The following is a 56,461-nucleotide window of genomic DNA, read 5'->3' as shown; positions in this document are numbered from 1 at the left end:
AAAAATTACACCCTCGCGATATTGCCCAATTTTCACTGCGGGACACGATTAATAAAGTCTATAAAAAAGCTAAAGTGAAACATCAAAAGGCTGATGATAAAAAATTGATTGTCTATGAAGCTGATGGCACGACTAGTGCAAGTAATCAGTCCAATTCAAAAGGCAAGATTAGTGGTAAAGAAACCAGCGCAGATACCTTAAAAGTGAACAGCCGAGCTGCTAACAAGGATAGCGCTGAAATAAAGGCCAAGTCAGCACTGGATTCACATAATGAATACCAGCAGCACGGCTCACTTTCATTGATGGGAGCCCCTCAGTTAACCGCAGGAAATAAAATTGAGTTGATTGAATTTGGCAAGTTATCTGGGCAATGGTTAATTACTTCAGCTCACCACTCTTTTGATCGCAACAACGGATATATGACCGAGCTTGAGATTGCTCGTGGCCCTGTTACATCGGGTAAATCCGAGAAAGGTAAAAAGGGTAAGGCTCATAAATTGGTTGTATATAAGCCCGATGGTTCTTCCGACACGATCATCAAGGAGAAATCCAAATGAACAGCGTAACTCGTCAAATCGGCACGATTAGCGCCGTAGATCCTGCTACTGTTCGTGCCCGCGTACGATTGCCTGAATGCGATAATATGCGTACTAACTGGCTTAATGTGTTGCAGCGCAATACCCAGAATAACAAAGACTATTGGTTGCCCGATGTTGGGGAACAAGTTGAAGTACTATTGGATGCCAATGGTGAAGATGGTGTTATTTTAGGTGCTATCTATTCCAGTGTTGATAAACCGCCTGCTAACAATAAAGACGTTCGTGGTGTGACTTATGCAGATGATGCAGCTTTTTACTATGATAGTACCTCACACACCCTAACTATCAATGGCGGCATTCAGCACATTAAAATCGCGGTGGGAGCCAATGTTGTTATTCAGACACAGCAGGTAACTATTAATGCGCCGGAAACAATCGTAACCGGAAATATGTTAGTGAAAGGCCAATTAACTTACCAAAATGGGCTGTCGGGTTCTGGTGGTAATGGTGGTGCTGCGAACATTCAGGGTAACGTCAGCATCAATGGCAACATTCATACAACAGGTAGCATCATGGATGAAGGTGGTAATTCGAATCATCATTCTCATGGATTTCTTTAAACGCCTTTAATATTAGATATGCCTACAGGGGATGATACTGTCCCCATGAATACGAACTCGCACTCTGCTTTTTGGCAATTCGCTCTCAAGAACTCAGGCAAAATTGCCTGTGGGCTGGACGATATCGCCCAAGCAATACTCATTATTCTACGTACACCATGTGGCAGTGATCCACATCGACCAGAATTCGGTAGTAATTTGCACCTTTATATTGATTACCCAATAGACCGCGCGATTCCCCACATTGTCAGGGAATCTGTTGATGCTATCACACGATGGGAACCTCGTTGCCAGTTGCTCTCCGTGAATCCAACTGTCAATGGAGAACACCTAACTCTGCGTGTGAATTGGACAGCAGTTGATGGTATTACACAATCTACGGAGTTGCTATGGCGCTGACAGAACCTGATTTTATCGAGTGTGATGTAGAGAAGATCACAACTGAAATGATTGCAAAGTATGAGGCTGATGTAGGTAAGACTTTGTACCCAGCACAGGCAGAACGCCTGCTGATTAATTTATTTGCATATCGTGAAGCACTAACCCGAATGCGAGTTCAGGAAGCCGCCAAACAAAATCTGGTCGAGTTTGCCCGTGCGCCCATTTTGGACTACTTAGGGGAATTAGTCGGAGTATATCGGCTACCCGCCCAACCGGCGCATACAATATTACAATTCAGTGTTGATGAAGCATTAGAGCAAGATGTACTCATTCCAGTTGGAACTCGTGTTAATGCATCGGACAGTATTATTTTTGCTACTAATACAGATGCTGTTCTGAAAGCAGGCACACGGTTCGTTAATGTCAAAGCTACTTGTACAGATGCTGGATTATCAGGGAATAGCTGGCAACCCGCACAAGTCAGTACATTGTTGGATGAAATCGACGACATTGACCTGCAAGTGACCAACACAATAGTGAGTAGTGGTGGTTCAGCAGAGGAAAGTGACGAGAGACTACGTGTACGCATCAAGATGGCCCCTGAATCGTTTACCAATGCGGGCAGTCGTCAGGCTTATCGTTTTCATGCTATGCGTGCTCACCCCAATATTGTTGATGTTGCAGTCAGGTCTCCCATTCCGGGTGTTGTTGAACTATTTCCACTATTGGCTACGGGGTTGCCAGATGAAAGCATTTTAGCGCTAGTGAAAAGTTTTTGTTCTGACGAAAAAATCCGCCCGTTGACTGACACTGTACATGCAAAACCTCCCGTGAAGGTTGATTATACCATCAAGGCGAAACTGACCTTGTACAGTGGAGTTAATGCACCTGGTATTCAATCAGCAGCAGAACAAGCCATACAAACATGGGTAGCTGAACGAGCAACAACGTTAGGGAAAGATATTGTTCCTAGCCAAATCATCTCAACATTGTCTGTTTCTGGCGTCTATCAAGTCGTACTGGAGTCTCCTTCGTTTCAGGTTGTAAGTGAAAATGAATGGGCGAACTGTATCGGTATCACTGTTATGGTCACTGGAGTCGCTGATGGTTAAGTTACATCTACCGCCTCCACTGGAAGCTGATATCAGTATGAGTGCATTAGGTCAGTTGGCCTCCCGTTTTGATGATATTGATTTAACCCAATTAATGGTTTATCTCATTGATACTGTCGATAGCAGCGCGCTGCATTGGCTTGCAAATCAATTCTCCCTATTTGGCGATGGCTGGGAGCTTGTCGAATCAGACAAGGCTCGCCGCACGTTAATCAAGTCAGCTATAGAATTGCATCGGTATAAAGGTACACCGTGGTCAATTCGTGAAATTATCCGTCGTTTTGGGTTTGGTGAAATTGATTTAATTGAAAGCACTGGTCAAATCAATTATGACGGTCATGCCAGCCATAACGGTAATTATGTTCATGGAGATTCAACATCCTGGGCAGATTATCGCGTCATACTGCAACAACCTATTACCAAGGATCAAGCCTCGCTACTGCGTACAACACTGGCCGCGTTTGCGCCTGCACGCTGCCACCTTGCCAGCTTGGAATATCAGTCTGTATCAATTCGTTACAACAATACTGTCAATTATGACGGTAGTTACAATTATGGGAGCAGTTAAAATGGCTAATTTACCGGAAACCCCACAGTGGTCAGAGGGAGTGTATCAGATAGAAACCTCAGACCCCGTGTTAGGCGGGCCTGATGGTATTTCCAATCGGCAGGCTAAACAGTTGGTCAACCGCACAAGCTATCTTAAACAGAAACTAGAACAAAATGGGAATGAGTTGAGAGAACATTCTGAGGTGCAAGACCCACATACTCAATATGCACCGAAAGCCAGTCCTATTTTCACAGGAACGCCAATTGCCCCCACACCTGCTAAAAACGCTAATAATACTCAGATTGCAACAACGGCATTTGTGCAATCACTGACGAATACGGCGAATCAAAGTGCTGTAGCTGCAAATAACAACGCTAATAGCCGAGTACCATCCATTCGTAAAGTGAATGGAAAAGCGTTGTCATCTGATATTTCATTAAATGCCGGGGATGTGGGAAGTTATGCTAAATCTGAGAGCGATAATACTTTCTTGCGCATTTCTAGCGATAAAACTGCAACCGTTGGTAGTTTATTGATTGATAGTAAAACGCCTTTTCCTGAGCTGCGTTTCAAATCGAAAGATGGGTATGTGGTAGGAATTAATGGTTCGGAAGGAAAATTGTTGCATATTTATTCTAACGATCCGAGCAATCAGCGACGTTATAATATATTAATACCTGAGCGAAGCGGTACACTCGCATTGCAAAATGCAGCTATAAAATCTGAAAATGGCTGGTGGCAATGCGGGGATACGGGAATAATTATTCAATGGATTAAAGTTGCATCAAATCAACAGTCATGGGTAAAAATCAATTATCCAATTTCTTTTAAAAATCAGTTTATTGGCTATGTCGCAAGCATGTCGAGTATAAATACATCAACAGGTCACACATTAGTACGTAATGCAACATTATCGACGTTTGAATATCAAGCTGGCACTCCCAACAACAATGAGAATCCAGGCAAAGTTGTTCATATATTATTTTGGGGGGTATAAATGGTTTATTTCTCCAGAAAAGAAGGCGCTTTTTATAGTGACGCTCATGAAGAATGTGTTGAAATAACAGCAGAGAAACACAATGAATTACTTACAGGGCAGTCACACGGTTTGTCAATTGTCAGTAATAAAGAGGGTTATCCAGTGCTTACTGAACACGCCCCGTCCGTTTATCATAAATACGATGGTGAAAAATGGATAATATCAGAAAGCAGTGTGATAAAACTCAGGAAGGAACAGCAGCAACAAGCAGAACATAAGAAACAGCAACTTATGTTCACTGTAAGTAAACAGATAGCTCCGTTACAAGATGCTGTAGAGTTGGGGATGGCGAGTGATGAGGAAAATTCTCGGTTGACCGCTTTGAAAAAATATAGGGTATTGCTAAACCGTGTTGATGCTAGCTTAGCACCAGATATTTATTGGCCCGAAAAACCCAGAATTACGGAATAAGGGCTCAATGGCCCTATTCTTATTTCTGATACGGTAACCAATTCCGTACAGTTACGGACTATATCGGGGATGATTCTAAAGCAATATAAGATGTACGTGGATGGCATCCACTTGTAGATCATGGGATTACAAGTGGAAGCGATTAGCATAATGAGCGTTTAGGCTATTTCAGAGTTAAAGGTTGCGTAGCTGAGTTTCTTTATTGGCTTTCTGATACAGAGTAAACAACATCGGCAATAGTGAGCTGATAGCAACCAGACAATGACCTAACTGACAAAGACTTTCTGGGGTGAATTCCACCACGTCATTAGCGGCAAAAGTGACAAGAGTATCTCCCAAAAAATGTAACCCGTGGCAGAGCCCAGCACTGTTAGCTTCGCAGGCTTCTTCCAGTAGTTCAATATTTTGTTCACTCATATCCGCCGTATCCAGTACTGATACAACACTCGCCATGTCGGAATAGAAGATATCACAGTAGTTTTCAATATCTTCAGTACTCTTAATATTCTTAGTATTAAACATGGTTCAGTTCCCCCAGTGGTTTGCATGAGGCAAATACCAAAGGAAAGCCTGCTAGCAGAGTACAAGCTTCTATTTCCGTAGTAGCTAATATTGAAATCATGCGTAATGGGGGAAGTTTGATTATCAGTCGGTTAGAACGGGCGTTAATAAATATATAGGGCTTTAAATGTGCGCGTATGTTACTATTAGCGTTAGCCATAGCATTAGCTCCAATAATGTTGTGGTCAGAAGCCCGGTTAGTGGTGAGACACTACCGGGCTCCGTTGTTTTTGAAACCCTTTGAATATACACTGGTGTATACAATATACATTAAATCATGGGGTATATACCTTGTCAATGCCAAATAAAAGATCTCCTCAATTTCCGATGAGATTAACAGAGGAATTTCGTCTCCAGCTTGAAGCGGAAATGAAGAAAGATGGTGATACGTCTTTGGCAACATGGATAAAACGAATTTTGCGTAAAGAGCTGCTGGCACGTGGTATTGAACCGAAAGGTTGAAGCATTTTGAAATACCAAGAGGCACCCATTCTAAGTGCCTCTTATTTTAAATTATCCTAATAACTTTAATATGCGTGTCTTAACCTACCGTAATCTGAACAGGTTTCCCTATGCGGGTTAACATATTAACCAATGCGTCAATGGTGAATTTATTTACTTTTTTATTCACAACATCAGATACTCTTGGACGAGAAATGTGCAACACTGTTGCTACATCAGTTTGTTTTATTTTTTTATCTACAATCCATAGGGTAATTTCTCCTATTAACCGTTCTTTGATTTGCAGTGTGTTTTCTATTTCTCGTAAAGAGATTGTATGAAGTTGCTGAGCTTCTTGCTCAGTAAAACCTAATTCAGAAAATATATTATGTCCGGCTGGAGTTGCCCTACGAATTTCAGTGTCAATTTTAGTGGTCATTTGATATTTCTCCGTTGCTGGATAACTGCGTTGTATCGTACTTTAGCGATATCCTTGTCCTGTTTATTCGTTTGTTGAGTTTTCTTCTGAAAACTATGTAATACGTAAATAGCTTCATCAAATTTAGCAACATACATAATGCGATAAATACCTGTACTGTCTCTTAGCCGTATTTCTTTTACGCCAGAACCGATGTCAGAAAAGGGTTTCCAGTCTTCAGGATCTATTCCACGCTGTATTCTGTGAAGCTGATAGCCTGCGTCTTTACGTGTGTCTATAGGAAAGGCTAACAAGTCTTCATAAGAAGAACCAATCCAGGCAATTTCTTTCTCTGTACCGCTCCTGATTTTCGTCATAGTTTTCCTTCCTTATTTAATTGTATGCAATGCTGAAATCATGTGTAATGGGCGAAGTTCGATTATCAATCGATAAGAAAGGTACGTTATAAATGTATAGCGTTTTGAATGCGTGCGTATGTTACTATTAGCGTTAGCCATAGCATTAGCTCCAATAATGTTGTGGTTAGAAACCCGATTAGTGGTGAGACACTACCAAGCTCCGTTGTTTTTGAAACTCTTTGAATATACACTGGTATATACAGTAGCATTAAATCATAGGGTATATACCTTGTCAATACAAAATAAAAGATCTCCTCAATTTCCTATGAGGTTAACAGAGGAATTTCGTCTCCAGCTTGAAGCAGAAATGAAGAAAGATGGTGATACATCTTTAGCAACATGGATAAAACGAATTTTGCGCAAAGAGCTGCTGGCACGTGGTATTGAACCGAAAGGTTGAATCATTTTGAAATACTAAGAGGCACCTATTCTAAGTGCCTCCTATTTTGAATTGTTAATATATGAGCTTTAACCCACCGTAATCTGAACAGGTTTCCCTATACGGATTAACATATTAACCAATGCGTCAATGGTGAATTTATTTACTTTTTTATTCACAACGTCAGACACTCTTGGACGAGAAATGTGTAACATCTCTGCTACTTCAGCTTGTTTCATTTTTTCATCCACAATCCATAAAGTAATTTCTTCCATTAACCGTTCTTTAATTTGCAGTGTGTTTTCTATTTCTTGTAAAGAAGTTGTATGAAGCTGCTGAGCCTCTTGCTCAGTAAAACCTAATTCAGAAAATATATTATGTCCGGCTGGAGTTACCCTACGAATTTCAGTGTCAATTTTAGTGGTCATTTGATATTTCCCCGATGCTGGATAACTACGTTGTATCGCACTTTAGCGATATCCTTGTCCTGTTTATTCGTTTGTTAAGTTTTCTTCTGAAAACTATGTAATATGTAAAATAACTTCATCAAATTTAACAACATACATAATACGATAAATACCTGTACTATCTTTTAGACACATTTCTTTTATACCAGAACCGATGCCAAAAAAGGGTTTCCAGTCTTCAAGATCTATTCCATGCTGTATTCTATGAAACTGATAGCCTGCATCTTTACGTGCGATCTGTAAGGAAAGGCTAACAAATCTTCACAAGAAGAACTAATACAGGTAATTTCTTTCTCTAGTACCGCTCCTGATTTTTATCATAGTTTCCTTCCTCATCTGATTGTATAAAATTTTATACCACTCCTCGCAAAATTGCAAATGCAGAATTGAAGGAATTTGAAGCCTTACGAGGAGAAAATGTACGATAGGTATGTTTCAGGCCGCTGACAAACTTGGCTATTTCAAACATTACATTGAGATGACTGGTAGCAAGTCGCGTCTCGATATCAAGTTGCCCAACGGTTTGTACTACAGATTCAGAGGAAAAATGGGTAAATTGGATAAACTACAGTCATATCTATGACGGTTAGTTATGTAAAAACTTTTCAATAGATGAAACGCAATTACCGCTTCATTTATTGCGCGAATGGGGGAAATTTATCGCGCGCGGCATCACCCTCTTGTCTTTATTAATTACCCCTTGCATAGCCTTGCTTTTAGTATCGTGCCGGAATGCCTGCTCTTTTTCTGACAATGACAACAGCCGTTCCGCAGTACCGGAAAGGATATTTTCATACTCACGAAACATACTTGGAGGAGGTAATGGACCTTGAAAATGAGACACTTTATGTTGAACAACGGCCATGATTTTTGGGCTATCGAGCAACCTGTCCAGTAACTCTGGTTGCTCGATCAACTGATGCTTTATCCGCTCTGCTATTTCTACGGATTCAGAATCATTACTATCGACACTATCGACTATGTTTGTATTTTCCCGGTTTTGCATCTTTATAACCTTGAGCACTTAAAACTTTAGCAACATCCTGGGATATCGCCGCCATATCATTACGAATTTGCTCCAAATCACTCTCGGATGATACCAGTTTCACATAATTAGTCGATGGCATTATATCCATGATGCTACCTGCCGCTTTTAAGTACCGCCGTATTGCAAGTGACATATTTCACCCTCCGATTATCAACACTCTATTGTTACATAAGTTTGTAACATAACCTCATTACACAATAGTGTACATCGTTGTAATGGCAGATCAACGCTAAATTATGAGATTTACTACACCATAAATATAAAATCCTAAGCAAACTAGGGCACTGGATACTTATTATATTGAGTGCCCTAAGATGCTCTTTGTGATGTTATGCGGCCAATCTATGCAGTTCTTTAAATGCAACGACTTTTTTGATAGTTCCGACAGAACCGCCTGGCGGAAAATTCTCTTTATCTGTTGCATCCATTCTTTCCAATGTAATAGAGGTTCCTGCTGCCACTTTTACGCGGAACTCTTCGTTGCCTTTAATTTGAGTAATTAGACCGGCCATGGCATTTGCGCTATCGTTTCTGGCTTGCGCTTGAGAGTTAATACTTTGCGCGGCTCGGTTTCTATATCGAATCATCTACATCTTCATGTGCCTGTAGCGGCTACTTCGTTGGCGTCCTGCCTGTTCGATGCGTTTAAATTTAAGATATCTTAACATAAATGTCAATAATTTATTTAAATAAAATTAAATATTGGTTGTAAAAATTACTTAAATAGTTGATCTATTTCAAAAGAGGCTTAAGAAGAAGCAAAAAACCCTCAAGAGAGGGTCTTTTGTTTTATGTTAATGAGGTATGTGTATGTCATGGTAATTTTGCTATTCTTGCGTCAACAACTACGCCAATGATTTTGCAGTTCCCATTAATCGGTATCATTCGATATTGTGGATTAAGAGGCTTAAGATAATGTTGTCCAGCATCGACAATGTATTGCTTAAATGTTGCTTCATTTTCCTGCTCTAACTTAGCAACAACTAATTTGCCGCTTGCTGGTGCCACTTCTGGATCTACTAAAATCATCATTCCTTCTGGGATACTTAATCCGGATTGTGATGTCATTGAATCGCCTTTCACTTCCAACCAGAAAGATTCATTAGAACAATTGACGGTAGTTTCATACCAATCATCAACGGCTTTTCTATGGTAAGGTTCCACCGCTTCACTCCAATTTCCAGCACAAACCCAGCTTATTAGTGGATATTCCCCCCTTGTTTTATTGAGTTTAAGAAATGAAACATTCGAGCTATCATCTTTTTCCCCTTTAAGGATGTATGCAGCCGAATAGCCTAAAGCAGAAGATAGAGCCAAAAGGTTATCACCTTTCGGCTCAGTATCTTCTTTTTCCCATTGAGAAATAGCAACATGCGAAACACCGACAAGCTTGCCGAGTTCTCTTTGAGTGAGCTTGAGCTCTTTTCTGCGTAATTTAATACGCTCACCGATTGTAGTTTTCATAATTAAGCTATCTTAAATCCTCTTGACTTAAGATTCCTTTAGCTCAATAATTAAAGATATCTTAAGTTGAGGTTTGAATATGTTCAAAGATGACGCTATTAAATTTTTTGGCAGTCAGCGGGCTATCGCCGAGAAACTCAACTTGTCTGATGCCGCAGTTTCTCAATGGAAAAATGTTATTCCTGAGCGAGCAGCTCTTAAGTTGAACAGAATTACTAACGGTAAACTCAAATATAATCCTGAATTATACAACAAATCTGCTGCCTAATAATTGAACTACCCACAATGAATGCACCGCCTGTGTGGGCAGTCTTACCTCTAATTTGCACAACTCATTAAGAAATTGGCAAATTCTGCGTACCGATATTTTAGGTATTCAAACTATAACCACCATCTAGGGTGATATTTATGTGTATTTATTAAATAAATTTTAACTTAAGGAAAACTTTAACAAATGGATAGCGCAACGGAACGCAAGTTTCGAGAAATGGAAAGCAAGTTAATTAAAAAACTTGTACTGAAAGGTGCACGCAATGTCGCTGAAATTATCGGGTTTCATGAGTCTCAAATTACACGCTGGCAACGACCGCAACGGATCGACGACATCAGTTTTATTGAGAAGATGGCCCGGTTCTTAGTTGCGATTGAATTCGAGACCCCGGAACACTGTAGATTAGGAATATCGCATAGCTCACCGTCTTCATAAAATACACGCTCGTTGTTCTCATCAATACACTTAAGTCTCCAATTCTGAAAACAGATTGATAAGTAAGGGTGCTGCCCATGAAAGGTCTCAATGATAATAGAGCTGTGACATTGAACACGGTCATCAACAAAAATCAGTTCAAGATTGTTATTGTCTTTAAGTACTGAGATACCACCGTGAAGTTCGGAGTCCCAAACCCTCTCATCCAGACCAAATTTCCCTAGAAAAACCAACCATAATAGGTTGGTTTTTTATAAGCTAATTAGACCAGCTTTTGCTTTACTTCGGGTTTAAAGAATATTTCTATTCTGTTATTATGCTGCTCTTACTATGTAATTAAATGCGATGTTGCGGGGACGATTTTCATTTGCAGTCGGCACAACACGAGACGCATCAAACGATAATGCTGCAAGTCGATCACGTGCACCTACACTACTCATTGGCCCTTTAGACCTTACAACGTAATCTCCGTATTCGCCTGATGTTAAAAATGCTCCAGACCTATCATCATTACCTGAAAATATTCTCCCGTTGGCTATATCCGTGCGTCCTTGTACGAATGCCGTGATATTTCTAATGGCGTCCCCCTGCAACGATAAAATCTTACGACCATTATCCACATCACGTTTCCCACTCCAGCCACGAATAAATTCCCCACGCAAATCAGGTAATTTTCCTGTGGGATATGCTGCCGCTAGTTGTGGGTAAGCTGCTTTATCAAACTCGGCTCCGTTACATTGTAACCACCCGGCTGGCGGTATGGCAGTAGGCCAAGGAATAGGAGAACCCACAGGTATATTAATTTCTTCACGCAATGAATCGACTATTTTTCGAACAAGACTTTGCGTAACAGCCAATGTATCACTATTACCAAGCACATCTGTTAGCTGAACAACACCTTTTTGTGTTAATGAAGCATCTGGAACTTTTGTTATTAATGCCCTATTTAATTGGGTGGTTAACTTAGCTATATCACCATCATCCAAAACATCATCACCAGATTGTGTCGCAATGAAATTAGCTACGACAGATGATACCGTTGACACTTGACGTAATACCTTATTTAATAAGTGAGTGGGAACATTATCTGGTGAAAATCCGGTCTGCAAACTCTGATTTACCTCATATTTTTCTTGACTCACTACATTCGCATTATCACTGATAGAAAAAGCTTTAAAATCATTCTTAGGATTCATATATTTCCTCCTTAAATTAAATAACATTACTTTATAATCAATATATTAAATTTTTGAAAAAAATAATCTTATTGCAACTCACACCAATCAAAGTCTAACTCATAAAAATAATAATTCGTCGTTATTATTCCTTATAAGGTTAACTATCTTTATATAATTAACAATAATAAGCGGTTCAATATTTTGAAATCAAAAATACATTCAGAAATATATATTTAATATATGAAAACTACTTTTCTCTTATTCCTTCTATCTATTCCTGCAATTCTTTCTGTTTTAAATTCTAAACTGAATCTTTTTGCATTTGGACACAAATATCTAAGTGACAGAATTGGGAAAAACTCCGCCTTCTAACTTATCATTTAAAGCTTTCATCAAACTTGTCTCCACCATCTAAAAAAACATCATATTATCTAATAATTTTCACAATGACATTAACTTACAGAAAAGAGCCAAGCTACCCTATCTTTACCTCAGCCCTTCCAGTTAATGAACATTGGGCGCTTGTAAAAAAGAACTCTTCACATAAGTTAACAAGTAAATCATTATATTTTTTCTTTAATACCCGCCTGTTTCAAAATTGCATTAGCAGTATGCTTAGAAACTATCGTATATGGAACACTAAATACTTTATTGGTTATATCGCTGCGCCATATTTCATGGCTACCCGTGGCGTGACTGTTTTACCAACGATTTTCCATATTCACAAAATCATTTTTATGAATGATCAGATAACCAACCTTCTGAGGTTGAAAGAATTTCAGCAAATAATGACCGGTAATAGCTTCCCATCTTACTAATTACCGGTAGTACTTCATCAATTATCCACTTATTACTTCCAGATTATTTAGCCGCTTCAATTCGTTGGGTCTCAAGCATTATCGGTGTATGGTGATGTCCAGTAACCGCGTACATGATGGTTCCAGTTACGCTTACGCGACGTCCGATAAGGCTTCGATATATATCATAGAAATCATCAGACTCGACTACCAGTTGCATAAGGTTATAATCACCCCATTCCGGAGCCCCTTTAGCGCATCCAATTGGTTTATCTGGCTGTAATACCCAATAGGTCTCAGGAGTATCCCCATTTTCCACGCTTTCGTAATTTGGCGGGCCAGGATAGGTGATCTGTAATAATGTGCCATCAAGAGTAATTTTTTGCCTCTCTTTATAGCAGTTCTCTGTTGTTTTAACCGCAGCAATCTTTCTGTACATTTCAGATGACCGTTGATACCAGTCTTGAAGGCATGAAACTACTGCGCATTTCTCGCGAAGTTTCCAATTCTGTTTTACCAGAGCCTTAAAGTCTGCATTGTTGTCTGTAACCAGTTTGGCTTGAAGATAATCAACATATAGCTTGTCGTCAGCTTGAGATAATGCTGGGGTCGAGCAGATTAACTTCTCAGCCTTACTGGTAGCCTTTGCGCAATCAAAGCTCGCGCCGAATGATAGAAATGACACACCACACAGTATTAATGCCAAAAAGCCTATTAGTGTTCTCATGCGCTACTCCTATTAGTGTTTTTCAGCATTATTGTAAATAAATCAAAGTTAAAATCACAACCTAAATTTTTTCTAACTTACCATTCTCTCCTCAGGAGACTAATTGTATTTTCAACTCTTGATCTCCTTAACGTTATCATGACCTTCTCTGCCCGATCCTACACGACTGTGAGTCATCTGAGCTCATCTATTTATTCCCGCGCTGCGGAATTGGATAAGTTCGTCAAGCACCACTGATCTGATGTTGAAATTAAAAAATCCGAGTCCTGTTAAATACAGAACTCAGACTTTAATAGCAATTTGATTTAAAAAATTCAGTTTTTGATGTCAATTAAAAAATAAGAAACATTTACCTTTGTACTGTAAATTATATATCAATATCCTATTGCAAACCAATACGCAGAGATCTCAGTCTGATATGCCCAATAACTAAACCCTGTTACAGATAATTGTCTGGCAACAACATTATATGATGATTGTAGGTGGGATTTATTACTCAATGTTAACAAAACATTTACACAAGCATTGGGAAACTGAATAGGAAAATTAACTTGTGTATCATATGCTGCCCAGTTCACAATCCCCCACTGATAAATCACCCCTGTACTCCCACATTTCCACCAACCATTCACAGATTTCAAAGCTGTATTTTTATTTCCTTTAGCATTAACCAATCTATCTACTTCTGATTTTGTATACCCCCCAATAACCTTACCAGAAGGTTCATTTAATGTGTTATATTCTTTAGCCCACTCTGTCCATGGATTATTACCAAATTGGCTACGTGTATATATTCGACTGCTATTATAGACAAAATAGCGTTGAATTACTCCTGCGGCTTTCAACACAATAAGCGAGCCAGCTAGCAATTCAGGATAATTAAAGCCATTTTTGGCATATTCATGATACTTTTGATAATATACCCCAGGTGTTGTGATGTTATTCAAATTCGCATTATCACCTACACTAATAGCCTGTTTATCAAAAATATCTTGAGAAGTAATAGTGATATCCTCAGACAGCACTTTACCATTAATTTTTCGAGTATTAGATACTCCGGCATTAATGTTTTCATTCAATGAATTTATTATTTCTTGAGCAAGCTTTTGCGTAACAGCTAATATATCACTATCACCCATTACATCAGTAATTTGAACAACGCCTTTTTGTGTTAATGAAGCATTTAGAACTTCTGTTATGATTTTTTGTTTTAAAGCCTTACTTAATTGTTCGGTCAGTTTAACTACATCTCCATCATCCAGAATATCATTACCAGATTGTGTCGCGATAAAATTAGCTACCACAGATGATATTGTTGAAGACTGACATAATACCTTATTTAAAAAGTCAACGGAAACATTATCCGATAGAAATCCAGTCTGCAAACTCTGATTTTCTTCATACTGTTCTTGATTTACTACATTAATATTTTCATTAATAGAAAAAGGCTTAAAATCATTCTTAGTACTCATATATACTCCTTAAATTAAATAGCATTGTCTATATATTCAATTATTATTAAAATAATCATTAATAATTTACCACCACCCTGATTTAACTCATAAAAATAATAATAAAATATTCTTATGGCTTAGGATAATAATTATTTTTATATAATTAGCAGCAATAATAAATTCAGGACATTTCACACGAAAATATATCCAAATAATTTATATTCAACATCCGAAGTTATTTCCTCCCTTGCATTGTTTACTGAAATTTTTTATGTTTCATATTCCGGACTAAATCTTTCAAAATTTTAACTTTAGAATCAATAAAACTACTGTATGAATGGCCTGTTTATTCAGGCCACTTTTATTATTTTGGTTGTTCCGGCCACTCAATATCGGGAACCTGTGAAATATCAACCCTGTTCAGCATGACTCTGTATTTCTTCCATACTGATAAAGCTGTTTCCTCTTCTTTAGTCGCAATTCCTAAATCAACAGCATCTTGTAATGGCGCTATCTGCTGGCTGGCCTCTACAATAAATTGTTGTTTTTTACTTTCAGCACGCTGCTGCAATTCATCTTTTGTTGGTGGAGGAATATCGGCCCATTCCGGTAAACCATTTTGACCTGCTATACGATATTTTCCCTCTGGTACATTATTGGCTGCGTATTCTTGATAAATATCAATACTAACCTCCATAATATCATCGGGCAACGAACCAGAAGCAATATAATTTTCTTTTAATTCTATTGGGTAGAATGCATTTGTTTTTGCGCTATAAAAATACATAATTAATATCCTATCGCCAAATATCTCACTAAATTACTTGATAGCTCGTGTATAGAATTTCTGCACGTCACAATAAATTGACTTGCAGAAATAGGCATAGCAGCAACCCCTGATCCATAATTACCAAAATCAGGATATGTTGCAACAATCTGAAAACAAGCATTAGGAAATGGAATCGTGAAATTTCTGTAATCATTTATATTCATAGCGCCGCTTGCTTGCCCCCACTGAATAATTATTCCAGTATCACCACATTTCCACCAACCGTTCACAACTTTGTTAGCAGTATTCACATTAAGATTACAACACTTGGCAATTTTTTGTTCTAATACGCTTTTAAATTGTGCTGTGATTTTAGTTACATTACCATCATCCAAAACATCAGTGCCAGATTCTGTCGCAATAAAATCAGCTACAGCAGATGATATAGTTGATGCTTGACGTAATATTTTATTTAATATGTGATTAGGAATATATTGATTGTCTAGAAACCCAACCAGCAAATTCGGATATGTTTCATAGCTTTGTTGACTGGGTACATTAGCGTTACTACTGATAGCAAAAGCTTTAAAATCATTTTTTGCACTCATATACATTTCCTTAAATTAAATAACATTATTTCATAATAAATATATTGAACTATCACTAAAGATGATTTCTCACAATTCACATCGATAATAGTCTAGTTTATAAAAACAATAATGAAATATTTTTATAACTAAAATGAGTAACTATTTTTATATAATTGGCAATAATAAATAACCCAACACGTTGCAATAAAAATATCCCCAAACTCATTATATTCAACATGAGAAATCAATCTTTTCTACATCTTTCTTTTTATTCAATTCTTTTTATTTTAAATTATAAACGTACTCTTCATGTTAGCTGTTACAGCCATTCAATATCATAAGCCGGTGAAATATCTATCCGACTCAGTAATACCTTATACTTTTGCAAAGTTGTTAACGGAAATTTTTTCTTATCACTTTCCATATTATTCACATATAGCCAAAATCCATATTTAAATTCTGGCTATATTCTTAGGACACTCACTGAGAGATTACTACCTGAATTAGCATCATACGAGCCAATAAATAGATGCTAGTCTAATACTCTCAAAATAATAATTTATTATTATCTTATACACCTAAATAAATTACCGGTATCATACTGACATTTAATGGGCGGTTTTCGTCTGCCGTTGGTACGACCTTTGATGCATCAAAAGTGGCATAGGCTGAATATCCATGATTACTATTAGAATTAGTTCCCGCAGCAATGACTGTAGCAGTACTCAGAACACCATAAAATGCGCCACTAGTACGAGTAAAAAGCCCATGCCCCTGCCATCCCACATTACCTGTAATATTTCTAATCGCATCGCCCTGTATCACACCAGGTTGCAAACCGGCGCGCACAAATACCCCTCGCCCATCAACAAACAGATTAGGGAGATTAATTTTATCACCACTTTGTTTAATTCCCCATGCCGCCTTATATGCATCGGATAAATTATTCAACGCCCGACCAACAGTTGACTCAATCGCATAATCAGCCCCATTCGCAATATATTCTCCTTTAGCTAAATCTGATGCTGGATGTGCAGATAAATAGATATCACCCGACCGCTTAGCACCGACATAAAAAATTTTGCTTAATTGCGCAGTAAGTTTGGCTATATCACCATCATCCAAAACATCCTCGCCAGATTGTTCCGCAATAAAATTAGCCACGACAGACGTCATTATTGACGTTTGACGTAATACTTTATTTAACACATGAGTGGGAACACTATATGGTGGAAATCCAGTCGACAATTCCGGAGTCTCTTCATATAGTTGCTGGCTTACTACATTAGCATTATTACTAGTAGAAAAAGCTTTAAAATCATTTTTTACGCTCATATATTCCCCTTAGGTTAATTAATATTATTTTATAATTAACGTATAAAGTTATTATTTGGCTTAAATAGGCAATTCAATATCAAAGAATTACTCTTATCTCCCCCCCTTTAATTTCCTATTACAATTTTCCTATTTCAAGCTCCAGACGGAGTCTCTCAGTATCTTTCCCTCCAATATCAACAAAACTATTGTATGAATGACCTGTTTATTCAGACCATTTCTTCATTATTTTGGCTGCTCCGGCCATTCAACATCAGGAGCTAATGAAATATCAACTTTGCTCAACATTACCCTATATTTCTTCCATTCCAGTAGAACTGTTTTTTCTGCTTCGGTGGCAATGCCTAAATCAACAGCGTCTTGTAGTGGAGCGACAAGATTATTGGCTTTAATCAATAACTGAAACTTCTCATGTTCTGCTTGCTGTATTAATTTCTCTTTATCAGTAACATAAATATTATCAGATTCTACTTCCGTATTCTCCCCAACAGCCTTGTCAGAAGGTTTATTCAACGAGTTATATTCTTGCGCCCAAGGCGTCCATGGATTATCATGAAATTGGCTACGTGTATATACCCGACTGCTATTATAAACAAAATAGCGTTGAATAACCCCAGCCGCTTTCAACACAATAAGCGAACCAGCAAGCGGTTCAGGGTAATTGACGCCATTTTTGGCATGAGCATTATAATCCTGATAATAAATTCCTGGTGTTTTACAGTAATCCAAATTTACGTTATCACCTAAACTAATCGCCTGCCCACCCAAAATATCCTGAGAAGTAATAGTGACATCCGTAGATAAAGATTTTCCATTCACCTTGCGGACCCCTGCAATATATCGAGAATCAGAGTCTATTTTTGTATATGAGCCAATATCCTCAGCAGTAGGTTTATTCAACGTATTATATTCTCTAGTCCAAGGTGTCCACGGATTATCATGAAACTGACTACGTGTATATACCCGGCTGCTATTATAGACAAAGTAACGTTGAACGGTCCCAGCCGATTTCAATACAACAAGAGAACCTGCGAGAAATTCAGGGTAATTAAGGCCATTTTTGGCATGAGCATCATACTCTTGATGATAAATTCCCGGTGTTTTGTAGCTATTCAAATCCGCCTTATCACCTAAACTAATCGCCTGCCCACCCAAAATATCCTGAGAAGTAATAGTGATATCCTCAGACAGTGCTTTCCCATTGATTTTTCGGGTATTAGGTACTTTAGTATTAATACTTTCACGCAATGAATTTACTATTTCCTGAGCCAGCTTTTGCGTAACAGCTAATGTGTCACTATCGCCCATCACATTAGTAAGCTGAACAACGCCCTTTTGTGTTAATGAGGCATTTGGAATTTCTGTTGTGATTTTCTGTTTTAAAGCCTTACTTAATTGCTCGGTAAGTTTCGCTACATCTCCATCATCCAAAATATCACTACCAGATTGTGTCGCAATAAAATTGGCTACGACAGATGCGATTGTTGATGATTGACGTAATACCTTGTTTAACAGATTAATAGGAATATTATCTGGTGGAAATCCAGTCTGCAAACTCTGGTCTTGCTCATAGTTATCTTGACTCGCTACATTAGCATTATTACTAATAGAAAAAGCCTTAAAATCATTTCTGGCACTCATACATACTCCTTAGATTAAATCTCATTAGCTATAATCAATATATTGAACTATTATTAAAATAATCCATCATAATTTACGGCAGCCATAGTTTAATCCATAAAAATAATAACAAAACGTTCTTCTAACTTAGAAGAATAATTATTTTTATATAATTAGCAGCAAGAAAAAACCAACAAATTTACACGAAAACATATCCAAGCCATTTATATTCAACCCCTGAAATTATTTCCTCCACTTCATTGTTTACTGCAATTTCTTATATTTCATATTCCGGACTAAATCTTTCAACATTTTAATTCCAGAATAAATAAAGCCACTGTATAAATGGCCTGTTTATTCAAGTCACTTTGGTTGCTCTGGCCATTCAATATTGGGAGCTTGCGAAATATCAATCCTATTCAGCATTACTCTGTACTCTTTCCATATTATTAAAGCTGCTTTTTCCATTTGAGTCGCAATACCTAAATCAACAGCATCTTGTGGTGGTATTACTTTCTTGCTTACAGTGAATAAAAGTCACAGCTTCTCATAGTAAACGCAACATCATTAAGCTAAAAATAAATAAATTCGCATTACTTTAAATAATTCATTAGGTATTTTATCATCCAAAATATTTCGGGGTAATTATTTTATTGAGTTTACTGATAATCCTGAAATGCTACCATCAATCACTTTCCTTCATTTTTTCTTTATAAATTAATTTACAAATTCTCTCATAAAAAAAGAGAGCTCTTGATATCCCTTCAAATGATTAACCATCTATTTATACCCTTCATCTTTCAAGCTGCTGCTTTGTTGGCTGCTTTCACTCACCCCAGTCACATAGTTATCTATGCTCCTGGGGATTCATTCACTTGCCGCCGCGCTGCGGCTCGAAATCCAATAGGTATATTACTTATTTTTTGTTAAATTAACCGGTTAATCTATTCTCTTATTTCCTGATTTCTTTTTAATTTTTTACTAATAGTTGATGGGCGTCAGTGCATTTTACTTTGGAAAAGAACAGATGCTAAGGTAATAGCAACTAACCTCCCTCCTGAAAATGCACTTATTAGTTTAGCCGAATCCATTTGTTATTAATAATCCAATGAGTTAAGAATTCATTTCTTCAATAAAGCAACTTCATCCGCATTTTTCTGGCACAACAGAGTAAGATTAGTAATAGAACGGGTAAGATTATCTATAGTACTCTCCAGCCTTTTAACATCCATTTCCAGTTGCTTATTTTTTATATCCAATGCACCCATTCTTGTCAATTCAGCATATAATTGCTGACCATTCACCGCCTCCGTACTGTTCCTAGAAATATCCCCAGCAGCAACATTCACAATCTTACGTTGATTACCCGGCCTTCCTACAGAAACAACGTTCGATTTGCTGGCAACAGCATTTGCACCTAATGCAATGCTCCCACTTGCTGTTACAGAGGCGTTTTGACCAATCGCAATTCCCTGAGACGCACTAACACTAACCTTTTGCCCCACGACAATAGCAGACGGAGAGCTGGATCTAGAGTCTGATCCTAATACAATACTCCTACTTCCTGTTACAGAGGAGTTTTGACCAATCACAATTGCCTGAGACCCACTGGCCGAAACATTTTGCCCCAGAGCAATAGAAGACGAGCCGCTGGATACAGAGCCATCTCCTAATGCAACGCTCGAACTTCCTGTTGCAGAGGAATTTTGACTAATTGCTACTGCCTGACTCCCCCTGGCAATAGCTTTTTTCCCCAGAGCAATAGCAGCCGAACCGCTGGATATAGAGTCTGATCCCAATGCAACACTCGAATTTCCTGTTGCAGTAGAGTTTTGACTAATTGCTACCGCCTGAACCCCGCTAGCAACAACCTTTTGCCCCAGGGTAATAGAAGCTGAACCACTGGATATAGAATCAGCACCAATCGCAATTGGCCATATGACTTTATCATCCTCATTCTCTTTATCCTCTTTTCTACCCGCCAGTTGATTTTGCCCAATAGCAATAGCAGCCTCGCTAATTGATTTAGAAGTTAGTGGTGAAGCACCAATTGCTATAGCATATATTGCTGGTGCTTCTGCATTCCCCACAACAACTGAATCTTTACCAACTGTTTGATCGGTTATATTCATATTATCTGTAGACATAGATACCCCTTAATTCAGAAATTAAATTACTATATACCCGTTATCTTTCAAGTTGCCTCTTTGTTGGCTGCACTCACTCACCCCGGTCACATAGTTATCTATGCTCCCGGGGATTCGCTCCCTTGCCGTCGCGATGCATCTTGAAATCCATAAGGCATAACTTATTACTGGATTAATAAAACCAGAAATATAACGTAGTATTGAACGTCACGGATAATTAAATTTCATATAATGATTTTTCTATATTTTTCATCATGAAATATTAAATCAACTTAACAGAATCTCAAAATATCATTATAACCTCCACTTTTTTACGCAAGTTTAAATTGACACCAAAAGTCGATAAACATAATATTATACAAAAAATCCAGTTTGTAAATAAATTAAAACCATAGGATTGTGAAATATATTTCATGGGATGCCATTTTAGATAATTAATTTGAACCAAGACACCAAACGTCATATGCGTAGATTTAATGGCATACTGAAAGGGCATTTTGAGATATATCTCAATGAATGTGAGTAGATATTTAACACACCCGGTATAAAAAACCAATTACACATTTTAAAACAAATAGTTGAGGGAAAAATATAATCATCACCTAAGGTAGTCCTGTAATTTTTATATTAATATATCCTTCATCTTTCAAGCTGCTGCTTTGTTGGCTGCTTTCACTCACCCCAGTCACATAGTTATCTATGCTCCTGGGGATTCGCTCACTTGCCGCCGCGCTGCAACTCGAAATCTATTAGGTATAGTCTACAGTAACCCAGTCTATAAAAATGATAATGAAGTTTTATTATAGATTAAAAATAGACTGTTTTTAATCTGACAAAAATAAATAACCTCAATAAGATCCCATCAAAAATACATCCAAAATAATTATATTCAACATATGAAATTATTATTCTCTTATCTCTTTTATTTTAATTAGTCTGCCCAGAGAAATAATAATAAACGACGCCTATTCATAAAAATATTTTAACAGCACTGAACCAATACTCACGCCCCTTCCTTTGTTTTCGCCGGATCGCTATTAGCTTTTATTTCCGATTGTTTATAGCGCGTAACACAGATGAATAGCAATAAGTCAATAAACCCTTTCAGTACAACTTTGCCTGACCAGATTTATATCAAACTGATAAATCACCTGACTCAGATTGTTCAGCTATGTACCCTATAACTCTCCTCTGCAAGATACACTCACCTCATCACCTCAAGCACCATGCAAAATTATTTTAATCTTTAAAATAATTTTTAAAAACCACTTGACTCTGAAGTTTTTCTGATTAAAATCGCAGCCACAATTTAGATTTTCGTGAAACAAATCACATTTTACCAATAAAGAGAGTTCATCATGAAATCTGTTACATCTTTCATCTCAAGTGTTCATAGTGTTGTTGTCTACCTCTCAACATCTCGCTTTCTGTAAGTATGCTTTTCAACCGATGCGTGAAAGGCCAGTTTCCGGGCTGGCTTTTATTAGATTAAAAGATTCAATATTAAAGGGAAATAAACAATCGATAAATAAAAACCTTATCACTAAATCATATATTCTCAGCCTAATAGCCAAGAATATATGAAATAACAACCAACAGATATTAATAATTCAATGCATCGAGAAGTCGTTTCTTCAATAATGCGACATCATCCACACTATTCTGAACCAGCAGAGTAAGATTAGCTACATCACTTTCCAGAGATTGAATCTTCTCTTCCAATTCTTTATTCTTTGCATCCAATAATATATCAACCCTTGCCGATTCAGCATATAGCTGCTGACCATTAACCGCCTCAGTACTGTGATTTGAAATATCTCCAGCCGCAACATGTATAATCTTACGTTCATGGCCGGTTTTTCCTACAGAAACAACATTCGGTTTATTAGCAATAGAATCCGCACCTAATGCAATGCTCCCTTTTTCTGTTGCAGAAGAGTGTTGACCAATTGCCACGGCCTGAGCCGCACTAGCCGTCACCTTTTGTCCCAAAGCGATAGAAGCCAGGCCGTTGGATACAGAATCAGCACCAATCGCAATCGGCCAAACGACTTTCGTATCACCTTGTTTACCCGCAATTTGATTTTGCCCAATGGCGATAGCCGCTTCACTGATTGTTTTAGAATTTCGGGGTGAAGCACCAATTGCGATAGAATGCACTGCTGGCGCTTCTGCATGTCCAAGTACAACTGAATCCTTACCTGTTGTTTGTTCAGCTACATTGGTATTTTCAATAGACATATTAAACCTCTTAATTTATAAATTAAATAACCATGCGTTGTTTGAAACTTAATAAAATATTCAACAGAATATAATATAAATTACGTGAGCTTATTTCACATATTAAAACTTAAATTAACGTTATATTTTTTCCACTGACAATATTAGATGTAAATCCCAACTTGTAAATAAATTAAAATTATTGGATGGTGTAATACATTGCATGGAATTTATTTAATGCATTATCAAGCTTTATGGAATATAAATCTTACCAAACGAAACATCATGTTATTTAACCATTAGTTTATTGTTCACAACTTAAATAATAAATTAATTCAAAAATAATAAAATAAGGATTAGGCCAATTTGCAAACAATAGTAATAGATTTTCATCTACCTGATACAGTCACCATGAAGAATTTACTGATTAGTTAAACTTTATCTGATGTGATAATCGGAGAATACATAGAAAATTCACGAATGTTACTGATTCGTTTTTCCATAAATACTTGTCTGAAATTTAATATTTCAATGTCTTACGGGACGCATTTCACTCACAGTATCCGCCAGTTCAATTAATTCAACAGGGTAATCTTGTCCGGTAATAATCACTGTCTGATTAATTGGCCGTTCGTTTAATGCCTTGATAATTTCGTCTAGCAATAGATAACCATTATTTATCACACAAACCAATTCACCAAGCACTACCAATGATAATTCAGGATCACGCATCATGCGCTTCGCATGCTGCCAAACCTCAGTACAAGCGGCAATATCCTTAGCACGATTTTGCATTTCTCCAACCAAGTTCATTGATATTAGTTGAAACTCCACCCCATGCTGCTGCAACAAAACACGCTCACCAGCTGACCATTCATTCCTAATAAATTGGATAACACCGGCCTTTAATCCATGACCCAATGCTCGTGCAACCGTTCCCATTGCTGCGGTAGTTTTCCCGTTGCCATCACCGGTATAAATAATGACAATCCCCCGGTTTTCCTGAGCGGCTGCAACTTGTGCCATAAATCTCTCTTTTTGCCGCTGTTTTCTCTGTTTATATCGCTCCTCACTCATTTGTCCGGCTCCAACATGTTAGTCAGTCAAAGAACGACTGTTTGTTTTGTTTGTATTCGCTTGAGATGACTCAGAAAATAATGTTTCTACCACCCGATCAACTTGTTGACGATCTTGACTGACCAACGATTGCATTAATCGCTCATTAGTGAAAAACCGCTCCCAAAAGTGACGACGTGCCGCCAAATGATGAAAATGTCGTTTTACCCGCAGGCGAAGTGTTCCACCGTAAGCGGCCAGACGACCAAGATGCATTGGTAACAACCGTTCGAGTTTTTCACGCCATAATCTGACCAATACCGGCGCATTACCCCCAGAGGAGATAGCAATCACCAGCGGCGAGCGATCAATCACTGACGGTGTGATAAAACTGGCTTGCTGTGGTTCATCCACCACATTGCAGAAAATACGGCGTTCCGTTGCACAATCACTCACATAGCCATTCACCGCTGCATCATTAGTGGCAGCGATAACCAGCCAACAACGCTCAAGCCAGTGAGGCTCAAACTCACCGCGAATCAGTGCTACTTGACCAGCCTCTTCCCATATCTTAAATTGCGGGGTAAATTCCCGCGCATTAACTAGTAGATGTGCGCCAGCATCTAATAACAGACGCGCTTTACGCTCGGCTACCTGACCTCCTCCAACCAGCAGACAGGTTTTATCCCGGATCTGACAAAACATCGGTAAATAATCCAACATAAGTCTCCTCCTACAGTTAACGTACACCACCCGGTATCATGATCAGCAAATGCTGATTCTCACCACCAAAGATCCACCCTTGGATAAGTTCACCACACAATGCCGGACAACACGTTTCAGCCATAACCAAATACCTGACGTAACGCCGATACCAGACGGCGATTATCATGCTCGCCCTTGATGGCGACCCGATAATGAGCAGCATTCAAGCCCGGATAATTAGCACAATGGCGAATCAATATTCTCTGTTTCAGCAATGCTTGTTGAAGATCGATTTCCGCACGCAGACAACGCAGGAAGATATAATTTGCCGAGGGAGGCCAAACACGCAATGCCGGTAACATGACCAATGCCTGATAAAGCCAACGTTGTTGCTCAGCTAACCAGCCGTGTGTTGCTTGAATGTAAGCGTTATCATTAAGAACAATTTCACCCGCTAACGCCGCGAAAGCATTAATCGTCCACGGCTCCCGCCAACATTTCATTGTCCTGATACCCGCGATATCACCGCTGACCAGATAACCAAGGCGCAACCCCGGAATAGCAAAAAATTTCGTTAGTGAACGCAGAATATAAAGACGAGGAAAATGCGCTATCTGAGGAATAAATCCAGCAGTGTCCGGGAGAAAATCGATAAACGCCTCATCAACAATCAACGCAATATTATGCTGACGGCAACGTTCAAATATCGCCTGCAATAGCACAGCATCTGGCATCAACCCCGTCGGATTGTTCGGTGTCGCAAGAAACAAACAGTCAGGGCGATAGCGCTCTAATGCCATCAACAAGCGTTCATCAGGTTGATAGCTATCAGCTTCACTCATCACATACTCATCAATCTGGCAATCCACTCGCTGCAAGGCGCGCCGATATTCAGCAAATCCCGGTATCAACAATATGGCTCGGCGCGGCTTAAGATAATTCACCACAGCATAAATCAATTCAGTCGCACCATTACCTGCGATCAAGTTTTCAATAGAACAATGATGAGCTTGCGCTAACGCGGCATGTAACCGGCGATATTCTGTATCAGGATAGTACTCTGCGCATTGCAATTGGTCGATAATGGCCGTTTTCAGGGATTCCGGCATTCCTAACGGATTGATATTTGCGCTGAAATCAATCATTTCTTCGACTGTAACACCAATTTTCAGCGCCATTTCCAGCACATTACCGCCATGTTCGCTCATCAAATATTATCCCCAGATGTTAAACAGAGAATCAGAGTGCCATCAGTGATGGAACGGCAGACAGTAACAAACGATCCCGGCTAAAAGCCAGTGTCTCCCGCAAACGTACCACATCACCAATCACAATCAATGCAGGTGCAGTCAATCCCTGAGCTGCTACCCGTTGAGCCAGAGTTAGCAGAGTTGCGCTGGCAACCTGCTGTTGCTGATGGCTGGCATACATCACAACCGCCGCCGGCGTTGTCGGCGCTTTACCGCCTGCGATCAGTTGCTCACAAATACTCGCCAGTTGAGTCATTCCCATCAGGATCACCAGCGTGCCTTCCAGCTTTGCCAGCGTCGCCCAATCTTGTGATTCATTTCCCTGACGCAGGTGGCCGGTAATAACATGAAAACCTGAGGCATAATCACGATGGGTGACCGGTATCCCGGCACAAGCCAGACCACCAATGGATGAACTGATGCCCGGTACCACTTCAAAGGGGATTTTCGCCAGTGCTAAAGCTTCCGCTTCTTCACCGCCACGCCCAAACACATAAGGATCTCCCCCTTTCAACCGAACAACATTTAACCCTTGTTGCGCACACTCTACCAAGATTTGATTAATTTGCCGTTGCGGCACTGGGTGATAGTTCGGCGTTTTGCCGACATTAATCATTTTGCAGTCATCAGGTGCTTCGGATAACAGGTCCGGGCTGACTAATCGATCATACACCAGCGCCTCAGCCTGACGGATACAATGTAATCCTCTGACAGTAATCAGCGCCGCATCGCCGGGGCCGGCACCTACCAACCAAACTTTTCCGCTATTCATCATTTTTTTCACCCTTAACGAAAGTCTGTTGGAAGATATATAACCGATAGCCAGCAATACGATCTGGTGTGAGATCAATAATTCTTCATTTTTATTAATGTATTGATGATAACCATCTGTCCTGACACATTGCAGCTTTATCTGCTTGTTTCTCTTAGCAACTTCGCACTGTATCTTGTATCTACGCCATTTTTATTATAATCCCTAATGTTTTTGTGACTACAGTTGACTTTTCAACCAAATTGACGATATTTAATACTGATTGATAAAAAAAAATGCCAACATACGCCTTATTGCAGACAAGAGGCGTAGCGATGGAAGCCAAGGAATTATTCAGTGTCGGTATTGACATCGGCACCACCACCACACAAGTGATCTTTTCGCGTCTGTCACTGGTAAACCGCGCAGCGGTATCACAAGTGCCACGCTACGAGTTTGTTAGCCGCAAGATTATCTGGCAAAGCCCGGTGTTATTTACCCCGGTGGATTTCGCCGGACAATTACGTGAAGACGAACTGTTCAGTCTGATCCAGGCACAATATCAGGCCGCAAACATCGATCTGGAAAGTATTGATTCCGGCGCGGTGATCATTACCGGTGAAACCGCGAAAACATGCAATGCACGTCCTGCAATTATGACGCTGGCACAAAAATTAGGGGATTTTGTTGTCGCAACAGCGGGGCCACATTTGGAATCGGTGATTGCCGGTTTGGGCTCCGGCGCTCAAGCACTTTCACAGCAAAAAATGGCCAGAGTGCTCAACATTGACATCGGCGGCGGCACAGCCAATTATGCGCTCTTTGATGCCGGGCGACTTATCGCCTCCGCTTGCTTAAATGTCGGCGGCCGCTTATTGGAGACCGATCTCCAAGGGAAAGTTTTACGGGCACATCCGCCCGGAGCACTCATCGTTGATTCACTATTTGGTGAAAACACAGATATTCAACATCTGACTGCCATGCAATTACAACAAATTGCTACGCGAATGTCACAATTGCTATGGGAAGTCGTCACCGGGCAACTCACACCTCTGGCACAACAATTACTAATGACCGAGCCGCTGCCAAACTGTGATGAACTCTACGCGGTCACCCTCTCCGGCGGGGTAGGAGAATGTTATCGTGAAGCCTCGGATCATGATCTATTCCGTTTTCACGATTTAGGGCCGCTGCTGGCCCAAGCTATCCATCGTGATAATGATTTCGCCAAACTGCCGCTGCAAGTGCCAAAACAAACCGTGCGCGCTACAGTGATTGGTGCCGGTGCTCATACATTATCGTTATCCGGTAGCACTATCTGGCTCGATACACTATCACTACCACTGCGCAATATTCCCGTCGTCCATCCTGACACAGAAGCCACTGAATCACTGGCAGAAGCCTGGCAACATGCACTCACACAAATGGATCTGAATGCCGAGCAAGATCTCTATGCATTGGCCCTACCCGACGCCCTGCCGGTGAATTATGCCGCCGTGCAGACATGCATTACCGCTTTACAGAACTTTGCCGGGCGCTATCCCTCTCCTCACCCGTTGCTCATCGTCGCGGGTCAAGATTTTGGTAAAGCATTGGGTATGCTGCTACATCCTCTGATGGGAGAACGGCCACTAGCGGTTATTGATGAAGTTATCACCCGCACCGGGGATTATATCGACATTGGCACACCACTATTTAACGGCACTGTCGTTCCCGTCACTATCAAATCACTGGCTTTTCCTTCCTGAGAGAGCGTAAACATGAAATTGAAAACTCAGCTTTTTGGTAAGACCTATCAGTTTAAAGATGTCAAACAGGTGCTGGCAATGGCTAACGAATTGCGTTCCGGGGATGTGCTAGCCGGGGTAGCGGCCGAAAGTTCCCAACAACGTGTAGCGGCTAAACATGTCCTCTCGGAAATGACAATTGCGGATATTCGCATGAATCCAATCATTCCTTATGAAGAGGATTGCGTGACTCGCATTATTCAGGATGACATTAATGAAATTGCCTATGCCCGCATAAAAAATTGGCGCATCGGCGAACTGCGTGAATATATATTGAGCGATGACACCAGCGTGGATGATATTGCCTTTCTGCGTAAAGGGATCAGTTCCGAAGTCGTTGCCGCCGTGGCAAAAATCAGCTCCAATGCAGACCTGATCTATGGCGCGAAAAAAATGCCGGTGATCAAAAAAGCCAATACCACCATTGGAACGCCGGGAACGTTCAGTGCCCGGCTGCAACCTAACGATACCCGCGACGATGTACAAAGTATTCTGGCCCAGATTTACGAAGGGCTCTCATTTGGCGTTGGTGATGCCGTCATCGGCGTCAACCCGGTAACCGACGATGTAGAAAACCTCACCCGCGTACTGGATACCATCTATGAGGTAATCGACAAATTCTCTATCCCAACCCAAGGCTGTGTCTTAGCCCATGTCACCACCCAGATAGAAGCCATTAAACGTGGAGCACCGGGTGGTTTGATCTTCCAAAGTATCTGCGGCAGTGAAAAAGGGCTAAAAGAGTTTGGCGTAGAATTGGCTATGTTGGATGAAGCGCGTGCCATTGGCGCGGAATATTGCCGTCTTGCTGGCGATAACTGCCTGTATCTTGAAACTGGGCAAGGCTCAGCGCTCTCCGCCGGTGCTCACTTTGGCGCTGATCAAGTGACAATGGAGGCACGAAACTACGGTTTGGCACGTCACTATGATCCATTTCTGGTGAATACCGTTGTCGGTTTTATCGGGCCGGAATACCTCTACAATGATCGCCAGATTATCCGAGCCGGACTGGAAGACCACTTTATGGGGAAACTCAGCGGCGTCTCAATGGGATGTGACTGCTGCTATACCAATCATGCAGATTCCGATCAAAACCAGAATGAAAACCTGATGATCCTGCTGGCAACCGCAGGGTGTAATTTCATCATGGGAATGCCGCTCGGTGATGACATTATGCTCAATTACCAGACATCTGCTTTCCACGATACCGCCACTATCCGCCATCTGCTCAATCTACGCCCATCACCAGAGTTTGAACGCTGGCTGGAACAGATGGGGCTGATGGCAAATGGCCGCTTAACATCACGTGCAGGCGATGCATCGTTCTTTTTCTGATGCTTTGTTGAGATAAATCACATGAACCAAAAACAAATTGAAGAAAATATAAGCAATGTGGTGTCTGATCAGGAACCACATGCATCTCCTGAAATCATTGACGAAACTGAAAGCAGTACGCCGGATTTAGGCTCTTTAGAAGCCAAACAGTGGATCGGTGTCCAAAACCCGAACCGTATAGAAGTCTTACAGGAATTACGCCGTAGCACCGTGGCGAGAGTGGGTACCGGCCGCAGCGGTCCACGCCCACGCACTCAGGCATTACTGCGTTTTCAAGCTGATCACTCCCGCTCTAAAGATACGGTGTTAAAAGAAGTCCCGACTGAATGGATAGAAAAACAAGGATTGCTAGAAGTGCAATCTCAAATCAGTGATAAAAATCTCTATCTGACTCGTCCGGATCTGGGGAGGAAGCTTAGTGCCAATGCGGTAGAAATCTTGTTGACACAATGTAAAACAGGTTCTGATGTACAGGTTGTCATCTCCGATGGGCTTTCTACTGATGCCATTATCACCAACTACCAAGATCTTGTGCCACCACTGTTAAAAGGGTTGGAACAAGCAGGAATGTGCATCGGCACCCCGTTTTTTGTGCGCTATGGTCGCGTTAAAATCGAAGATCAAATTGGCGAGTTACTAAAAGCTAAAGTGGTTGTCTTACTGATTGGAGAACGCCCCGGATTAGGGCAATCGGAAAGTCTCTCCTGCTATGCCGTTTACCAGCCGACGGTAGAGAAAACCGTTGAAGCTGACCGTACTTGTATCTCTAATATTCACCGTGGCGGCACACCGCCAATCGAAGCCGCGGCAATTATCGTCGATTTAGCTAAAAATATGCTGGAACAACAAGCCTCCGGCATTGCGCTTAGTCGTTGATAGAAGGTGGATATATACATACACGGAGCAAAAGAATATGGCTAATATTCAATTTATTACAGACGAGCATGGCAAAAAACAAGCCGTTATTTTGCCAATGGACGAGTACGAAAGACTATTGGCAGCTGCGGATCATGATGAAAATTATCAAATTATTCCCTATACAGCGGGACCAAATGACGATGAAACTATTCCTCATGAAGTCGTTTCTATCATGGTAGACGATGAAGTTTCACTACAAGCCGCTTGGCGCATTTATCGTGGACTATCACAAGCTGAGGTAGCGGAAAAACTGGGTATAAAACAAGCTGCCGTTTCTCAGTTTGAGAAATCAGATCGCCCACGCAAAGCAACGATTGAAAAATTAACGGATTTATATGATTGCCGAATAAGTCAACTAGTGCTCGACTGATTAAAGTTAGTAAAAAGACCGGTATATACCTAATAGATTTCGAGTTGCATCGCGACGGCAAGGGAGCGAATCCCCGGGAGCATAGAGAACTATGTGACCGGGGTGAGTGAGTGCAGCCAACAAAGAGGCAGCTTGAAAGATAACGGGTATAACTTACAGAGGCATCAGATTTGGTACCTCTGTAATCTTCTTTTAATTTAATTAGGAGTAAAATCAATATAAAAATAAAAAAGAGGATGGCAGGCCAGAACCTGCCTCCTACTTTATGCACCGACGGACCATAAATGCGATATAACTTCAAATTCTGCATTTTGAACATTACTGCTAATGTTGTAGACTACAATTTTATAGAAATTAACAACATTAGGTGGTGATGCAAGTATATCGGTGTTACCGGCGTTAACATCAAGATAGGTATACATATTATAACTTCCAAACGGACCAGCCCAATAACTTATAGCCCTAATATTTGCAAAGCTATTGTTTTTTATAATTGCATCACTGAATTCAGTAGGTAATACTGCATTACCAGAATTATAAATTTCAAGTCCATGTGGATCGGTCAACAGTATTTTTTTTGATGGAAGTTCAGGGTCTCTCAATATAAAATCCAGTACAAAATCAATTTCTGCAGTTTCAGTACCACTAAGATTAGAAACTACTATTTTATATCGGTAAATCAGGCCAGTAGGTCTTACGAGCATTTTAACTTCTCCAAGATAAATATCAACATAACTATACTGCTGATAATCTCCAATCAGACCAGCCCAGTAATTTATAGCTTTAATTGGTGCTATACTCCTGTTTTTTATAATTGCCGTTGGGACAATATTGGGCATTACAATATTGCTATTACTATAAATCTCAACGGTTTGAAGAGGACCTATAGATATTCTTTTTTTCGATGACATTATTCTTTTCCTTATTATTTATGTTGTTTAGTAATATATATAACAGGCAGTTTTACTTGTAAAATCTAACTTAACACTTTCCACAAACAGTTAAATATTGAAGTTTGTCAGCATAGTGAAGAAAAATACAATCAACAAATTCATTGTATATACATTGTCATTCAATCATGTAATAAATAACAACCAAAATAATAAGATACTGTTTTTTCGCATTATCTATTCTGATAACACTTTTCTCTCTCATTTCTATTACGACGGCAGTATCATACTATTAAATACAACAAACTTTTGAAAAACAGATCTAAAGAATGCATTTATTAAGTATAATAAAATTATAATTATGTTATGATAAGTCATTATATCAACAAAATATTATGAGATTGAATAGATGGATTTGGAAAAATTAAGAAAATTAACCCTCAGTAGTGGATTCACATTTAAAGAGCTTCTTATGCTACAAAGGACCTTTAAAAATCTTGACGATGACGAAAGAAGATATGTAATAAAGTATTATACAAAAAGCGATAATATTTACAACGTTATAATAGTGCTTGCTGAAGATGCCGGCGATCCAGTGTTATTTTTTGCTCTTATGTATATAGGCATCATAATAATGGAAATTTTCCTTCATAACGAAAATACAGTATCCTATTTATCATTAATATCGATTCTTTATATCATTTCAACCATTATATGCATATGTTATAAATCTTTTTATCACCGCTATCGTTATAATTTTTGCACCTGCATAAAATTAGTCATTTTCTATATTCGCCTCAAAATAAAAGAAAAATTTAAAAAACTATGATGCACGATAAAGAATAAATATGTAATGATAATAAAAACAGAAAAACGAGATTAAATAAATGGATTTAACTGACTTAAGAAAATTAATATTAAATAGCAAATTCACCTTAAAAGAATTACTTAAGATAAAGAGAAACTTTATTACCTTATATAAAGATGAACCTGATATTTATGATAAATACCAAAGCAAAACAGATTGTTTTTGTCATTATCTATTACTTATAGCTGAAGAAGTCGCTATACCATTAATATATTCAACACTAATTAACTTATTTATAATATCAGGAATGTTTTTCAGTGGAAAAGCATATGGAATTCCATTGATGTTTTCTATTTACTTATTTGTCTTAATCTCATCTTTTATTTATTACAGCCTTTCCGTTAGCTGTAATTTAATCATAGACTCAAAATTATTAATTCTCTATATCCATTTTAAAATAAAAAACAAATTAAACCGTTGAAATAATGAATTAAATATGGTAAAAATAACCCTATAATAAATAAATCGGGTCTAAATAAATGAACCTAACTGACTTAAGAAAATTAATATTAAATAGTGGATTCACCTTTAAAGAATTGATTAAGATAAAGAGAAACTTTATTATTCTACACAAAGATGAACCTGATATTTATCATAAATACCAAAGCAAAACAGATTGTTTTTGTCATTATCTACTATTTATAGCGGAAGAAATAGCGTTGCCGATAATATTATTAACCTCAGTTTATTCATTTATGATATTAGGTATGTTTTTCAGTGAAAAGACATATAGCATTTCATTAATGTTATCTATTTATCTATTTTTTACTATTTCGTTTTTTATCTACTACAGCCTCGCCGTTAGCTGTAATTTAATCACGGGTTCAAAATTACTAATTTTCCATATTCGTTTTAAAATAAAAACTAGATTTCAATCATCATAAAGTTCATATATGTCATCCATCAAAAGTTTAATTTTATATCCACCAATTGATAACTGAATGGTTAATATAGGATTTGGTGTTAACCGCCATTTTCTGGCAAGATCCTCATTAATATACCTAAATAATTTTCCCGCCCCCGGCTTTACAGGATAGCCCCCCGATATATTATTCTTTGATTTAATAGGCTTAAGCTTGAACATTCCATATGTTCCATATGCACTCGCCACTAAATCAACTGAACTATAAGCAACATTAGCTACATTATCATCATAACCTAAAGCATGAGAGATGTGCCGATATCCCTCCCTGAGCCAGCCTATATCTTGACTCTCATAGAGAATCGGACTAATAGCTTCATAAAAGTTATTACCTCCATGAGCCAACAAAACAACCCCCATAGACTGAACCTTTTTAGATCTTACCAATTTACCAGATTTAAAAACTGCAACACCAGCAGCTGTCTGAACAATACCAGCAACAACCCCACCGCCTATTTTTGCGTATTTAACCACGCCCTGATCTTCAAATATATCGGTTACAATATATTTGGTATAATCCTTACGCCTTAAAGCCTGATATTCTTTTTCCGTTATTTCATATTCATCTTTTACTTGATAAACCAATCTCTTCTTTTCATTTACATCAAAGGTATTTTTAAACTCACGTGTTTTTATATTAACAAAGTCATCAATTTCTTTTAAATATGACATTCTCAATCGGCTATCTTCTATAAAAAAGCTGGCAGCCAAGTGTGCTTTACGCTTCAATGACGAAGCGTAATTATTTAAATCATAAGAAAGATGGGATATCCCTTTCATAAAAACCTCAATAAACGTTGTCTTCCCATATACTATATGCACTGGTGCCGGACATAACATGTTCCCACGTTATTGACTTATACATTAAAGATAAACTTTCCTGTGGCTGGCATTCATTATGCGTAGATGAGTTTGGATAAAATCCATTCAATCCACATATATATGCGCCGGTGAGTTTTATCTTATAATAGAGTTCTAAACCACCTTTAGTTGATGTTCTGTAAAAATAAAAAATACATTGCAGCGATTCTTTATTAGTTATGGCTAACCCCAAAAGAGGAGAAGACTTATCTATTGGCTTTCTTATCTCAACCGGTTGATGATTAACATGTTGACCTCTGGTTATATTGGAAGTCAATTCATAAACAAATATATGGTCTTCATGACCAAGCTGACATGTATTACCAATAGAATCAACCGTTGAACATCCTTGTGATATTAATCCTTGCTTATCACCCTTAATTTCCAAATAGATTATACCCGTTATCTTTCAAGCTGCCTCTTTGTTGGCTGCACTCACTCACCCCGGTCACATAGTTATCTATGCTCCCGGGGATTCGCTCCCTTGCCGTCGCGATGCAACTCGAAATCTATTAGGTATAAATCAAATACCATTTTCTCCGCGTTATCCTACCCCGATAACGCTTTTTCTCTCATTCTTTTACAACGGCAGCACAATATTGCTATCGGCCAATAGCCCCATATTGTTATACATAGCACAAGCCGCATCCACCAGATGCATAGCCAACGCAGCGCCGCTCCCCTCCCCCAAACGCATGCCCAAATGTAAATAAGGTTCCAGTTGCAAGTGCTGCAATGCAATGATTGAGCCTTTCTCTGCCGATAAATGCGAAGGGATCAGGTAATGACGCACATCAGGAGCAATTCGACAAGCGGCCAGCGCCGCCGCGTAAGAGGGAAATCCATCCAGAATCACCGGCAGCCCGGCAGAAGCCGCACCAAGCATGACGCCCGTCATCCCCACCAAATCATAACCACCAATCTTTGCCAATACATCAATGCTATCTCTGGCATCAGGTCGATTGATTTCAATCGCCTGTTGCACAACCGCCACTTTATGATGCAAGCGTTCACTTGGGAAATTAGCCCCAATGCCTACAATCTGTTGTGGATGGTTGTTCGTAAAAACGCTGACCACAGCCGCCGCCGGCGTAGTATTCGCCATCCCCAATTCGCCCACGCCAAACAGTCTCACGCCATTTGCAACCTGTTCCAGCGTCAAATGTGCGCTTGCCAATAACAAATCTTTAGCTTGCTGACGGCTCATCGCTGGCCCTTGAGCAATGTTGCCACTGCCACGCCCCATCTTCATGTTCACTAATCCCGGCACAGGATCACTATCAATGCCCACATCCACAACTTTCACATCAGCACCCGCATTTGCCGCCAACACGCAAACACCGGTGATCCCTTTCATCATATTCTGCGCATGAATAGCCGTTGCTGACTTAGGCGATATAGTCACACCTTCGTCATAAACTCCATGATCAGCAACCATCACAATAATCTGCTTACGATCAATATGATGGCCCGACAATCCCCGCATTCCGGCAAGCTGAATCGCCAGATGTTCCAGACGTCCGAAGCTGCCTGTCGGTTTAACCAGCCCATTCAATCGAGTGGCAGTACGTGCCATCGCAACGTTATCCAATGGCACAATGGAATTAATGATCGATGACAATGTTTGCATGGCGCTATTCCTACGTCTCAGATTGCCAGCAAGCCCGGCTATTAAATGTACGCAATGTAGTAAATCCATGTTGGATTTCCACGATACTGTATGTTCCCTGTTCAAAATGAAAATGCCACATAGCAGCAGGCGGCATAGCTAGCAGACGCGCCAGTAACAAGCCCAATACTCCCTGATGAGCAACTAATAACAGATTATCCTGACTTTCTTGTATCAGCAGTTGCTGAACCACATTTTCTATCCGGGCCGCAAATGTTGGAAAGGTTTCCCCTCCGGTTGGTGATGCCTGTTGCCAATCGGCTAACCAGGCAGCCCAGGCTTGAGCATCTTCATGCTGTAAATCGTGATGATGGCGCATTTCCCATGCGCCGAAATGCATTTCATTAAGTTGCACATCAATGCTAGCTGATAGCGAATGATCGGCCAGAATAATCTCCGCAGTATGACGCGCCCGTCGTAACTCGCTGCTTATCGCTTGGGAAAATGTCACTGCCGATAGATAGTGGGCAACTTGCCGGGCCTGATTGATTCCCGTTTCAGTCAACTCCACATCCGTAATGCCACAGAAAACGCCACTCAGATTTGCTTCTGTTTGACCGTGCCGAACCAGAAATAGTCGCATTACCGTTACCCTACCTCAGATGTGTTTAAGGATAGCTAATTCAGAAACATGTAAGTTCAGATTCGTTTTTTTAGACTGACAGGAGACAATCACTCCGACTCCCCCTCTAAGAGAAAAAACTTATTTGAGAAATATTTTTTAACCGACCAAACACCGCTTCTATCAGATAACGTTTTCTCAGAACACCCTATAGCGATAATACCTTTTTCATTAGGTGAACATAATTTATCATAAAACGCTGCAAGCTACGTTACTGCTCATTCGCACAGATTAAAGTATTTCTGTTTTATACCCGTTATCTTTCAAGCTGCCTCTTTGTTGGCTGCACTCACTCACCCCGGTCACATAGTTCTCTATGCTCCCGGGGATTCGCTCCCTTGCCGTCGCGATGCAACTCGAAATCTATTAGGTATATAATTCCAGCGTATCATATGTTTTTTAGGAGCATATTGTTCCTTTTTGGTTTCACTATGCTTCCATTTTGGATACAATTATTTTATCAAGAATGAACTAGAGGAAAAGCCAATGATCGGTAGTTTTAGGGATGGAGAAATAGGCTCATTGGCAAGGTTCTACTTTGACAACATGCGAGGAGGAGACATACCCGCTACTATCATAAGTCCTTTACGTAGAAAGCTTTCTCTTCTGGATGCCTCCACTACAGAGAAATCATTGTTTTCTCCACGTAGTAATAACTATGAGCGTCTTTCAGGAAACTTAGATGGATGGTCTAGCATTCGTGTATCTATTCAATGGAGGCTCATTTTCCGCTGGCGTGACGGCTATGCTTATGATCTTTATCTTGATCCGCACAAATACTAAGGAAACTTTATGGATACCAGAACAGCAGAACCTACAACTGTAGGCGAGATGTTGACTGAAGAGTTTTTAAAACCCTTAAAAATAACCCAACAGCAGTTGGCGAATGCGATGGGTGTTTCTCGCAAGGTTATCGGCCAAATTGCGAATAATTCCCGGCGCCTATCCGTTGAAGAAGCCACGCAATTGGCCGGTTTATTTGAAACAGACGAGGATTTTTGGATTAACCTTCAAGCAGCTCATGATCGCTGGGAAAGTCGCCAAATTTCCGCCCGTAAACATTACGCGCCTATTACTGTTATTCTCTCAGCCAGCTGATGCTTGGCGCAAGAATAGGGAGTTGGACATTCTGTTAGGAAGTTACTCACAGTAACGCCAGTAAAAACACCAACTCCCCAACTTCCACAGACGCACCAAGAGTATCACCGGTCTGACCGCCTAATCGTCGATGCAGATAAACTGCCAGTAATCCAATCACCAATAATGTAATAACCAACGCCAACACACCAGACCAGCGCATCAGTAGAGCAATCAACACCGTCCCACCTAATAGTGTCAATAGTGTCTGATAACCATTAACCCGCCCGATATAGAGATTCCCTAACCCCATCCCTTCGCGGGCACAACGCTGGCGATACATTAACAAGATAATCGCACTCCTGCCCGCAACAGATGCCGCAGTCAAAGCCATTAACATCGGAGCATCACGCAGAGCCAATTCGCTCACCACCAGCACTTTCGCCAAAATAAGGAAGATCAATGCCAACCCACCATTTGTTCCCAAACGGCTATCACGCATAATCTCTAACATTCTTTCCCGCTTACGGGCAGAAAACACGCCATCACAGCTATCTGCTAAGCCATCAAGATGGAGTGCGCCCGTTAGCAACGCCAGCGCTAATACGTAACTTAATGCCGCCAATGGCTCACCACACCAAGGCGCCAATAAAGTAAAAACCGCCGCCGCAAGCACACCGACAATCAATCCAACCAATGGGAAACTCGCTATGCCACGCACGTACTGATCTATTTCCACTCCCTGCGTCCAACGCGACGGTACCGGAATACGAGTCATAAATTGTAAGGTGGCAAGAAACAAGCGCAGATTCATTTAATTTTCACCTCAATTCCCGATACCATCAAAAATACTTCACTGGCAGCCGCCGCCAGCCGCTGGTTAACCCTTCCGGCAATATCGCGGAAATGGCGGGCCAGACGGTTCTCCGGCACAATGCCCATTCCCAGTTCGTTAGTGACCAGATATATCGGGGAAGTCATGCAGGTACAAGCCGCTAACAGATCGCTAATTTGCTGCTGGATTCCCACCTCCAATACAGCAAAATCCATTTGTTCAGATGGCATCTCTCCAGCTTGCTCAAATAATAGGTTGGTAATTAAGGTGGTGATACATTCTAAGATAACCGCTTCTCCCGGCCGGGTTTGTGTCGTGATAACGGCACCGAGATCGCGATAGCCTTCCCATGTACGCCAATGATCCGGCCGATTTTCGCGGTGCAGTTGTATACGTTCAGCCATTTCACTGTCTGTCACTACGGCAGTCGCAATATATAACACCTGTTCACTCGCTTGTGCCGCCAGTCTCTCCGCCAGCACACTTTTACCACTACGAGCCCCGCCAGTGATTAAGATCACGGAGCCGAACCTTGTCGATGAGTTTTCATACACTGATAAATCCGTTCTATATCCAGATGTTCACGCATGGCTTTCGCCAAGAGGTCAAACTGAGTCTGTTTGTAGTGGGTATAATCCAGTATTTCCCCTTGATAAGCCGCCAATCCTTTGCGCTGACGCAAAGCGTTAAGCAGAGCGCGGGTAAAATTAGCGCTATCAAACAAGCCATGAATATAGCTGCCCATCACACTGCCTTCTCGATTAACCGCACCATCACACCAACCACCAGATTGGCCGTTACGTTCGGTAATATAGACAAACGGGGTTGCATCCGCTCCCAGTAACGAGCTGCCCATATGAATTTCATAACCGCGAATAGGCTGCTCAACGCAGTCTGACAGCAAGCCCGGCAATGCTAACAAGCACTGACCGTTTACCCTAGTCGTTACTTTTTCATGGGCAAAGCGGGTTTCCATATCCAACAATCCAAGACCATCCATCTGTTCAATACCCGATTCCACGCCATCAATGATCCGTTTCCCTAACATTTGATAACCACCGCAGATACCGATAACCGGAACACCCGCCTGATGTGCCGTTAACAAGGCATCCGCTAACCCGTTTTGCCTTAGCCATTGCAAATCTCCCAACGTGTTTTTACTGCCGGGCAAGATAATCAGATCCGACGGCTGCAACGCGGATGGTTGAGTCACATAACGCAAGCGGACATCCGGCTGCACCGCCAGCGCATTAAAGTCAGTAAAATTAGCAATATGGGGCAAACGAATCACGGCAATATCCAGCGCCTTTTCTGTTGCGCCATCATATTTGCCCATTTGTAACGCTACGCCGTCTTCATCTTCCAGATCAATATTCAACCAAGGCATCACTCCCAGTACAGGCACCCCAGTTAAAGCTTCAATCTGTTCAATACCCGGCTGGAGCAAGCTGACATCACCTCGGAATTTATTGATGATCACCCCTTTTACCCGTGCTTTCTCCTCCGGGCGTAGCAGTGCCAATGTGCCATAGATGGCCGCGAATACGCCGCCGCGATCGATATCTGCTACCAACAACACAGGAGCATCAACCATCTCCGCCATCCCCATATTGACAATATCTCGATCGCGCAGGTTGATCTCCGCCGGACTGCCAGCCCCTTCCAGCACAATGACGTCATATTCACTCGCCAGACTGTGAAAAACCTCGCAAATTTGCTGCTGTAAACTGGGTTTGTACTGGTGATACTCCACCGCATTCATGCTACAGGCCACTTTTCCCATCAACACCACTTGAGCTTTACGTTCGCTGGTGGGTTTAAGCAATACCGGGTTCATCCGCACATCAGGCTCGATACCTGCCGCCTCTGCCTGAAAAATCTGCGCCCTTCCCATCTCTTCACCGTTAACAGTGATACCAGAATTCAGCGCCATATTCTGTGATTTAAACGGGGCGCAGCGATAACCATCTTGAACAAAGATACGGCACAATCCCGCAACCAGTACACTTTTCCCCACATCAGACGCCGTACCCTGCAACATTAAAGACAAGCCCATCATGCTATCTCCTTCAATTATTGGTGTAGCAGAGCAAAAAACTGCTCCTCAGTTTTATACCGCAGCGAGCTTAGTTCACAATCACACCTTACCTGATGGAAAGGGTTGACCCGGCGATTAATGTATCCAATGAGTCAATATTCGCCACCATTGCCAACCCAATGAATATTTTTGCTGCCATACCAGCACTTATTTCTCAGTATGCCATTGTTTATTCACTAAAATGGTGGAGAAATAAGGTAGTTTCCGATCGGCATCCACCTGATCTAAACGGCGCCAGCACTGCTCACTTGGCAATGTAGCATCCGCCATCAACAAGGCATGTTCAAACAAATTCAGGCGTGCCAACAATGTACTCACGGCAGCAAAACGGTTATAGACTTTCATCAGCACCACGCAATCATGCGTTTGCAGTGCCTGTTCCAGCTCGGCTTCTGGCGCAGTACAAGACATTATCGCCATTGATTGCTGTTCCATCGCCAGTGGTAATACGGTACGCGCGGCAATCGCAGCAAAAGAGGTGATACCTGGGACAATTTCCAGCCACTCTTGCCGACCAATTCGCGCCAGCAAAAAGACCCACGTACTGAATAACATGGCATCACCAAGGGTAATAAAACCCACTTGCCGCCCCTGCGCCACTTCATCTTGCAGTTGCTGCGCCACTTCATCCCATACCGCCTGTTTCTCTTCGCCATTACTGTTCATCGGAAAATGGCAGGTACGAATTTCCGTGTGGGGCAACAGGTATTCACGCACGATGGAGAGCGCCAGACTATCCCCCCCTTTACGTCCAGCGGGGGCATAAAGCACATCAAGGCCAGCAAGTATTCGAGCTGCACGTACAGTAATCAGGTCACTGGCACCCGGACCGACACCTATAGCATAAAGTTTTCCATTCATCACACCACCTCCTGTTGTTCTGCCTGTAATGCGTCCGCCAGATGTTGAACGAACATTTCGCGGATCAGCGGATTTTCACCTAATCCCTGTAACCAAGATTGGGTTTTGATCCCAACAGCTTCCAGTTGAGAACGCCACGAATCCGGCTCGTCCGATGCCATATCGTTAATCGCATGATCGCCAGCCACCAGCATTAACGGCATCAAATGTACCTTACGTATCGCCTGACGTCGTAAGCGGATGATGATATTGTCGATTTCTGGGTAACTTTCCACCGCGCCAACCAACGCCGGGAAATTATGTGAATTCATCAAATGATCAAGGCACGCGTAGGCAGAAAAGGCATGGTGACTGGCACCATGTCCCATAAACACCACCCGCTCATCCTCGGCTAATGGTGGCATCTGACTTTTCAGGGCAATAAGCAGTTGTTGATAATCGGCAAAACGGTTAAGCAGCGGCGTACCCACTACTAAACGGTGAAAATGATCGCTAAAGGTACGCACTTCACTGACGATCTTTTCATATTCGTCACCGTTGATGACATGAAGGGATTGAATCGCGACATCCTGATAACCCTCATTGACCAAACGCTCCAACGCCTGACGTGGGTTATCCACCTGTAGGCCATCACGTTTTTTTAATTTACGGATGATCATTTCTGAGGTGAATGCGCGATACAGATCGCGATCACGGTAAGCCGCGGCCAGTTGTTGTTCACAGACATCAATATTCTTTTGTCGGGTTTGATGATAGCTGGTACCAAAGCTGATGATTAATAGTGCTTTTTTCATTTTATTGCCCTCATTATTCCTGCCAATTGGCCAGGTGTTGGACAAACTCATCCAGCGAACTAATCTGCTCTCCTTCATCTCCCTGTAAAGTCTGTGTAGGACGGCACACCACAATACAGGGAATACTGAGTGCCAGACAGGGAGCCACTTTCTGTTGATATCCCCCTTCGGCCCCAGACTCTTTTGTGATCACCACATCAGGGTGACAAAATTCATACACTGCATGATTGAATTCAGCCGTAAATGGCCCCCGCAACGCGATAATATGATCGACCCCCAATCCTAACGCTTCACACTGAATCAACACCTCGGCGGTCGGCAATACCCGTACCAACAACGTTTTTCCCGGTAGTAAACGCTGATACAGTGCCAGTTGCTTACTGCCGGTGGTGAGCAAGATCCGTTGCCCTAGTGTCCGGGCAACGTCGCAAGCCGCCTCTGTACTATTTACTTTGTGCAACAGTGGATGGCTCAGTAAGTCAATCTCACTGGGACGCTGATAACGAGTAAGCCGCAGTGACAAACGACGACAAGCTGTTATCACGTTGTGACTTAGTGCATCTGCGTAGGGATGAGAAGCATCAATCACCCAACGAACCTGATGCTGATCAAAGTAATCCACCATCGCCTCGGCATCCATTCGCCCCACCACCACATCGCCCTGAATATCACCCGCCAGTTGTTTCCCGGCATCAGTAGCAACAGAGAGACGATAACGTGCTCCTGCCGCGTCCAGTGCCTGACAGATCAACCGGGCATCGCTGGTACCGCCGAAAACATGGATAGCCGGATGGCTCATAGTTCATACCCCCGTGGCGTGATCATCAATCCATCACGGCAATAGGTCGTTTGATTGCCAACAATCACCAGACTGGTCATATCCACCGGGGAGAAATCCATCTCGCCGAAAGTAGTGATCCATTTATCCTGTTTTTTACGTCCGGCCGCTTTTACTACGCCAACCGGTGTCTGTGCCGCTTTCCACGGCCGCATAAGTTCAAATGCTTTGGCAAGATGCCCTTCCCGGCCACGGCTACGTGGGTTATAGAAACAAATAACAAAATCGGCTTGCGCGGCGGCAATAATACGTTTCTCAATCATCGGCCACGGCGTTAGCAGATCACTCAAACTGATATGACAAAAATCGTGCATCAACGGTGCGCCCAACAACGACGCCGCAGCAATACTGGCGGTGATCCCGGCGACCAACTTAACTTCAAGATCACACTGTTGCTGGCAAACCAACTCCAGCACTAAACCGGCCATGCCATAGATTCCCGCATCACCGCTGCTGATCAAAGCAACTTTACGACCGGACAACGCCAGATCGATCGCCTTCTGGCAGCGTTCAATCTCCTTGCACATACCGGTCTTAATCACTTCTTTATCCATCGTCAGATGTTTGACCAAATGGGTGTAGGTTTTATAGCCGACAATAATTTCAGCTTCGCGGATCGCTGCAATGGCATCCTGCGTCATCATGGATTCATTACCTGGTCCAATACCGATTACGGTTAACATGATTGTGATACCCCCAAAGTGATAGTGACGCCCTGCTGACGCAAGGTCCGACCAACCAATTTTCCTTCGCTCATCAACCAGGCGACAGGCTGCGAAACACTGCCAACCCCCACCGTCTGGCGGACAAAATCGGAAGCGGGAAAACGTTGTTCATGAAGACTTAACTCATTAACACTGAACAACTCAAACGGTACACGCCAACGCTGTGCAAGCTGATTTAGCGCTGGTTCATCCTTTTTAATGACAACACTACCGATGGCACGTAACGCCATCAGATCGAAATGGTTTTCCGCCATCTGCTGCTGCAATAGCTCAAGCACTGTTTGCAATGGCGTATCCCGGCGACAACCGATCCCGGCTACCACACGTTTCGGCACCAGTTTGTAAACCGGTAGAGGCAATGCCGGCAATGAATCTCGCAATGTGATACACACCAACGCATCCAGCGCTGGCAACGCCTCCAGACATGCTACCGGGACAAAACCCCGGATATCACACTGTTCACGTTCACTAAGTAGTGGCTCATCCCACCACAGCCCGACTTTCTGACCACTGACCAGCATTTGGTTTACCACTTTCACCACATGGCGAAAATCCTGCATATCGGCATTTAACTGAGTGGCAAGGGTGTCCAGCGCCGCCATCCCGTTAACATCCGTGGCGGTTGTAATCACCGGGTCGGCCCCTAACAACTCCGCCAAATGGTGAGTCAATGCATTAGCGCCACCTACATGACCGGATAACAGGCTAATAACATGCTGACCACCTTCATCAATCACTACCACGGCGGGATCATGCATTTTGTCGTTTATCAGTGGCGCAAGCATGCGTACCGTGATGCCAAGCGCCGCCACTACCACCAGCGCCGAATAATGCTTAAATGCCTCGCGCAACGTGTCGCCAAAACTGCCATTAAAAGGAAGAAACCCCGGCTCCAGCAGCTTTTCGCTGGTAAAACAGGTCAGAGGAAGATGAGTTTTCAACCGACGTACCAATCTGACCCCGCCCGGCGTCAGACAGAACACCGCAATCGACTCATGCCCGGCGATATTCATGGCTAAACCCCGCATCATAAAGCTTGGAATAGTGGTACTCCTCTCCCAAAAAAGCACCAACCAGAATCAAAGCGGTTTTACGAATACCCTCAGCCTGTACTTTTTCAGCAATATCAGCCAACGTACCGCGCACGGTTAGGCTTTCAGCCCAGGTCGCTTTGTATATCACCGCGACCGGCGTAGTTGCTGGATAGCCGCCGGCTTGAAGACGCGCAGCTACATGTCTCATTTTCTGTACAGAAAGATAAATCGCCATTGAAGTTTGATGAGCAGCGAAGGATTCCAACTGTTCGAGCGGCGGTACCGGTGTACGACCTTCAATCCGGGTAATGATCAAGCTTTGCGCCACTTCCGGTACGGTGTATTCCACCCCTAATTGCGCAGCTGCCCCAAGGAAAGCACTGACACCCGGTATCGAGATAAAACTGATGCCCGCGTCGGTCAAAGCTTCCCCTTGCTCACGGATAGAGCCGTATAACGAGAGATCGCCGGTTTGCAGCCGCACCACCAGTTTACCCGCACGTACACCATCGACCATCAGTGCAACAATCTGTTCCAACGTCAGACCGGCGCTGTCATGACACTCAGCCTCTGGCGGGCAATAATCTAATAATTCGATATTAATCAGTGAGCCAGCATAAATCACCACCTGCGCCTGTTGCAGCAAACGGTAGCCTTTCAAGGTAATTAACTCCTTATCACCCGGTCCGGCCCCGACAAACCACACTTTTCGGGGATCAAAATATTCAGACATCGATCTTCTCCTTGTAACAGGAAATCAGATAAGTCGGATTATTCGGTTTGAAATAGTGACCACTACCAAGGGACGCCAGAGTAGAGGCTTGTAGCTGTATACACTCCAACTTACTGATCTGACAGGTCCGCAAATGTGCCAGTGCATCATTCAGGTTATTCAGCAAAATGAAAGTCAGTACCAAACGGCCACCGGGGTACATGTGATCCAGTGCCCAATCGATCAAGGCAGTCAATTGCCCACCACTGCCGCCAATAAATACGGCATCTGCCATAACATCCAATGCTAACGGCGCTTCTCCTGCAATGATCTCCACATTATGACAACCTAGTCGTTGACGATTCTCCTCAATCAAGGCCAGTGCCGCCGGGTTGCGTTCAATAGCAGTCACGGTTAACGCCGGGAAGCGTAACGCCGCCTCCAATGCCACACTGCCGGTACCCGCTCCCACATCAATCAACTGGCTGGCATGATTCAATTCCAGCCGCTCCAATGCCAGTGCACGAACCGGTTCTTTGGTCATCGGCACTTTCTGTCCGCGTAAAAATTCGTCATCTCTCATAAGATCACCACCACGTTCATGTCATAGTCAGTCGCCACCGCTTCTGGCCGCAGACGGTGAATACGCTCATTAGGCAAAGAGAGGTTTTCACCAATAATCAATGTACGGCTCAGGCCACGCGCAATAATGGCCTCCGCAATTGCCCGCGGGCCAACGCGCCCATCAGTTACCATCGCTACTTTGTCGTGTTGCAGAATCCAGTCGAAATCCGGGGTACGCCCGTGACTGCTGGTCAGATAGATATCGTTCATATCCAGCGCCGCTTTGGCACACAGATACTGAATTGAACTGATACCGGGAATGATGCGCAGATCATCTGCGGTAAAATATTCAGATAACAATTTGCCGATGCCATACAACAGCGGATCGCCGGACGCCAATACCACAATATGACGGGTACTGTTGTTCTGTAGCCAAGCAAGCAAACTGGCAAGATCAGCATCCAGTACCCGGGTTTCGTGGGTGACACCGCTAAATATCTCCAGGTGACGTCTGCCACCGACCAGTACCTCCGCGTCAGTAATATAGTGCTGCGCCTGTGGCGTCAGATACGCCGTATCACCGGGACCAATACCGACAACAGTGATCATCGCATCTCCTCCAAAATGTCGTTCAACGGTCGGCTGGTGCCGAGGATCTGATTATCAAAGGAGAACATAATGGCGTCACAGCGCGGTGGATTAACCGCAAAACGCAACATTTCACTCATTCGTTCACAAATGCGTTCAGCGATACGGTCATAAACCGCTTGCAAGCCGTGTTCTGCAATCAGTTCCATTGCGGCTTCTGTGGTATCGCAATGACTCACCTCTAACAGCAGTGCCTGCGACGCCCCCATCAGTGCCAGATAAGCAATCAACGTTTCCATGCGGCCATCAGCAATATGGCTGTGAGTATGGAAAATTCCTGCGGCCACTTTCACCAGTTTGCCGGGATGTCCCACCAACATGATATGGCGGAAGCCAAGCCGTACCGCTTCCTGCAACATGTAACCCACGAAGTTACTCATAGTTACTACTAGCTGACCATCAAGCCCCAATTGTTCACGCACAAAACGTTCACCATGATTGCCGGGAACCAGAATGACCTTTTCAGCCCCCGCTGAACGTTTCATTTCTAGCTCTATTGCCAATGAGCGTTTCCAACTCTCTTCCGACATTGGCGTGACAATACCGGTGGTACCAATGATGGAAATGCCACCCAGTATCCCCAATCGCCCGTTGTAAGTTTTCTTTGCCCGCTCTTCACCTTCCGGCGCGAAAATTTCCACCTCCGCGCCCCGTAAAGGACCGATAGCTTCCCGTACCGCTGCCTCAATGGTCTGACGCGGTGTACGATTAATGGCAGAGCTACCTACCGGTAATCCGACACCCTTACGGGTAACCGTGCCAACACCTTCCCCACCCCGCAGATGGATCTCACCGTGATCGCACAAGGTGACACGGGCAAAAATCAACATGCCATGAGTGGCATCTACATCGTCGCCACCGTCTTTACGGATAGCGGCGGTCGCCTGTTGGCCTTCAATCAGCGGCTGTTCGACGTTAAGGCGCAATGTCACGCCAGAAGGAGTAACAATAGAAACATGGTCAATAACTTGCTGACGCAACACCATCAATGCGGCAACCTTAGCGGCAGCGGTAGCACAGGAACCGGTGGTATAACCTTTGCGATACTGTTTACCGTTATGCCAGATGCTGTCTAGTTGCATCGTATCGCTCATTGTGCCTCCTGCAACCGGTACAGAATGGCATTGATAATCGCCGCCGCGATATTACTTCCCCCTTTACGGCCTGCGGCTGCAATATAAGGCAATTCGCTTTGCATCAACGCCGCTTTCGATTCTGCCGCGCCGACAAATCCGACAGGCACCCCAACCACCGCCAATGGTGAAGCCTGCCTTTCCAGCAAACGAAACAGGGCGGTTGGAGCGTTACCGAACACGAATATCTTGTCGCCTTCCTCAGCTAATGCGATATCCACCGCTGCCATAGAACGGGTAATACCCTGTGCTTTCGCCATCGTTACCACCCGCGGATCACTGATATAACAACGGCATTCACAGCCCATTTGCTGTAACAACGCTTTATTGATACCGGACTGAGCCATCGTGGTATCGGTATACAGAATGCACCCCCGGCGCAATGCCTCAGTAATACGAGTCAGCACATCCGGTGAAAACCACAAAATATCCAGCCAGTCAAAATCTGCGGTGGTGTGGATCACCCGTTTAATCACCGCTTCTTGCATCTCATCAACAAAACGATAATCGGGGCGCTCACTGGCAATAATATCGCCAATGATTGCGAAGCTATTCTGTTCAATTTGCTGAGGTTTCTGGAGATAGTTCATATTCGTTGCCCTTTTCTAAGCCATTCCGACCAACAGTAAGCGCAGCAACGCAAACAACAGTAAGGCCAATTGCGAAGCTATCATCATCAAGTGGATACTGAGCGGGATATCCGTCAGCGCGATTTCACGGCGTTCATCACCAATCCAGGGTTTATCTACCCGTTCACCAAAGTAGTAATTCGGACCACCAAGGCGAATACCCAAGGCCCCAGCAATCGTCGCTTCAGGCCAGCCACAGTTAGGACTGGCATGTTGATAACGATCGCGCCAGCCAATACGCAGTGCCTGGCGAAAATCAAGCCGGATGAACCAAGCCGCCGCACTCAATAACAGCCAACTCAACCGCGCCGGTAACCAATTCGCCAAATCATCCATGCGAGCAGAAACATACCCAATGGCGCGGTATTCCTGAGTTTTGTACCCCACCATTGAATCAAGGGTGTTAACTGCTTTATAAGCCATTGCCAACGGCGCACCACCAATCATCAAAAAAAACAGCGGAGCAATAACCCCATCAACGCTGTTTTCCGCCACCGTCTCCACTACTGCGCGCGTGATTTGCGGTGCATCCAGTTGAGAAGTATCGCGCCCGACAATCCATGACAATTGCTGGCGACTCTCATCCAATGAGCCCTGTTGTAATACGCCATGTACCTCTAGCGCAGTGTCACTCAGACAACGGCCTGCCAACAGGGTATAAATCATCCACACTTCGACCAGCCAGCCGACCCAAGGATGAATGGAGTGCATCAGCCACAGGCATCCCCAACTCACCAACCACGTCAGCCCAACAACCACTATCCATAGCCCTGCTCCACCGACTTTCAATGCACGTTCACTGTGACAACAGCGCCGAACCGCCCGTTGTACCAGAGAGATCAGCTTACCAATCCAACGCACCGGATGAGGCCAATGTGGTGGATCACCTAACCAGCTATCGAGCAAGAAAGCAGCAAACCAGGCAGCAAGTGTCACAATAGCCTCCTTGCAGACCTCAACCAGCGATCAAGCAGACTAGGACGCTGAGCAAAATGGATATGAAGATAACTGGCTAGCGTTTGCTGTACCTGATAGCCTCCGGCCCATTGCTGTATTGCCATCCCGTCACGCCATTTAGTACAGTCAAAAACTGAGGGCACTGAGCTGATAAAATCAGAATAATGAAACTCGTGGCCCCGTAAAATCTCACCTTCCGCGGCCAGCAAAGTGTCAACACGGGCCTGTGCCTGACAGTAACCAAAGCGTATCAACCGCGTACCCATATGGCTTTCCCCCGGCAGAATACCGGCCATCTGGTGGCTCGCCCCCTCTCCGTCGGTCAACGATTTGCCAAGGTACATCAGACCACCGCATTCAGCATAAATGGGCACTTGACGGCAATGCGCATCCTGTAAAGCTTCCCGCATGGCACTATTGGCAGCCAACTTAGCGGCGTATATTTCCGGGTAACCCCCACCGAGATAAACCATCTGACAATCGGGTAAACGGCGATCATGCAGTGGACTAAAACGGTGAATACGCACTCCAGCTCGTTCTAACATCTCCAGATTATCTGGGTAATAAAAATTAAAGGCTTCATCATCTGCCAACGCTAACGTCAAGCCATCAGCCAATGCGGGATCAGGCAATGATGGTGCTTCACCCTCCGGTAAAGTAGGACAGTCACAAAGCGCCAACAGACGATCAAGATTGATATGCGCCTCCACCTGCTGAGCCAGCCGCTGCCAGCGAGCATCATTGTCAACCTGCTCTTGGGCAGGAATAAGACCAAGATGACGAGACGGTAACGACACATCCTTCATCATTGGCAGACGCCCTAGCACCGGAACACCACAATAATGTTCAATCGCATGACGAATAAGTTCGAAATGATTTTCAGAATTGACGCGGTTAACAATGACGCCCGCAATCGTGAGAGAGGGATCAAAACGACAAAAACCCAGAACAGTTGCGGCAACAGAAGTCGATACTGCCTTACCGTCCACCAACAAAATCACCGGGCATCCCAACTGCTTAGCCATTGCCGCGCTACTGCAATAGTTTGGGTTGGTACCATAACCATCATACAACCCCATCACACCTTCGATGACCGCTACATCAGCATGACGCATATGCTGATTATAAAGACCATTAAGCGTCGCTGTTGGCAGCATGAATGCATCAAGATTACGAGATGCTACGCCACACACAGAGCTGTGCCAGCCGCTGTCCAGATAATCCGGCCCCACTTTAAACGGCTGGACAGTCAACCCTCTCAACATCAATGCCCGCAAAATGCCAAGGGTAACAGTAGTCTTACCACAGCCACTACCCGTACCCGCGATAACAAATGCCTTTCTACCTGACCATTGCATAGAAAATTCCCGATATGTCGATCGGAAAAGGAGCGCCAATAAGACGTGCCAACACCGCGCACACCACTTGGATGACAACTCGCTTCCCACCGAAGGAGTTAATGTCTCGTGCCTGTCAGGTCGGTCTTCTGGCTTAGCGTCATCCTTCCCCGCAACCTTCCCAGTCTTTCCGACCAGTGGCATCAGCGGAGTTGTCAGCATCACAGCAGCGGGGGCTGCGGAGGATTTTCACCTCCTTCCCAACCACACTATTAAGGTGTGGTATTAACCCAACGGCGATTTATACCCTTCATCTTTCAAGCTGCTGCTTTGTTGGCTACTTTCACTCACCCCAGTCACATAGTTATCTATGCTCCTGGGGATTCGTTCACTTGCCGCCTCGCTGCAACTCGAAATCTATTAGGTTTATTTATTTTTAACGCGGTCTACTTTTCAAGTTATTAAATTATTAGATAACTAATGATATATATTCACTTTTACCATAATAACCTTATTAAACCCGTTGAATTAAAATGCAGATTAAATATATATTTTCCACACTAATAAAACCGCTAATTTTATTATTTTCGGCGATAAACTTATGCACTTCATAACAAAAATCACCGTCAATCTGATGACAAAGATAGTAACAACACCGCAACAGATTAATCGTTGATCATAATCAACTATCTATTCATAACATATAAGCTTATGATGTTGTTTATCGTAAAATCGCTGCTTACATCATCTGTATAACCCAATCACAACGAGAACTGCTAATGTTATTAGATACCGCTGTCCCTCGCATTATTGGTGCCTGTTTTTATTACTCACCGAAATCAGAACAAGTCCGCCCGTTAATTCCATTGCTTGTCGATATTGATAAATTATTTCCCTGGTCAGATAACTGCAAAATAGAAAATCTGACCAAAAAACTCGCTACCTTCTCGGCCGAATCTCTACAATATGACTACTCCATCCTGTTCGAAGGGCAAGGTGTTATGCCAGCCCCACCTTGGGGCTCGGTTTATCTGGACAGAGAAAACGCATTATCAGGTGAAAGTACGCTAGCTTACCGGGAGTTTCTGGCAAAACAGAATATCGTCATGTCCAGTGAACAACGGGAACCTGAAGATCAATTCGGTCTAATGCTGCTGGCCTTAGTTTATATTTTAGAACAAGGACATAAACCTGCCGCACGCACCCTGTTGGAACAGCATTTACTGCCATGGGCCTACTGTTATCTAGAATTAGTTCAGACAACTAAACTGGAAAATGATTTTTATTCCATTTTAGCCACTATTACTATTGACTATTTAAAAACATTGCAAACTGAATTGAAACTCATTCCGACAAAGCTAGAATTATTTCGCTAACACTTTTATTATTCTACAATCAATGCTCCGGGTAATAAATTTAGTAACAACTAATAAATATACATTCTCCCGGAGTTCAACTCTCATTTAATCAACTCATCCTTTATAACAACGAATTTATACCAGAAAAACCTTTATAGCCCGTTCTCGTTCCATTGAACGTTATAGCCCTATTGCAGTATATAAAACTATTTAGCTGATTTTTATGTTATTTATTATTGGCTCTGGATAACAGGCACCCAATAGAATGATTTTATGCGCTAAAAAAACTGTCTATTAATTCATAAATTAATAAACATTAAATACTCATATAGAGGATTTATTAAAGTTCTAAAAAACTCTTAGCGATAAATTTTTCTTCATTGAATGTCTGTTTCCATTACATGGAAAGATTAAAAATGTAAACAACATGAGGTAAAAACATGAGAAAAACCTTTTTAGCTACACTTATTACAGGGATTATGTCAACAAGTTGTTTCGTACAAGCACTTCCCGAAAATAACAACGAACATATTGCTGATCTGCAAGACAATACCAGCAACGAAGCTCCGCTATTAAAATCTACCGATCCGGGTGCTGAGCGATTTAAGCATGTGGGAAAACTAAGCGGTCGTGGTCTGTGTACCGCGACACTTATTGCCGGTTCAGAAACCCCTGATGCCAATCAACAAGCCCTTATTCTCTCCGCAGGCCATTGTTTTGACTCTTCATTAGATACCAATGAAGTCGTGATTGATCAACCTGTAGGTCCTGGTTGGACATACACACCAAATTACTTTATTGACTTAATCAATAAACACCAACCTGTTGGTGTTGATAGGGTTTTATACGCAACCATGAAAGGCGGTGACCTTGCAGTTTTCAGACTTAAAGCAACTTATGGTGAGTTGGCAAATCGCGGAATACTGCCAGTAACTTTACACAAAGATTATGCACCATCAGTAAGTCAGCCGATTGAACTTGCCCACATTCCGGCCAATGGCATAGCGGGTGATAAACGCTATCTACGCTATTCAGCTTGCTCCATTACTGGAAAAACGCCTCTCGTGTATGAAGGTACATGGGTTTGGTCTCCGGCCGTTTCTGTTGATTGCGCCGGTGTTGCGGGAGGAACTTCTGGTTCACCGGTTATATTGAAAGATCAATCCAAGATAATTGGTGTATTAAATACCACCGTCGATCGAAATTACACGGGTTGTGGTGTTAATCGGCCTTGTGAGTTGGTTAAGGATAAAGGTTTTTCACGTGAAGGTGACAGTTATTATATTCCTGTTGATAAAATTGCACGTGCATTTACCCCTGATGGAAAACTGGATTTAAGTAAATTTGATGATGGCAAAGGGATCACTATTAACGCTGGTGGCCCACTAATTACTAAGAGCACAGTTAACAACAAGCCTGCCACTTGGAATTTACATCTTGAGGAGCAGGGTTTTGATAATATTCGCTATAAAGGAGGACTTGCGAGTAATATTGATTGTTCAGATCCTAAAGGATACGGTAAACCTATTCCAGTCACTACACAACCGCTGGATAAACTTACCGTTCCTTCCAAAGAAGGGATTTACGCTATGTGTGTCATTGGACAACATTCTGCCAATAAACTCTGGCAGAGTACGTCTAACGCATCAATAAAATTACGTGAAATTGATGACACACCTCCGACAATAAAACCAACAACAAGATTAGTTTTTGAAACAGAAGATAGTTGGATTGTTGATCCTATTTTTAACCCCTATGAAATTGTTGACTTACGTGTAAAATCAGGTCCATTAAAATCCACAAAATGCGACGATGACACAGGTTACTCTATTTATAGAAGAATCCCGCTTTCTCTTAAAAAGAAAGATTCCCCAGTACGCTTTTGTGTATATGGCTTAGATCAAGCGGATAACAGAAGCCCAATATATTTTAATGATTTTAAAGTTAACAAATAAATTTTTAAAACTGGCCAGCGCTTGCTGGCCTTCTTTATTTTCACTTATAAATATAAAATCAATTAAAACCTCTCAATTTTTCTCAAGTGCGATGTGATAAATATCACCTTTATCGACATTAAGACACAAACATACAGATGACACTTTTTTATAATTGATGGAATTATTTTAAAGTTAGACAAAACCTATTTGTTATTATTTACATAATAAACCATATCCGTAAAATATATATTCAGCAACATTCCACCAAGTTACATCCTGATATACATCAGAAATTTAATTTAAAAAAAACAACTCAACATATAAAAATATGAATTATACTTATAATTATCGTTACGATATCAATAACGTTCAACAACACTTGCTTAAGTGAAAATAAAATAACCCTAATGGGATGAGCTCTTAATATCCTATGGAAGCTATCTGGCGGGTAAAAATTGACTCACAAAAATCACCTAATAAGGTTCCAAATAATTTCATCAAAGGAGTTTATTAATATGATAACTTTGAAAACTTTAATTGGTACAGCTATTATCATTTTAGCTTCGTCAACACAATTAGCTTTAGCTGCTGAGACAAAAGAAAACATTACCGACAAGGAGGCGACACTGGAAATTTCAGAGGGTAAAATTTCTAATTTATCAGCCACATATGCACTACAAATTAAAAACTCATCAGCGACAAAGAGTATTACCCTTGTTACGCAATCATCTAATTGCATGTACGATAGTGGGGACGAAAAAATACGTTTAGAAGCAGGTAAAACTTATCTTGGAAACCTGAAAGATAATAATAACTGGGTAGATGGGTGTACAAATGAAACTAAAACTGTAGATTGGAATGTTAGTTATATTAATGTTGCCAATACAGACACAGAAAATTGTACACTAACATTTCGTCATGGTCGTGGCCATGCAAATTCAGATGGATCTGGCCCAGAATGGTATACATTGATTAAAGGATGTCCTGATATAGTTGAAAATGCTATTTGTGGAGGACAAATTTGTTATAATAGCCAAGCCTACTGGGTAAGAAATCGAAGTGTAAATATAGAATTTTCTGTTAAATAAATTTGGATGTGTTAGTTGAAATTTTATCTAAAATTGAGAGTTGCCTGTTTTGATATGGTTAACAAATCTTATACAAGATTACAGGTAACTCTCCAATTTATTTAGTTAAACAAATCTCCAGAATTAGAATACGCAAAGCAGAAAAAGATAACGACTGATACAGTTCATAACCAATCCGTTTCCACCATGATTGGGGAAGATGCGTATCTTGCCAACATATGTGATCTGTTCTGACCATTGATGGGTTGTTTTATGCCCAAAAATTGCTCACAATTACATCACTCACAATACTATTCCCCATAATCGTCATTTTGGTCATTTATTAATACACGGATACCGCCAATTTTTACCCTTTTTATTCCCACTTAATGCTCTGGCATACTGCTTCAACACCGGGTTACTGTTAGTTTACAAATTCCAGAAAACCTTGGTTTAGTGGA

At 41.9% G+C, this 56,461-nt stretch carries 67 protein-coding genes, 5 pseudogenes and 1 riboswitch (1 of these 73 cut by a window edge); of the genes and pseudogenes, 25 read left to right on the top strand and 47 right to left on the bottom strand.

All coding sequences use genetic code 11. The features are described 5' to 3' along the window. The 7 genes in view from KZ793_RS15790 to KZ793_RS15760 are tightly spaced (at most 45 nt apart) and all read left to right on the top strand, a layout consistent with a single transcriptional unit that may run on beyond the window. On the top strand, positions 1-557 hold the final stretch of the coding sequence (locus KZ793_RS15790; RefSeq protein ID WP_225816200.1) for a phage late control D family protein. It extends 622 nt beyond the left edge of the window; only the last 557 of its 1,179 coding nucleotides appear in the window; the start codon falls outside the window, past its left edge; its stop codon occupies positions 555-557. Continuing rightward, positions 554-1,159 carry a phage baseplate assembly protein V gene (locus tag KZ793_RS15785; protein ID WP_225816199.1) on the top strand — a complete coding sequence of 202 codons (606 nt, stop codon included), beginning with the start codon at positions 554-556 and terminating at the stop codon, positions 1,157-1,159. The genes KZ793_RS15790 and KZ793_RS15785 overlap by 4 nt, the downstream gene beginning before the upstream one ends. A 45-nt stretch (positions 1,160-1,204) precedes the next feature. Continuing rightward, the gene (locus KZ793_RS15780) at positions 1,205-1,558 is read left to right on the top strand and encodes a GPW/gp25 family protein (RefSeq protein ID WP_225816198.1); all 354 of its coding nucleotides are present in this window, start codon (positions 1,205-1,207) and stop codon (positions 1,556-1,558) included. Then, entirely contained in the window at positions 1,549-2,652 is a 1,104-nt protein-coding gene (locus KZ793_RS15775) for a baseplate assembly protein (protein WP_225816197.1), read from the top strand. Before KZ793_RS15780 ends, KZ793_RS15775 begins: the two co-directional genes overlap by 10 nt. Beyond that, entirely contained in the window at positions 2,645-3,220 is a 576-nt protein-coding gene (locus KZ793_RS15770) for a phage tail protein I (protein WP_397443622.1), read from the top strand. Before KZ793_RS15775 ends, KZ793_RS15770 begins: the two co-directional genes overlap by 8 nt. Before the next feature lies 1 nt (position 3,221). Then, positions 3,222-4,199, top strand: coding sequence for a gp53-like domain-containing protein (locus tag KZ793_RS15765; RefSeq protein WP_225816196.1), 978 nt, complete (start codon positions 3,222-3,224; stop codon positions 4,197-4,199). After that, positions 4,200-4,652 (top strand): tail fiber assembly protein, encoded by a 453-nt coding sequence (locus KZ793_RS15760; RefSeq protein ID WP_225816195.1) that lies wholly within the window; start codon positions 4,200-4,202, stop codon positions 4,650-4,652. A 174-nt stretch (positions 4,653-4,826) separates the two neighbouring features. Here KZ793_RS15760 and KZ793_RS15755 read toward each other — a convergent pair whose 3' ends face one another. Then, positions 4,827-5,174: a hypothetical protein gene (locus KZ793_RS15755; protein ID WP_225816194.1), complete on the bottom strand. Its 348-nt coding sequence runs from the start codon at positions 5,172-5,174 to the stop codon at positions 4,827-4,829. Continuing rightward, positions 5,167-5,373, bottom strand: a complete 207-nt coding sequence (locus KZ793_RS15750) for a hypothetical protein (protein ID WP_049583125.1) — start codon at positions 5,371-5,373, stop codon at positions 5,167-5,169. The genes KZ793_RS15755 and KZ793_RS15750 overlap by 8 nt, the downstream gene beginning before the upstream one ends. A 137-nt stretch (positions 5,374-5,510) precedes the next feature. On the opposite strand from KZ793_RS15750, the gene KZ793_RS15745 reads away from it, so the two are divergent. After that, the gene (locus KZ793_RS15745; RefSeq protein ID WP_152963025.1) at positions 5,511-5,675 is read left to right on the top strand and encodes a hypothetical protein; all 165 of its coding nucleotides are present in this window, start codon (positions 5,511-5,513) and stop codon (positions 5,673-5,675) included. Between the two features lie 79 nt (positions 5,676-5,754). On the opposite strand, the gene KZ793_RS15740 is transcribed toward KZ793_RS15745, so the two are convergent. Together KZ793_RS15740 and KZ793_RS15735 are read right to left on the bottom strand one after the other, a co-directional pair. Then, a complete protein-coding gene (locus KZ793_RS15740; protein WP_225816193.1) occupies positions 5,755-6,093 on the bottom strand; it encodes a helix-turn-helix domain-containing protein in 339 nt (112 codons plus the stop codon). After that, a complete protein-coding gene (locus KZ793_RS15735; RefSeq protein WP_118987844.1) occupies positions 6,090-6,449 on the bottom strand; it encodes a type II toxin-antitoxin system RelE/ParE family toxin in 360 nt (119 codons plus the stop codon). The genes KZ793_RS15740 and KZ793_RS15735 overlap by 4 nt, the downstream gene beginning before the upstream one ends. A gap of 118 nt (positions 6,450-6,567) precedes the next feature. On the opposite strand from KZ793_RS15735, the gene KZ793_RS15730 reads away from it, so the two are divergent. Beyond that, a complete protein-coding gene (locus KZ793_RS15730; protein ID WP_036843602.1) occupies positions 6,568-6,891 on the top strand; it encodes a hypothetical protein in 324 nt (107 codons plus the stop codon). A 68-nt stretch (positions 6,892-6,959) separates the two neighbouring features. On the opposite strand, the gene KZ793_RS15725 is transcribed toward KZ793_RS15730, so the two are convergent. The 6 genes from KZ793_RS15725 to KZ793_RS15700 form a co-directional block, all read right to left on the bottom strand. Further along, a complete protein-coding gene (locus tag KZ793_RS15725) occupies positions 6,960-7,298 on the bottom strand; it encodes a helix-turn-helix domain-containing protein (protein WP_132355312.1) in 339 nt (112 codons plus the stop codon). Between the two features lie 93 nt (positions 7,299-7,391). Further along, positions 7,392-7,526 (bottom strand): type II toxin-antitoxin system RelE/ParE family toxin, encoded by a 135-nt coding sequence (locus KZ793_RS15720; protein ID WP_317987473.1) that lies wholly within the window; start codon positions 7,524-7,526, stop codon positions 7,392-7,394. A gap of 442 nt (positions 7,527-7,968) precedes the next feature. Next, positions 7,969-8,343, bottom strand: a complete 375-nt coding sequence (locus tag KZ793_RS15715) for a DUF2335 domain-containing protein (protein WP_225816192.1) — start codon at positions 8,341-8,343, stop codon at positions 7,969-7,971. Then, positions 8,309-8,518, bottom strand: coding sequence for a hypothetical protein (locus KZ793_RS15710; RefSeq protein WP_225816191.1), 210 nt, complete (start codon positions 8,516-8,518; stop codon positions 8,309-8,311). Before KZ793_RS15710 ends, KZ793_RS15715 begins: the two co-directional genes overlap by 35 nt. A 196-nt stretch (positions 8,519-8,714) precedes the next feature. Continuing rightward, positions 8,715-8,972 carry a phage tail protein gene (locus tag KZ793_RS15705; protein ID WP_225816190.1) on the bottom strand — a complete coding sequence of 86 codons (258 nt, stop codon included), beginning with the start codon at positions 8,970-8,972 and terminating at the stop codon, positions 8,715-8,717. 226 nt (positions 8,973-9,198) lie between these two features. Further along, positions 9,199-9,849 carry a LexA family protein gene (locus KZ793_RS15700; protein WP_225816189.1) on the bottom strand — a complete coding sequence of 217 codons (651 nt, stop codon included), beginning with the start codon at positions 9,847-9,849 and terminating at the stop codon, positions 9,199-9,201. A gap of 79 nt (positions 9,850-9,928) precedes the next feature. Here KZ793_RS15700 and KZ793_RS15695 point away from each other — a divergent pair, with 79 nt between their 5' ends. Both KZ793_RS15695 and KZ793_RS23085 read left to right on the top strand, forming a co-directional pair. After that, complete coding sequence (locus KZ793_RS15695; RefSeq protein WP_225816188.1) at positions 9,929-10,117, top strand: Cro/CI family transcriptional regulator; 189 nt, start codon at positions 9,929-9,931, stop codon at positions 10,115-10,117. A 186-nt stretch (positions 10,118-10,303) separates the two neighbouring features. Next, positions 10,304-10,465 (top strand): annotated as a pseudogene (locus tag KZ793_RS23085) (CII family transcriptional regulator); the annotation flags it as partial. Here KZ793_RS23085 and KZ793_RS23080 read toward each other — a convergent pair. The 12 genes and pseudogenes from KZ793_RS23080 to KZ793_RS22700 form a co-directional block, all read right to left on the bottom strand. Then, positions 10,414-10,788, bottom strand: coding sequence for a phage tail fiber protein (locus KZ793_RS23080; RefSeq protein WP_450091401.1), 375 nt, complete (start codon positions 10,786-10,788; stop codon positions 10,414-10,416). The pseudogene KZ793_RS23085 and the gene KZ793_RS23080 sit on opposite strands and share 52 nt — an antisense overlap. Positions 10,789-10,869: 81 nt before the next feature. Further along, complete coding sequence (locus tag KZ793_RS15685) at positions 10,870-11,751, bottom strand: tail fiber protein (protein ID WP_225816186.1); 882 nt, start codon at positions 11,749-11,751, stop codon at positions 10,870-10,872. Positions 11,752-12,296: 545 nt separating this feature from the next. Further along, positions 12,297-12,413 (bottom strand): annotated as a pseudogene (locus KZ793_RS22940) (type II toxin-antitoxin system HicA family toxin); the annotation flags it as partial. A gap of 181 nt (positions 12,414-12,594) precedes the next feature. Continuing rightward, the gene (locus tag KZ793_RS15680; RefSeq protein WP_225816185.1) at positions 12,595-13,257 is read right to left on the bottom strand and encodes a DUF4431 domain-containing protein; all 663 of its coding nucleotides are present in this window, start codon (positions 13,255-13,257) and stop codon (positions 12,595-12,597) included. 374 nt (positions 13,258-13,631) lie between these two features. Further along, positions 13,632-14,729, bottom strand: a complete 1,098-nt coding sequence (locus KZ793_RS15675) for a pyocin knob domain-containing protein (protein ID WP_225816184.1) — start codon at positions 14,727-14,729, stop codon at positions 13,632-13,634. Positions 14,730-15,075: 346 nt separating this feature from the next. Beyond that, positions 15,076-15,498 (bottom strand): tail fiber assembly protein, encoded by a 423-nt coding sequence (locus tag KZ793_RS15670; protein WP_225816183.1) that lies wholly within the window; start codon positions 15,496-15,498, stop codon positions 15,076-15,078. Positions 15,499-15,500: 2 nt separating this feature from the next. Next, positions 15,501-16,088 (bottom strand): gp53-like domain-containing protein, encoded by a 588-nt coding sequence (locus KZ793_RS15665; RefSeq protein WP_225816182.1) that lies wholly within the window; start codon positions 16,086-16,088, stop codon positions 15,501-15,503. Between the two features lie 301 nt (positions 16,089-16,389). After that, positions 16,390-16,494: a tail fiber assembly protein gene (locus KZ793_RS22935; protein WP_225816181.1), complete on the bottom strand. Its 105-nt coding sequence runs from the start codon at positions 16,492-16,494 to the stop codon at positions 16,390-16,392. Between the two features lie 146 nt (positions 16,495-16,640). Continuing rightward, entirely contained in the window at positions 16,641-17,405 is a 765-nt protein-coding gene (locus KZ793_RS15655) for a phage tail protein (RefSeq protein WP_225816180.1), read from the bottom strand. A 225-nt stretch (positions 17,406-17,630) separates the two neighbouring features. Further along, entirely contained in the window at positions 17,631-19,046 is a 1,416-nt protein-coding gene (locus KZ793_RS15650) for a tail fiber assembly protein (RefSeq protein WP_225816179.1), read from the bottom strand. Between the two features lie 342 nt (positions 19,047-19,388). After that, positions 19,389-19,547 (bottom strand): annotated as a pseudogene (locus KZ793_RS15645) (tail fiber assembly protein); the annotation flags it as partial. Positions 19,548-20,146: 599 nt separating this feature from the next. After that, complete coding sequence (locus KZ793_RS22700) at positions 20,147-21,172, bottom strand: hypothetical protein (protein WP_317987471.1); 1,026 nt, start codon at positions 21,170-21,172, stop codon at positions 20,147-20,149. A gap of 451 nt (positions 21,173-21,623) precedes the next feature. On the opposite strand from KZ793_RS22700, the pseudogene KZ793_RS15630 reads away from it, so the two are divergent. Next, a pseudogene (locus KZ793_RS15630) lies at positions 21,624-21,767 on the top strand (IS1595 family transposase); the annotation flags it as partial. Positions 21,768-22,774: 1,007 nt separating this feature from the next. Here KZ793_RS15630 and KZ793_RS15625 read toward each other — a convergent pair. The 5 genes and pseudogenes from KZ793_RS15625 to cobA form a co-directional block, all read right to left on the bottom strand. Beyond that, entirely contained in the window at positions 22,775-23,413 is a 639-nt protein-coding gene (locus KZ793_RS15625; RefSeq protein ID WP_118987104.1) for a hypothetical protein, read from the bottom strand. Positions 23,414-23,920: 507 nt separating this feature from the next. Beyond that, a complete protein-coding gene (gene cobO / locus KZ793_RS15620) occupies positions 23,921-24,469 on the bottom strand; it encodes a cob(I)yrinic acid a,c-diamide adenosyltransferase (protein ID WP_225816178.1) in 549 nt (182 codons plus the stop codon). 69 nt (positions 24,470-24,538) lie between these two features. Further along, a pseudogene (locus KZ793_RS15615) lies at positions 24,539-25,168 on the bottom strand (NAD(P)-dependent oxidoreductase); the annotation flags it as partial. A 119-nt stretch (positions 25,169-25,287) separates the two neighbouring features. Next, a complete protein-coding gene (gene cobD / locus KZ793_RS15610) occupies positions 25,288-26,361 on the bottom strand; it encodes a threonine-phosphate decarboxylase CobD (RefSeq protein WP_225816177.1) in 1,074 nt (357 codons plus the stop codon). 31 nt (positions 26,362-26,392) lie between these two features. Next, on the bottom strand, positions 26,393-27,175 hold the full coding sequence (gene cobA, locus KZ793_RS15605) for a uroporphyrinogen-III C-methyltransferase (RefSeq protein WP_225816266.1): 783 nt from the start codon (positions 27,173-27,175) through the stop codon (positions 26,393-26,395). A gap of 314 nt (positions 27,176-27,489) precedes the next feature. On the opposite strand from cobA, the gene eutA reads away from it, so the two are divergent. The 4 genes from eutA to KZ793_RS15585 are packed head-to-tail and all read left to right on the top strand — an operon-like array spanning position 27,490 to position 31,564. Then, positions 27,490-28,902: an ethanolamine ammonia-lyase reactivating factor EutA gene (gene eutA / locus KZ793_RS15600; protein WP_225816265.1), complete on the top strand. Its 1,413-nt coding sequence runs from the start codon at positions 27,490-27,492 to the stop codon at positions 28,900-28,902. A gap of 12 nt (positions 28,903-28,914) precedes the next feature. After that, positions 28,915-30,276 (top strand): ethanolamine ammonia-lyase subunit EutB, encoded by a 1,362-nt coding sequence (locus KZ793_RS15595; protein WP_225816176.1) that lies wholly within the window; start codon positions 28,915-28,917, stop codon positions 30,274-30,276. 21 nt (positions 30,277-30,297) lie between these two features. Next, a complete protein-coding gene (gene eutC, locus KZ793_RS15590) occupies positions 30,298-31,152 on the top strand; it encodes an ethanolamine ammonia-lyase subunit EutC (RefSeq protein WP_225816175.1) in 855 nt (284 codons plus the stop codon). 37 nt (positions 31,153-31,189) lie between these two features. Continuing rightward, positions 31,190-31,564 carry a helix-turn-helix domain-containing protein gene (locus KZ793_RS15585; protein WP_225816174.1) on the top strand — a complete coding sequence of 125 codons (375 nt, stop codon included), beginning with the start codon at positions 31,190-31,192 and terminating at the stop codon, positions 31,562-31,564. Positions 31,565-31,827: 263 nt separating this feature from the next. Here the strand turns inward: KZ793_RS15585 and KZ793_RS15580 are convergent, their stop codons facing one another. Then, entirely contained in the window at positions 31,828-32,475 is a 648-nt protein-coding gene (locus KZ793_RS15580) for a hypothetical protein (RefSeq protein ID WP_225816173.1), read from the bottom strand. Positions 32,476-32,863: 388 nt separating this feature from the next. On the opposite strand from KZ793_RS15580, the gene KZ793_RS15575 reads away from it, so the two are divergent. The 3 genes from KZ793_RS15575 to KZ793_RS15565 are packed head-to-tail and all read left to right on the top strand — an operon-like array spanning position 32,864 to position 34,206. Further along, the gene (locus KZ793_RS15575) at positions 32,864-33,283 is read left to right on the top strand and encodes a hypothetical protein (RefSeq protein WP_225816172.1); all 420 of its coding nucleotides are present in this window, start codon (positions 32,864-32,866) and stop codon (positions 33,281-33,283) included. 58 nt (positions 33,284-33,341) lie between these two features. Next, a complete protein-coding gene (locus tag KZ793_RS15570; RefSeq protein ID WP_225816171.1) occupies positions 33,342-33,743 on the top strand; it encodes a hypothetical protein in 402 nt (133 codons plus the stop codon). Between the two features lie 58 nt (positions 33,744-33,801). Continuing rightward, the gene (locus KZ793_RS15565; RefSeq protein ID WP_225816170.1) at positions 33,802-34,206 is read left to right on the top strand and encodes a hypothetical protein; all 405 of its coding nucleotides are present in this window, start codon (positions 33,802-33,804) and stop codon (positions 34,204-34,206) included. Here KZ793_RS15565 and KZ793_RS15560 read toward each other — a convergent pair. From KZ793_RS15560 to KZ793_RS15545, 4 genes are all read right to left on the bottom strand, one after another. After that, complete coding sequence (locus KZ793_RS15560) at positions 34,194-35,024, bottom strand: DUF4225 domain-containing protein (RefSeq protein ID WP_225816169.1); 831 nt, start codon at positions 35,022-35,024, stop codon at positions 34,194-34,196. The two genes, KZ793_RS15565 and KZ793_RS15560, sit on opposite strands and share 13 nt — an antisense overlap. A 7-nt stretch (positions 35,025-35,031) precedes the next feature. Beyond that, positions 35,032-35,511 (bottom strand): Hcp family type VI secretion system effector, encoded by a 480-nt coding sequence (locus KZ793_RS15555; RefSeq protein WP_225816264.1) that lies wholly within the window; start codon positions 35,509-35,511, stop codon positions 35,032-35,034. A 174-nt stretch (positions 35,512-35,685) separates the two neighbouring features. Further along, complete coding sequence (gene cobT / locus KZ793_RS15550; protein ID WP_225816168.1) at positions 35,686-36,735, bottom strand: nicotinate-nucleotide--dimethylbenzimidazole phosphoribosyltransferase; 1,050 nt, start codon at positions 36,733-36,735, stop codon at positions 35,686-35,688. A gap of 10 nt (positions 36,736-36,745) precedes the next feature. Beyond that, positions 36,746-37,357, bottom strand: a complete 612-nt coding sequence (locus KZ793_RS15545; protein ID WP_225816167.1) for an adenosylcobalamin/alpha-ribazole phosphatase — start codon at positions 37,355-37,357, stop codon at positions 36,746-36,748. A gap of 525 nt (positions 37,358-37,882) precedes the next feature. On the opposite strand from KZ793_RS15545, the gene KZ793_RS15540 reads away from it, so the two are divergent. After that, complete coding sequence (locus KZ793_RS15540; RefSeq protein ID WP_225816166.1) at positions 37,883-38,179, top strand: type II toxin-antitoxin system RelE/ParE family toxin; 297 nt, start codon at positions 37,883-37,885, stop codon at positions 38,177-38,179. A gap of 9 nt (positions 38,180-38,188) precedes the next feature. Beyond that, positions 38,189-38,494 carry a HigA family addiction module antitoxin gene (locus KZ793_RS15535; protein WP_225816165.1) on the top strand — a complete coding sequence of 102 codons (306 nt, stop codon included), beginning with the start codon at positions 38,189-38,191 and terminating at the stop codon, positions 38,492-38,494. Positions 38,495-38,540: 46 nt separating this feature from the next. Here the strand turns inward: KZ793_RS15535 and cobS are convergent, their stop codons facing one another. From cobS to KZ793_RS15460, 15 genes are all read right to left on the bottom strand, one after another. Next, a complete protein-coding gene (cobS, locus tag KZ793_RS15530; protein WP_225816164.1) occupies positions 38,541-39,287 on the bottom strand; it encodes an adenosylcobinamide-GDP ribazoletransferase in 747 nt (248 codons plus the stop codon). After that, positions 39,284-39,829: a bifunctional adenosylcobinamide kinase/adenosylcobinamide-phosphate guanylyltransferase gene (cobU, locus tag KZ793_RS15525; RefSeq protein ID WP_225816163.1), complete on the bottom strand. Its 546-nt coding sequence runs from the start codon at positions 39,827-39,829 to the stop codon at positions 39,284-39,286. The genes cobS and cobU overlap by 4 nt, the downstream gene beginning before the upstream one ends. Further along, positions 39,826-41,364 (bottom strand): cobyric acid synthase, encoded by a 1,539-nt coding sequence (locus KZ793_RS15520; protein ID WP_225816263.1) that lies wholly within the window; start codon positions 41,362-41,364, stop codon positions 39,826-39,828. Before KZ793_RS15520 ends, cobU begins: the two co-directional genes overlap by 4 nt. Positions 41,365-41,553: 189 nt before the next feature. Beyond that, positions 41,554-42,267: a cobalt-factor II C(20)-methyltransferase gene (locus KZ793_RS15515; RefSeq protein ID WP_225816162.1), complete on the bottom strand. Its 714-nt coding sequence runs from the start codon at positions 42,265-42,267 to the stop codon at positions 41,554-41,556. Next, positions 42,267-43,061 (bottom strand): sirohydrochlorin cobaltochelatase, encoded by a 795-nt coding sequence (gene cbiK, locus KZ793_RS15510; RefSeq protein WP_225816161.1) that lies wholly within the window; start codon positions 43,059-43,061, stop codon positions 42,267-42,269. Before cbiK ends, KZ793_RS15515 begins: the two co-directional genes overlap by 1 nt. 13 nt (positions 43,062-43,074) lie before the next feature. Continuing rightward, positions 43,075-43,860, bottom strand: a complete 786-nt coding sequence (locus KZ793_RS15505) for a cobalt-precorrin-6A reductase (RefSeq protein WP_225816160.1) — start codon at positions 43,858-43,860, stop codon at positions 43,075-43,077. Next, a complete protein-coding gene (locus KZ793_RS15500) occupies positions 43,857-44,582 on the bottom strand; it encodes a precorrin-3B C(17)-methyltransferase (protein WP_225816159.1) in 726 nt (241 codons plus the stop codon). The genes KZ793_RS15505 and KZ793_RS15500 overlap by 4 nt, the downstream gene beginning before the upstream one ends. Beyond that, complete coding sequence (gene cbiG, locus KZ793_RS15495; protein ID WP_225816158.1) at positions 44,576-45,637, bottom strand: cobalt-precorrin 5A hydrolase; 1,062 nt, start codon at positions 45,635-45,637, stop codon at positions 44,576-44,578. The genes KZ793_RS15500 and cbiG overlap by 7 nt, the downstream gene beginning before the upstream one ends. After that, entirely contained in the window at positions 45,618-46,391 is a 774-nt protein-coding gene (locus KZ793_RS15490; protein ID WP_225816157.1) for a cobalt-precorrin-4 methyltransferase, read from the bottom strand. The genes cbiG and KZ793_RS15490 overlap by 20 nt, the downstream gene beginning before the upstream one ends. Then, positions 46,384-46,953 carry a decarboxylating cobalt-precorrin-6B (C(15))-methyltransferase gene (locus KZ793_RS15485; protein ID WP_225816156.1) on the bottom strand — a complete coding sequence of 190 codons (570 nt, stop codon included), beginning with the start codon at positions 46,951-46,953 and terminating at the stop codon, positions 46,384-46,386. Before KZ793_RS15485 ends, KZ793_RS15490 begins: the two co-directional genes overlap by 8 nt. Beyond that, positions 46,950-47,543: a cobalt-precorrin-7 (C(5))-methyltransferase gene (locus KZ793_RS15480; protein WP_225816155.1), complete on the bottom strand. Its 594-nt coding sequence runs from the start codon at positions 47,541-47,543 to the stop codon at positions 46,950-46,952. The genes KZ793_RS15485 and KZ793_RS15480 overlap by 4 nt, the downstream gene beginning before the upstream one ends. Further along, on the bottom strand, positions 47,540-48,676 hold the full coding sequence (gene cbiD / locus KZ793_RS15475; RefSeq protein ID WP_225816154.1) for a cobalt-precorrin-5B (C(1))-methyltransferase CbiD: 1,137 nt from the start codon (positions 48,674-48,676) through the stop codon (positions 47,540-47,542). Before cbiD ends, KZ793_RS15480 begins: the two co-directional genes overlap by 4 nt. Further along, positions 48,673-49,305, bottom strand: a complete 633-nt coding sequence (locus tag KZ793_RS15470) for a cobalt-precorrin-8 methylmutase (RefSeq protein ID WP_225816153.1) — start codon at positions 49,303-49,305, stop codon at positions 48,673-48,675. The genes cbiD and KZ793_RS15470 overlap by 4 nt, the downstream gene beginning before the upstream one ends. Before the next feature lie 15 nt (positions 49,306-49,320). Next, entirely contained in the window at positions 49,321-50,280 is a 960-nt protein-coding gene (gene cbiB, locus KZ793_RS15465; RefSeq protein ID WP_225816152.1) for an adenosylcobinamide-phosphate synthase CbiB, read from the bottom strand. Beyond that, positions 50,277-51,659, bottom strand: coding sequence for a cobyrinate a,c-diamide synthase (locus KZ793_RS15460; RefSeq protein ID WP_225816151.1), 1,383 nt, complete (start codon positions 51,657-51,659; stop codon positions 50,277-50,279). Before KZ793_RS15460 ends, cbiB begins: the two co-directional genes overlap by 4 nt. 14 nt (positions 51,660-51,673) lie before the next feature. Between KZ793_RS15460 and KZ793_RS22580 the strand changes: the two genes are divergently transcribed. The 4 genes from KZ793_RS22580 (at position 51,674) to KZ793_RS15445 (ending at position 56,021) form a co-directional block, all read left to right on the top strand. Further along, positions 51,674-51,796 (top strand): hypothetical protein, encoded by a 123-nt coding sequence (locus KZ793_RS22580; RefSeq protein ID WP_255562387.1) that lies wholly within the window; start codon positions 51,674-51,676, stop codon positions 51,794-51,796. After that, positions 51,761-51,947, bottom strand: a riboswitch (cobalamin riboswitch). It overlaps the preceding gene by 36 nt. A gap of 470 nt (positions 51,948-52,417) precedes the next feature. Beyond that, on the top strand, positions 52,418-53,014 hold the full coding sequence (locus tag KZ793_RS15455) for a TorD/DmsD family molecular chaperone (RefSeq protein ID WP_225816150.1): 597 nt from the start codon (positions 52,418-52,420) through the stop codon (positions 53,012-53,014). 422 nt (positions 53,015-53,436) lie between these two features. Further along, positions 53,437-54,951, top strand: a complete 1,515-nt coding sequence (locus KZ793_RS15450; protein ID WP_225816149.1) for a trypsin-like serine peptidase — start codon at positions 53,437-53,439, stop codon at positions 54,949-54,951. A 497-nt stretch (positions 54,952-55,448) separates the two neighbouring features. Further along, positions 55,449-56,021, top strand: coding sequence for a hypothetical protein (locus KZ793_RS15445; protein ID WP_225816148.1), 573 nt, complete (start codon positions 55,449-55,451; stop codon positions 56,019-56,021). Positions 56,022-56,461: the final 440 nt, after the last annotated feature.

Source organism: Photorhabdus antumapuensis (genome assembly GCF_020387775.1).
Classification (GTDB): Bacteria; Pseudomonadota; Gammaproteobacteria; order Enterobacterales; family Enterobacteriaceae; genus Photorhabdus; species Photorhabdus antumapuensis.
This window is presented reverse-complemented; position numbering and strand designations above follow the sequence as displayed.

Coding starts and splice junctions, on each gene's coding strand:
- KZ793_RS15780 (WP_225816198.1), top strand. CDS start 1,205: ATGAATACGAACTCGCACTCTGCTTTTTGGCAATTCGCTCTCAAGAAC.
- KZ793_RS15625 (WP_118987104.1), bottom strand. CDS start 23,413: ATGTCTATTGAAAATACCAATGTAGCTGAACAAACAACAGGTAAGGAT.
- KZ793_RS15505 (WP_225816160.1), bottom strand. CDS start 43,860: ATGAGCCATCCGGCTATCCATGTTTTCGGCGGTACCAGCGATGCCCGG.
- KZ793_RS15490 (WP_225816157.1), bottom strand. CDS start 46,391: ATGTCTGAATATTTTGATCCCCGAAAAGTGTGGTTTGTCGGGGCCGGA.
- KZ793_RS22700 (WP_317987471.1), bottom strand. CDS start 21,172: ATGTCTACAGATAATATGAATATAACCGATCAAACAGTTGGTAAAGAT.
- KZ793_RS15765 (WP_225816196.1), top strand. CDS start 3,222: ATGGCTAATTTACCGGAAACCCCACAGTGGTCAGAGGGAGTGTATCAG.
- KZ793_RS15470 (WP_225816153.1), bottom strand. CDS start 49,305: ATGAACTATCTCCAGAAACCTCAGCAAATTGAACAGAATAGCTTCGCA.
- cobO (WP_225816178.1), bottom strand. CDS start 24,469: ATGAGTGAGGAGCGATATAAACAGAGAAAACAGCGGCAAAAAGAGAGA.
- KZ793_RS15540 (WP_225816166.1), top strand. CDS start 37,883: ATGATCGGTAGTTTTAGGGATGGAGAAATAGGCTCATTGGCAAGGTTC.
- KZ793_RS15460 (WP_225816151.1), bottom strand. CDS start 51,659: ATGCAATGGTCAGGTAGAAAGGCATTTGTTATCGCGGGTACGGGTAGT.
- KZ793_RS15755 (WP_225816194.1), bottom strand. CDS start 5,174: ATGTTTAATACTAAGAATATTAAGAGTACTGAAGATATTGAAAACTAC.
- cobD (WP_225816177.1), bottom strand. CDS start 26,361: ATGAGCGAACATGGCGGTAATGTGCTGGAAATGGCGCTGAAAATTGGT.
- eutC (WP_225816175.1), top strand. CDS start 30,298: ATGAACCAAAAACAAATTGAAGAAAATATAAGCAATGTGGTGTCTGAT.
- KZ793_RS15500 (WP_225816159.1), bottom strand. CDS start 44,582: ATGTTAACCGTAATCGGTATTGGACCAGGTAATGAATCCATGATGACG.
- cobA (WP_225816266.1), bottom strand. CDS start 27,175: ATGAATAGCGGAAAAGTTTGGTTGGTAGGTGCCGGCCCCGGCGATGCG.
- KZ793_RS15680 (WP_225816185.1), bottom strand. CDS start 13,257: ATGAGAACACTAATAGGCTTTTTGGCATTAATACTGTGTGGTGTGTCA.
- cbiK (WP_225816161.1), bottom strand. CDS start 43,061: ATGAAAAAAGCACTATTAATCATCAGCTTTGGTACCAGCTATCATCAA.
- KZ793_RS15485 (WP_225816156.1), bottom strand. CDS start 46,953: ATGAGAGATGACGAATTTTTACGCGGACAGAAAGTGCCGATGACCAAA.
- KZ793_RS15760 (WP_225816195.1), top strand. CDS start 4,200: ATGGTTTATTTCTCCAGAAAAGAAGGCGCTTTTTATAGTGACGCTCAT.
- KZ793_RS15580 (WP_225816173.1), bottom strand. CDS start 32,475: ATGTCATCGAAAAAAAGAATATCTATAGGTCCTCTTCAAACCGTTGAG.
- KZ793_RS15775 (WP_225816197.1), top strand. CDS start 1,549: ATGGCGCTGACAGAACCTGATTTTATCGAGTGTGATGTAGAGAAGATC.
- KZ793_RS15685 (WP_225816186.1), bottom strand. CDS start 11,751: ATGAATCCTAAGAATGATTTTAAAGCTTTTTCTATCAGTGATAATGCG.
- KZ793_RS15535 (WP_225816165.1), top strand. CDS start 38,189: ATGGATACCAGAACAGCAGAACCTACAACTGTAGGCGAGATGTTGACT.
- KZ793_RS15785 (WP_225816199.1), top strand. CDS start 554: ATGAACAGCGTAACTCGTCAAATCGGCACGATTAGCGCCGTAGATCCT.
- cobT (WP_225816168.1), bottom strand. CDS start 36,735: ATGCAAACATTGTCATCGATCATTAATTCCATTGTGCCATTGGATAAC.
- cobS (WP_225816164.1), bottom strand. CDS start 39,287: ATGAATCTGCGCTTGTTTCTTGCCACCTTACAATTTATGACTCGTATT.
- KZ793_RS15750 (WP_049583125.1), bottom strand. CDS start 5,373: ATGGCTAACGCTAATAGTAACATACGCGCACATTTAAAGCCCTATATA.
- KZ793_RS15670 (WP_225816183.1), bottom strand. CDS start 15,498: ATGTATTTTTATAGCGCAAAAACAAATGCATTCTACCCAATAGAATTA.
- cbiG (WP_225816158.1), bottom strand. CDS start 45,637: ATGAATATCGCCGGGCATGAGTCGATTGCGGTGTTCTGTCTGACGCCG.
- KZ793_RS22580 (WP_255562387.1), top strand. CDS start 51,674: ATGTCGATCGGAAAAGGAGCGCCAATAAGACGTGCCAACACCGCGCAC.
- KZ793_RS15730 (WP_036843602.1), top strand. CDS start 6,568: ATGTTACTATTAGCGTTAGCCATAGCATTAGCTCCAATAATGTTGTGG.
- KZ793_RS15745 (WP_152963025.1), top strand. CDS start 5,511: ATGCCAAATAAAAGATCTCCTCAATTTCCGATGAGATTAACAGAGGAA.
- KZ793_RS15565 (WP_225816170.1), top strand. CDS start 33,802: ATGAACCTAACTGACTTAAGAAAATTAATATTAAATAGTGGATTCACC.
- KZ793_RS15735 (WP_118987844.1), bottom strand. CDS start 6,449: ATGACGAAAATCAGGAGCGGTACAGAGAAAGAAATTGCCTGGATTGGT.
- KZ793_RS15715 (WP_225816192.1), bottom strand. CDS start 8,343: ATGCAAAACCGGGAAAATACAAACATAGTCGATAGTGTCGATAGTAAT.
- KZ793_RS15520 (WP_225816263.1), bottom strand. CDS start 41,364: ATGGGCTTGTCTTTAATGTTGCAGGGTACGGCGTCTGATGTGGGGAAA.
- KZ793_RS15650 (WP_225816179.1), bottom strand. CDS start 19,046: ATGAGTGCCAGAAATGATTTTAAGGCTTTTTCTATTAGTAATAATGCT.
- KZ793_RS15655 (WP_225816180.1), bottom strand. CDS start 17,405: ATGAGCGTAAAAAATGATTTTAAAGCTTTTTCTACTAGTAATAATGCT.
- KZ793_RS22935 (WP_225816181.1), bottom strand. CDS start 16,494: ATGGAAAGTGATAAGAAAAAATTTCCGTTAACAACTTTGCAAAAGTAT.
- KZ793_RS15450 (WP_225816149.1), top strand. CDS start 53,437: ATGAGAAAAACCTTTTTAGCTACACTTATTACAGGGATTATGTCAACA.
- KZ793_RS15695 (WP_225816188.1), top strand. CDS start 9,929: ATGTTCAAAGATGACGCTATTAAATTTTTTGGCAGTCAGCGGGCTATC.
- eutA (WP_225816265.1), top strand. CDS start 27,490: ATGGAAGCCAAGGAATTATTCAGTGTCGGTATTGACATCGGCACCACC.
- KZ793_RS15710 (WP_225816191.1), bottom strand. CDS start 8,518: ATGTCACTTGCAATACGGCGGTACTTAAAAGCGGCAGGTAGCATCATG.
- KZ793_RS15545 (WP_225816167.1), bottom strand. CDS start 37,357: ATGCGACTATTTCTGGTTCGGCACGGTCAAACAGAAGCAAATCTGAGT.
- KZ793_RS15705 (WP_225816190.1), bottom strand. CDS start 8,972: ATGATTCGATATAGAAACCGAGCCGCGCAAAGTATTAACTCTCAAGCG.
- KZ793_RS15675 (WP_225816184.1), bottom strand. CDS start 14,729: ATGAGTACTAAGAATGATTTTAAGCCTTTTTCTATTAATGAAAATATT.
- KZ793_RS15740 (WP_225816193.1), bottom strand. CDS start 6,093: ATGACCACTAAAATTGACACTGAAATTCGTAGGGCAACTCCAGCCGGA.
- KZ793_RS15480 (WP_225816155.1), bottom strand. CDS start 47,543: ATGATCACTGTTGTCGGTATTGGTCCCGGTGATACGGCGTATCTGACG.
- KZ793_RS15515 (WP_225816162.1), bottom strand. CDS start 42,267: ATGAATGGAAAACTTTATGCTATAGGTGTCGGTCCGGGTGCCAGTGAC.
- KZ793_RS15725 (WP_132355312.1), bottom strand. CDS start 7,298: ATGACCACTAAAATTGACACTGAAATTCGTAGGGTAACTCCAGCCGGA.
- KZ793_RS15585 (WP_225816174.1), top strand. CDS start 31,190: ATGGCTAATATTCAATTTATTACAGACGAGCATGGCAAAAAACAAGCC.
- KZ793_RS15665 (WP_225816182.1), bottom strand. CDS start 16,088: ATGAGTGCAAAAAATGATTTTAAAGCTTTTGCTATCAGTAGTAACGCT.
- KZ793_RS15595 (WP_225816176.1), top strand. CDS start 28,915: ATGAAATTGAAAACTCAGCTTTTTGGTAAGACCTATCAGTTTAAAGAT.
- KZ793_RS15455 (WP_225816150.1), top strand. CDS start 52,418: ATGTTATTAGATACCGCTGTCCCTCGCATTATTGGTGCCTGTTTTTAT.
- KZ793_RS15575 (WP_225816172.1), top strand. CDS start 32,864: ATGGATTTGGAAAAATTAAGAAAATTAACCCTCAGTAGTGGATTCACA.
- KZ793_RS15700 (WP_225816189.1), bottom strand. CDS start 9,849: ATGAAAACTACAATCGGTGAGCGTATTAAATTACGCAGAAAAGAGCTC.
- KZ793_RS15570 (WP_225816171.1), top strand. CDS start 33,342: ATGGATTTAACTGACTTAAGAAAATTAATATTAAATAGCAAATTCACC.
- KZ793_RS15445 (WP_225816148.1), top strand. CDS start 55,449: ATGATAACTTTGAAAACTTTAATTGGTACAGCTATTATCATTTTAGCT.
- KZ793_RS15770 (WP_397443622.1), top strand. CDS start 2,645: ATGGTTAAGTTACATCTACCGCCTCCACTGGAAGCTGATATCAGTATG.
- cbiD (WP_225816154.1), bottom strand. CDS start 48,676: ATGAGCGATACGATGCAACTAGACAGCATCTGGCATAACGGTAAACAG.
- KZ793_RS15560 (WP_225816169.1), bottom strand. CDS start 35,024: ATGAAAGGGATATCCCATCTTTCTTATGATTTAAATAATTACGCTTCG.